Origin of the sequence: Ensifer meliloti (assembly GCF_030064585.1) — a bacterium.
GTDB classification, from domain to species: domain Bacteria; phylum Pseudomonadota; class Alphaproteobacteria; order Rhizobiales; family Rhizobiaceae; genus Sinorhizobium; species Sinorhizobium meliloti.
In genome coordinates this window covers 1-55,430 of sequence record NZ_CP120366.1, presented here as the reverse complement: position 1 = coordinate 55,430, position 55,430 = coordinate 1, and the positions used below count along the sequence as shown (strand labels likewise).

General features: G+C 60.4%; 58 protein-coding genes and 4 pseudogenes. 43 read left to right on the top strand and 19 right to left on the bottom strand.

Annotated elements, in window-relative coordinates; all coding sequences use genetic code 11:
* Window positions 1-22 precede the first annotated feature (22 nt).
* Window positions 23-825 (top strand): annotated as a pseudogene (locus PZL22_RS24665) (helix-turn-helix domain-containing protein).
* Window positions 826-1,244: 419 nt separating this feature from the next.
* Here the strand turns inward: PZL22_RS24665 and PZL22_RS24660 are convergent.
* Entirely contained in the window at window positions 1,245-1,619 is a 375-nt protein-coding gene (locus tag PZL22_RS24660) for a VOC family protein (protein ID WP_088198234.1), read from the bottom strand.
* 339 nt (window positions 1,620-1,958) lie between these two features.
* Between PZL22_RS24660 and PZL22_RS24655 the strand changes: the two genes are divergently transcribed.
* The gene (locus PZL22_RS24655) at window positions 1,959-2,780 is read left to right on the top strand and encodes a DUF1206 domain-containing protein (protein WP_284718808.1); all 822 of its coding nucleotides are present in this window, start codon (window positions 1,959-1,961) and stop codon (window positions 2,778-2,780) included.
* Window positions 2,781-3,131: 351 nt separating this feature from the next.
* On the opposite strand, the gene PZL22_RS24650 is transcribed toward PZL22_RS24655, so the two are convergent.
* Window positions 3,132-3,983: a sugar phosphate isomerase/epimerase family protein gene (locus tag PZL22_RS24650; RefSeq protein ID WP_284718807.1), complete on the bottom strand. Its 852-nt coding sequence runs from the start codon at window positions 3,981-3,983 to the stop codon at window positions 3,132-3,134.
* A 314-nt stretch (window positions 3,984-4,297) separates the two neighbouring features.
* Here PZL22_RS24650 and PZL22_RS24645 point away from each other — a divergent pair, with 314 nt between their 5' ends.
* The 4 genes from PZL22_RS24645 to PZL22_RS24630 are packed head-to-tail and all read left to right on the top strand — an operon-like array spanning window position 4,298 to window position 8,098.
* Window positions 4,298-5,185, top strand: coding sequence for a sugar phosphate isomerase/epimerase family protein (locus PZL22_RS24645; RefSeq protein WP_010967714.1), 888 nt, complete (start codon window positions 4,298-4,300; stop codon window positions 5,183-5,185).
* 48 nt (window positions 5,186-5,233) lie between these two features.
* Window positions 5,234-6,403, top strand: coding sequence for a mandelate racemase/muconate lactonizing enzyme family protein (locus PZL22_RS24640; RefSeq protein ID WP_027990143.1), 1,170 nt, complete (start codon window positions 5,234-5,236; stop codon window positions 6,401-6,403).
* A 2-nt stretch (window positions 6,404-6,405) separates the two neighbouring features.
* Entirely contained in the window at window positions 6,406-7,098 is a 693-nt protein-coding gene (locus PZL22_RS24635; protein ID WP_010967712.1) for a FadR/GntR family transcriptional regulator, read from the top strand.
* A 25-nt stretch (window positions 7,099-7,123) separates the two neighbouring features.
* Window positions 7,124-8,098 (top strand): 2-hydroxyacid dehydrogenase, encoded by a 975-nt coding sequence (locus PZL22_RS24630; protein ID WP_088198232.1) that lies wholly within the window; start codon window positions 7,124-7,126, stop codon window positions 8,096-8,098.
* A gap of 108 nt (window positions 8,099-8,206) precedes the next feature.
* On the opposite strand, the gene PZL22_RS24625 is transcribed toward PZL22_RS24630, so the two are convergent.
* From PZL22_RS24625 to PZL22_RS24595, 7 genes are all read right to left on the bottom strand, one after another.
* Window positions 8,207-9,283, bottom strand: a complete 1,077-nt coding sequence (locus PZL22_RS24625; RefSeq protein WP_088198231.1) for an ABC transporter ATP-binding protein — start codon at window positions 9,281-9,283, stop codon at window positions 8,207-8,209.
* The gene (locus tag PZL22_RS24620; RefSeq protein ID WP_010967709.1) at window positions 9,283-10,392 is read right to left on the bottom strand and encodes an ABC transporter ATP-binding protein; all 1,110 of its coding nucleotides are present in this window, start codon (window positions 10,390-10,392) and stop codon (window positions 9,283-9,285) included. Before PZL22_RS24620 ends, PZL22_RS24625 begins: the two co-directional genes overlap by 1 nt.
* Window positions 10,389-10,592, bottom strand: coding sequence for a hypothetical protein (locus PZL22_RS24615; protein ID WP_003526763.1), 204 nt, complete (start codon window positions 10,590-10,592; stop codon window positions 10,389-10,391). Before PZL22_RS24615 ends, PZL22_RS24620 begins: the two co-directional genes overlap by 4 nt.
* Window positions 10,589-11,548, bottom strand: coding sequence for a carbohydrate ABC transporter permease (locus PZL22_RS24610; RefSeq protein ID WP_010967708.1), 960 nt, complete (start codon window positions 11,546-11,548; stop codon window positions 10,589-10,591). The genes PZL22_RS24615 and PZL22_RS24610 overlap by 4 nt, the downstream gene beginning before the upstream one ends.
* A 1-nt stretch (window position 11,549) precedes the next feature.
* Window positions 11,550-12,455, bottom strand: a complete 906-nt coding sequence (locus PZL22_RS24605; protein WP_003526755.1) for a carbohydrate ABC transporter permease — start codon at window positions 12,453-12,455, stop codon at window positions 11,550-11,552.
* Window positions 12,456-12,596: 141 nt separating this feature from the next.
* Window positions 12,597-13,904, bottom strand: a complete 1,308-nt coding sequence (locus PZL22_RS24600) for an ABC transporter substrate-binding protein (RefSeq protein WP_010967707.1) — start codon at window positions 13,902-13,904, stop codon at window positions 12,597-12,599.
* 355 nt (window positions 13,905-14,259) lie between these two features.
* A complete protein-coding gene (locus PZL22_RS24595; protein ID WP_014528664.1) occupies window positions 14,260-14,901 on the bottom strand; it encodes a TetR/AcrR family transcriptional regulator in 642 nt (213 codons plus the stop codon).
* Window positions 14,902-15,005: 104 nt separating this feature from the next.
* Here PZL22_RS24595 and PZL22_RS24590 point away from each other — a divergent pair, with 104 nt between their 5' ends.
* The 8 genes and pseudogenes from PZL22_RS24590 to PZL22_RS24555 all read left to right on the top strand — a co-directional run bounded on the left by PZL22_RS24590 (window position 15,006) and on the right by PZL22_RS24555 (window position 23,303).
* Complete coding sequence (locus tag PZL22_RS24590; protein ID WP_088198230.1) at window positions 15,006-16,202, top strand: Tm-1-like ATP-binding domain-containing protein; 1,197 nt, start codon at window positions 15,006-15,008, stop codon at window positions 16,200-16,202.
* An 11-nt stretch (window positions 16,203-16,213) separates the two neighbouring features.
* Window positions 16,214-17,056: a phosphoenolpyruvate hydrolase family protein gene (locus tag PZL22_RS24585; RefSeq protein ID WP_010967704.1), complete on the top strand. Its 843-nt coding sequence runs from the start codon at window positions 16,214-16,216 to the stop codon at window positions 17,054-17,056.
* A 29-nt stretch (window positions 17,057-17,085) separates the two neighbouring features.
* Window positions 17,086-17,499 (top strand): cupin domain-containing protein, encoded by a 414-nt coding sequence (locus PZL22_RS24580; RefSeq protein WP_010967703.1) that lies wholly within the window; start codon window positions 17,086-17,088, stop codon window positions 17,497-17,499.
* Between the two features lie 34 nt (window positions 17,500-17,533).
* Window positions 17,534-18,721 carry a M24 family metallopeptidase gene (locus PZL22_RS24575; protein WP_284718760.1) on the top strand — a complete coding sequence of 396 codons (1,188 nt, stop codon included), beginning with the start codon at window positions 17,534-17,536 and terminating at the stop codon, window positions 18,719-18,721.
* Between the two features lie 664 nt (window positions 18,722-19,385).
* Window positions 19,386-20,707, top strand: a pseudogene (locus PZL22_RS24570) (MFS transporter).
* A 592-nt stretch (window positions 20,708-21,299) separates the two neighbouring features.
* Window positions 21,300-22,148, top strand: coding sequence for an alpha/beta fold hydrolase (locus PZL22_RS24565; protein WP_127525409.1), 849 nt, complete (start codon window positions 21,300-21,302; stop codon window positions 22,146-22,148).
* A gap of 49 nt (window positions 22,149-22,197) precedes the next feature.
* Window positions 22,198-22,845 carry a dihydrofolate reductase family protein gene (locus tag PZL22_RS24560; protein WP_088196216.1) on the top strand — a complete coding sequence of 216 codons (648 nt, stop codon included), beginning with the start codon at window positions 22,198-22,200 and terminating at the stop codon, window positions 22,843-22,845.
* 74 nt (window positions 22,846-22,919) lie between these two features.
* Entirely contained in the window at window positions 22,920-23,303 is a 384-nt protein-coding gene (locus PZL22_RS24555) for a glutathione S-transferase family protein (RefSeq protein ID WP_234837683.1), read from the top strand.
* A gap of 114 nt (window positions 23,304-23,417) precedes the next feature.
* Here the strand turns inward: PZL22_RS24555 and rctA are convergent, their stop codons facing one another.
* Window positions 23,418-23,786: a conjugative transfer repressor RctA gene (gene rctA, locus PZL22_RS24550; RefSeq protein WP_017264159.1), complete on the bottom strand. Its 369-nt coding sequence runs from the start codon at window positions 23,784-23,786 to the stop codon at window positions 23,418-23,420.
* Between the two features lie 96 nt (window positions 23,787-23,882).
* On the opposite strand from rctA, the gene PZL22_RS24545 reads away from it, so the two are divergent.
* From PZL22_RS24545 to virB11, 13 genes are read left to right on the top strand one after another with little or no spacing between them, the layout of a single operon-like run.
* On the top strand, window positions 23,883-24,401 hold the full coding sequence (locus PZL22_RS24545; RefSeq protein ID WP_088196214.1) for a hypothetical protein: 519 nt from the start codon (window positions 23,883-23,885) through the stop codon (window positions 24,399-24,401).
* A gap of 3 nt (window positions 24,402-24,404) precedes the next feature.
* Window positions 24,405-25,076, top strand: a complete 672-nt coding sequence (locus tag PZL22_RS24540; protein WP_127525410.1) for a lytic transglycosylase domain-containing protein — start codon at window positions 24,405-24,407, stop codon at window positions 25,074-25,076.
* The gene (locus PZL22_RS24535) at window positions 25,073-25,372 is read left to right on the top strand and encodes a TrbC/VirB2 family protein (RefSeq protein ID WP_088196212.1); all 300 of its coding nucleotides are present in this window, start codon (window positions 25,073-25,075) and stop codon (window positions 25,370-25,372) included. Before PZL22_RS24540 ends, PZL22_RS24535 begins: the two co-directional genes overlap by 4 nt.
* Window positions 25,373-25,376: 4 nt before the next feature.
* Window positions 25,377-25,718, top strand: a complete 342-nt coding sequence (locus PZL22_RS24530) for a VirB3 family type IV secretion system protein (protein WP_017264162.1) — start codon at window positions 25,377-25,379, stop codon at window positions 25,716-25,718.
* Window positions 25,711-28,089 carry a VirB4 family type IV secretion/conjugal transfer ATPase gene (locus PZL22_RS24525; RefSeq protein WP_088196211.1) on the top strand — a complete coding sequence of 793 codons (2,379 nt, stop codon included), beginning with the start codon at window positions 25,711-25,713 and terminating at the stop codon, window positions 28,087-28,089. The genes PZL22_RS24530 and PZL22_RS24525 overlap by 8 nt, the downstream gene beginning before the upstream one ends.
* A complete protein-coding gene (gene virB5, locus PZL22_RS24520; RefSeq protein WP_127634297.1) occupies window positions 28,089-28,787 on the top strand; it encodes a P-type DNA transfer protein VirB5 in 699 nt (232 codons plus the stop codon). Before PZL22_RS24525 ends, virB5 begins: the two co-directional genes overlap by 1 nt.
* Window positions 28,784-28,999, top strand: a complete 216-nt coding sequence (locus PZL22_RS24515; RefSeq protein WP_014531545.1) for an EexN family lipoprotein — start codon at window positions 28,784-28,786, stop codon at window positions 28,997-28,999. Before virB5 ends, PZL22_RS24515 begins: the two co-directional genes overlap by 4 nt.
* Before the next feature lie 22 nt (window positions 29,000-29,021).
* Window positions 29,022-29,957: a TrbL/VirB6 family protein gene (locus PZL22_RS24510; RefSeq protein WP_127525411.1), complete on the top strand. Its 936-nt coding sequence runs from the start codon at window positions 29,022-29,024 to the stop codon at window positions 29,955-29,957.
* On the top strand, window positions 29,954-30,268 hold the full coding sequence (locus PZL22_RS24505; RefSeq protein ID WP_013845458.1) for a hypothetical protein: 315 nt from the start codon (window positions 29,954-29,956) through the stop codon (window positions 30,266-30,268). Before PZL22_RS24510 ends, PZL22_RS24505 begins: the two co-directional genes overlap by 4 nt.
* Before the next feature lie 4 nt (window positions 30,269-30,272).
* On the top strand, window positions 30,273-30,944 hold the full coding sequence (locus tag PZL22_RS24500) for a VirB8 family type IV secretion system protein (protein WP_013845457.1): 672 nt from the start codon (window positions 30,273-30,275) through the stop codon (window positions 30,942-30,944).
* The gene (virB9, locus tag PZL22_RS24495; protein ID WP_014531548.1) at window positions 30,944-31,798 is read left to right on the top strand and encodes a P-type conjugative transfer protein VirB9; all 855 of its coding nucleotides are present in this window, start codon (window positions 30,944-30,946) and stop codon (window positions 31,796-31,798) included. Before PZL22_RS24500 ends, virB9 begins: the two co-directional genes overlap by 1 nt.
* 9 nt (window positions 31,799-31,807) lie before the next feature.
* Window positions 31,808-32,980: a type IV secretion system protein VirB10 gene (gene virB10, locus PZL22_RS24490; protein ID WP_013845455.1), complete on the top strand. Its 1,173-nt coding sequence runs from the start codon at window positions 31,808-31,810 to the stop codon at window positions 32,978-32,980.
* Between the two features lie 10 nt (window positions 32,981-32,990).
* Window positions 32,991-33,980, top strand: coding sequence for a P-type DNA transfer ATPase VirB11 (gene virB11 / locus PZL22_RS24485; protein WP_127525413.1), 990 nt, complete (start codon window positions 32,991-32,993; stop codon window positions 33,978-33,980).
* 310 nt (window positions 33,981-34,290) lie between these two features.
* On the opposite strand, the gene PZL22_RS24480 is transcribed toward virB11, so the two are convergent.
* Together PZL22_RS24480 and PZL22_RS24475 are read right to left on the bottom strand one after the other, a co-directional pair.
* Window positions 34,291-35,517 carry an MFS transporter gene (locus PZL22_RS24480; protein WP_127634296.1) on the bottom strand — a complete coding sequence of 409 codons (1,227 nt, stop codon included), beginning with the start codon at window positions 35,515-35,517 and terminating at the stop codon, window positions 34,291-34,293.
* A 38-nt stretch (window positions 35,518-35,555) separates the two neighbouring features.
* Window positions 35,556-36,167 carry a TetR/AcrR family transcriptional regulator gene (locus PZL22_RS24475; RefSeq protein WP_127525415.1) on the bottom strand — a complete coding sequence of 204 codons (612 nt, stop codon included), beginning with the start codon at window positions 36,165-36,167 and terminating at the stop codon, window positions 35,556-35,558.
* Between the two features lie 530 nt (window positions 36,168-36,697).
* Here PZL22_RS24475 and napE point away from each other — a divergent pair.
* From napE to PZL22_RS24440, 7 genes are all read left to right on the top strand, one after another.
* Entirely contained in the window at window positions 36,698-36,883 is a 186-nt protein-coding gene (napE, locus tag PZL22_RS24470) for a periplasmic nitrate reductase, NapE protein (RefSeq protein ID WP_088198221.1), read from the top strand.
* Window positions 36,883-37,383: a ferredoxin-type protein NapF gene (locus PZL22_RS24465; protein ID WP_088201148.1), complete on the top strand. Its 501-nt coding sequence runs from the start codon at window positions 36,883-36,885 to the stop codon at window positions 37,381-37,383. Before napE ends, PZL22_RS24465 begins: the two co-directional genes overlap by 1 nt.
* Window positions 37,376-37,663 carry a chaperone NapD gene (locus tag PZL22_RS24460; protein WP_013845449.1) on the top strand — a complete coding sequence of 96 codons (288 nt, stop codon included), beginning with the start codon at window positions 37,376-37,378 and terminating at the stop codon, window positions 37,661-37,663. The genes PZL22_RS24465 and PZL22_RS24460 overlap by 8 nt, the downstream gene beginning before the upstream one ends.
* The gene (gene napA / locus PZL22_RS24455; RefSeq protein WP_127634295.1) at window positions 37,638-40,142 is read left to right on the top strand and encodes a periplasmic nitrate reductase subunit alpha; all 2,505 of its coding nucleotides are present in this window, start codon (window positions 37,638-37,640) and stop codon (window positions 40,140-40,142) included. The genes PZL22_RS24460 and napA overlap by 26 nt, the downstream gene beginning before the upstream one ends.
* Window positions 40,112-40,615: a nitrate reductase cytochrome c-type subunit gene (locus tag PZL22_RS24450; RefSeq protein WP_020479568.1), complete on the top strand. Its 504-nt coding sequence runs from the start codon at window positions 40,112-40,114 to the stop codon at window positions 40,613-40,615. The genes napA and PZL22_RS24450 overlap by 31 nt, the downstream gene beginning before the upstream one ends.
* Window positions 40,616-40,618: 3 nt before the next feature.
* Window positions 40,619-41,320 (top strand): cytochrome c3 family protein, encoded by a 702-nt coding sequence (locus tag PZL22_RS24445; protein ID WP_088196046.1) that lies wholly within the window; start codon window positions 40,619-40,621, stop codon window positions 41,318-41,320.
* A gap of 266 nt (window positions 41,321-41,586) precedes the next feature.
* Window positions 41,587-41,775 (top strand): hypothetical protein, encoded by a 189-nt coding sequence (locus tag PZL22_RS24440; protein WP_013845425.1) that lies wholly within the window; start codon window positions 41,587-41,589, stop codon window positions 41,773-41,775.
* A gap of 249 nt (window positions 41,776-42,024) precedes the next feature.
* Here PZL22_RS24440 and PZL22_RS24435 read toward each other — a convergent pair whose 3' ends face one another.
* Complete coding sequence (locus PZL22_RS24435; protein WP_153492798.1) at window positions 42,025-42,918, bottom strand: LysR family transcriptional regulator; 894 nt, start codon at window positions 42,916-42,918, stop codon at window positions 42,025-42,027.
* A 101-nt stretch (window positions 42,919-43,019) separates the two neighbouring features.
* Here PZL22_RS24435 and PZL22_RS24430 point away from each other — a divergent pair, with 101 nt between their 5' ends.
* Both PZL22_RS24430 and PZL22_RS24425 read left to right on the top strand, forming a co-directional pair.
* A complete protein-coding gene (locus PZL22_RS24430; RefSeq protein ID WP_127634294.1) occupies window positions 43,020-43,760 on the top strand; it encodes an SDR family oxidoreductase in 741 nt (246 codons plus the stop codon).
* 21 nt (window positions 43,761-43,781) lie between these two features.
* Window positions 43,782-44,000, top strand: a complete 219-nt coding sequence (locus tag PZL22_RS24425; RefSeq protein WP_013845422.1) for a tautomerase family protein — start codon at window positions 43,782-43,784, stop codon at window positions 43,998-44,000.
* A 611-nt stretch (window positions 44,001-44,611) separates the two neighbouring features.
* Here the strand turns inward: PZL22_RS24425 and PZL22_RS24420 are convergent.
* Both PZL22_RS24420 and PZL22_RS24415 read right to left on the bottom strand, forming a co-directional pair.
* The gene (locus PZL22_RS24420) at window positions 44,612-44,977 is read right to left on the bottom strand and encodes a hypothetical protein (protein WP_164820711.1); all 366 of its coding nucleotides are present in this window, start codon (window positions 44,975-44,977) and stop codon (window positions 44,612-44,614) included.
* A 288-nt stretch (window positions 44,978-45,265) separates the two neighbouring features.
* On the bottom strand, window positions 45,266-46,135 hold the full coding sequence (locus PZL22_RS24415; protein WP_088198217.1) for an aldo/keto reductase family oxidoreductase: 870 nt from the start codon (window positions 46,133-46,135) through the stop codon (window positions 45,266-45,268).
* A gap of 113 nt (window positions 46,136-46,248) precedes the next feature.
* Between PZL22_RS24415 and PZL22_RS24410 the strand changes: the two genes are divergently transcribed.
* From PZL22_RS24410 to PZL22_RS24405, 3 genes and pseudogenes are all read left to right on the top strand, one after another.
* Entirely contained in the window at window positions 46,249-47,172 is a 924-nt protein-coding gene (locus tag PZL22_RS24410) for a LysR family transcriptional regulator (protein ID WP_127525419.1), read from the top strand.
* A 343-nt stretch (window positions 47,173-47,515) separates the two neighbouring features.
* Window positions 47,516-47,605: pseudogene (locus tag PZL22_RS31440) on the top strand (type II toxin-antitoxin system HigB family toxin); the annotation flags it as partial.
* Between the two features lie 17 nt (window positions 47,606-47,622).
* Window positions 47,623-48,003: a helix-turn-helix domain-containing protein gene (locus PZL22_RS24405; RefSeq protein ID WP_127525420.1), complete on the top strand. Its 381-nt coding sequence runs from the start codon at window positions 47,623-47,625 to the stop codon at window positions 48,001-48,003.
* A 56-nt stretch (window positions 48,004-48,059) separates the two neighbouring features.
* Here PZL22_RS24405 and PZL22_RS24400 read toward each other — a convergent pair whose 3' ends face one another.
* Window positions 48,060-48,269 (bottom strand): hypothetical protein, encoded by a 210-nt coding sequence (locus PZL22_RS24400; protein WP_234837684.1) that lies wholly within the window; start codon window positions 48,267-48,269, stop codon window positions 48,060-48,062.
* 265 nt (window positions 48,270-48,534) lie between these two features.
* Here PZL22_RS24400 and PZL22_RS24395 point away from each other — a divergent pair.
* Window positions 48,535-49,481, top strand: a protein-coding gene (locus PZL22_RS24395) for an IS630-like element ISRm2011-2 family transposase (protein WP_011970797.1) whose coding sequence is annotated in 2 segments (ribosomal slippage) — window positions 48,535-48,874 and window positions 48,874-49,481 — 948 coding nt in all. Because the reading frame shifts where the segments join, the coding sequence is not laid out codon by codon here.
* Window positions 49,482-49,786: 305 nt separating this feature from the next.
* A complete protein-coding gene (locus PZL22_RS24390) occupies window positions 49,787-50,662 on the top strand; it encodes a LysR family transcriptional regulator (RefSeq protein WP_164820652.1) in 876 nt (291 codons plus the stop codon).
* Between the two features lie 90 nt (window positions 50,663-50,752).
* On the opposite strand, the pseudogene PZL22_RS24385 reads toward PZL22_RS24390, so the two are convergent.
* Window positions 50,753-51,228: pseudogene (locus PZL22_RS24385) on the bottom strand (LysR substrate-binding domain-containing protein); the annotation flags it as partial.
* A 121-nt stretch (window positions 51,229-51,349) separates the two neighbouring features.
* Here PZL22_RS24385 and PZL22_RS24380 point away from each other — a divergent pair.
* Window positions 51,350-51,619, top strand: a complete 270-nt coding sequence (locus tag PZL22_RS24380; protein ID WP_088196198.1) for an antitoxin — start codon at window positions 51,350-51,352, stop codon at window positions 51,617-51,619.
* Entirely contained in the window at window positions 51,616-52,035 is a 420-nt protein-coding gene (locus tag PZL22_RS24375) for a type II toxin-antitoxin system VapC family toxin (protein ID WP_088198215.1), read from the top strand. Before PZL22_RS24380 ends, PZL22_RS24375 begins: the two co-directional genes overlap by 4 nt.
* 328 nt (window positions 52,036-52,363) lie before the next feature.
* Here PZL22_RS24375 and PZL22_RS24370 read toward each other — a convergent pair whose 3' ends face one another.
* On the bottom strand, window positions 52,364-52,522 hold the full coding sequence (locus PZL22_RS24370; protein WP_164820653.1) for a hypothetical protein: 159 nt from the start codon (window positions 52,520-52,522) through the stop codon (window positions 52,364-52,366).
* A gap of 736 nt (window positions 52,523-53,258) precedes the next feature.
* Complete coding sequence (locus PZL22_RS24365; RefSeq protein WP_127634375.1) at window positions 53,259-55,430, bottom strand: xanthine dehydrogenase family protein molybdopterin-binding subunit; 2,172 nt, start codon at window positions 55,428-55,430, stop codon at window positions 53,259-53,261.

Genomic DNA, 55,430 nt, shown 5'->3' with positions numbered 1-55,430 from the left:
CGCAAGTACTGGGAGGTTAGCCATGTCGGCACCGGATGGCTTGTATGAACGTGCTGCTCCGGACGGCATGCTCCGGCCCTTTTGGCACGTGGATGAAGTGCATACGTTCTTGTAGGACCTCTCGAGTATAACAGGCTCCACCAGCATGGCGCTCCCGTTTTCCTGGCAGGGATCTACAGCGAATTCCGGCTGCGAATCCATGGGGGAAATTGGCATTCGTGCCGTACGGCGGTCATTCCCGCTGGTGTATTTCACGAGCTTGATCTCTGCGGCTACCCGCTGGCCGTATTTTACGTCGAACCAAAGCATGGCGGCATCGAAGTACTTGTATCGCTGTCCGGAAATATTTGGGAAGTGGACGGCGTTGTTATGGGGCGCAGTGGCGAGGTTTCCGTCATGCGCGAGCTGTGGGAGGATAGTGCCGCCGCCAGATGGGCCGGTTTGGCTCTGGAGGACTTGCTCCGCTTTTCCGCACGACGGGCCGCTAAAAACAGAGACACGCGAATAGCGGCGGCTATTGATTACCTGCGAACACACCCGGGCGAACTCACCTCAGTATCGCCCCTCGCAAAGAGCCTAGGCCTTTCCTCGTCGCAGTTTCAACGCATATTCACCCGAGAGGTGGGCGTGCCTTTCCGTCGCTACCGCGCTTGGAACCGGATGCGTGTGGCCATAAGTGAGATCGTGAACGGCAGCAACTTTACGACGGCCGCCCACACCGCGGGCTTCTCGGATCAAGCGCATTTCACCAATGATTTCCGCCGGACTTTCGGCGCGCCGCCTTCAGTCAGTCTTCTGGCTTTGAGGAAGCCTCCTTCCCAGTGAATGCAAGTGGGTACGGGATAAGCCCGTCCCCAAGAGCGGGCTCCGGCCCCGGCCTTGGACGCCTGATGTCAACGTCTCGCTGTCGTTATTGGGCCATCACTAGACGGCGCATGTCGAGCGGCGGCCACGAACATTGGTGGGAGGCCGTGTCCCCCAAGCGCGCCAAAGCTTGCCCTAGATGCGTCACTGAGGTGCATTGATGCCTGTCAAAGCAAGGATTGCGCAATGAACGGGCCTGCGGTTCGGACCTTTCAGGAGCTTTTACTCGGGGCCTGATTCAAGACTTTGACCGAGGATCCAACCAAGACCGGGCGTTCATCCAGCGTAGCGGGGGCCGCCGGAAACCGATGCTCAATGTTCGACATGAGGGGCGGCGCGGGTAGGCGAAGCCCCCTTGTGGATGTCCCTCGATGGCGGGATCAGGCCTCGGGTTCGTGGCAAACCACTTCGATGTTGTGCCCGTCAGGACCAATGACGAATGCCGCATAGTAGTTCGCGTGGTAGTGGGGGCGCAGGCCAGGAGCACCATTGTCTTTGCCACCCGCCGCGAGAGCCGCGCGGTAGAAGGCTTCGACTTGCTGGCGATTGTCGGCCGTGAACGCCAAGTGAAGATGCGCTGGCTTCTCCTCGGTTTGGTACAGGCGCAACGAAGCCTTGCCCTTTGGGCTAAGCTCGACACCGTACGTCGGCAGACCCTCAGAGACTACGGCTAAGCCGATCGGTTCGAGTGCCTTGAGGAAGAACGCTTTGCTCGCTGCGTAGTCGCTGACGCCGAACTTGAGATGGTCAAACATGAGTTCTCCAGAAGTGTCTGGACTTGCCTGGCGAAAACACGCCCGGAGCCTACCTCCGCTGCGCACCTTGCAATGTCTGCTTGCGCTGCAAAGGTTTTCATGGGCTTGCGCCTGTGTCTTGATGGCATGTCTCAGCGATTAATGGCAAGGAACAACGCGGGGAGTGAAGAACGGCAACACCCGAATTCCCATGACAAGCGGCTGTTCCGGCAATGTCCGGGCATTCGATCTTGCCATGGGTACTTGCCTGTGGCCGACCGAAGGCTTGGATCGGACCGCGACAACCTTCCGGCAGCTCGTGCGTTAGTAGACGAAGAAAATTGGAGCGCGGGGAGCACGATGATCTCAAGATTTCGTTTCGACCTACTTGCGAAAGCCGGCTACACCGCCCGTGGTGTCGTGTTCCTTCTCGTTGCCGGACTCGCTCTTTTCTCCGGAGTGAAAGGCGGTCAACCGGAAATGAAATCAGCGCTCTTGACGCTGCTTGGACAGCCCTTCGGCCGGGTCTGGGTCGGATTGATCGGGGTCGGCCTGCTCGGGTTCGTCGCCTGGAGATTGGCCCAATCCCTTGCAGATAGTCATGGCCACGGATCCGATCGCAAGGGGCTCACTGTGCGCAGTGCACTGTTCGGCAGCGCCGCAATCTACCTTGGGCTTGCCGGCTACGCCCTTGGACATGCATTATTTTTCGCGGGAGGAGACCAGGAATCGGGTGAGAAAGGGCTGGCGGAATGGATCATGTCGAAGCCATTCGGCTCGTACCTGGCAATCGCGATCGGGATCGGCTTCATCGTCGGTGGGGTCGTCACCGCCTACAAAGGCCTCACCCGAAAGTTCGAGCGATATCTTCGCATTCCCGACCGGAACCGCGTCCTTACGTTGATCTGCATTTACGGCCTCGTCGCGCGTGGCGCAGTCTTCGTGATTATCGGTATCCTGTTTGCCTATGCGGGATTCCGGGTCGACCCGGAACAGGCTGGGAGCATCAGCGATGCCCTGGAGTGGCTTCGACAACTGCCGTTCGGCTCGATTCTGTACATCGCGGTCGCTGCCGGTATTGCTGCTTTCGGCATCTATAACCTCGTTGAAGCGCGGTATCGCGTCGTCCGTGGCCCTGATCTGACAGCGGTGAAGCAGCCGATCTCGCTGCAGAAAATCTGACCCGATTCAGCCGGCCAGGCCGAATTGACCTTTCGAGAACTGGCACGTCGACTGTAGCCCATCGGTAAACTACGGAATCAGAACCCGCACAGTGATTGCGTAGGTTTCCAACCAGTCAAGCGGGCGGATCTAAGCTTTAACTTCCATGCTGAACGCTTTGGACGAGCAGGAGGAATTCCACAAATCCGAAATCGGTAAGGCAAGGCGACGCTTAGTCCTGCCGGCCCCAACGAACCTGGGGACGCTCGCGCTGCCACCGCGCCCAACTTCAACTGTTCGGGAGCGTTGGTGAGCGCGCGACAAAGACTATTTCAACTGGAGTTCTGTGATTTCGTCCAAAAGGCCGGTTCGTCATGCCGCTGCCTTCCATCCATCCCGGATGTGACGGTATCCATCGCGATAGACGACTTCGGGCGTCTCGGAGAAATCGCGCCAGACCTTCGTTGCTGCCGCGAGCTCTTTCAATGCGCGGCCGAAGGCCTCGATTGTCAGCCAGCCGTCATAGCCGCTCGCGCGGATTGCCTTGAAGGTCTCCGGCCATGGAATGTTGCCATGACCCGGTACCCCGCGGTCGTTTTCTGAGATGTGGACATGAACGATTCGGTCCGCATTGCGGGTGAAGGCCCCCACGGGATCGGCTTCCTCGATATTGCTGTGAAAGGTGTCATACATGGCGCGAATGTTCGGATGCCCGATTGCATCAATATGAGCAGTAAGGTCGTCCATTGTGTTGACGAGATAACATTCGAAGCGGTTCAGCGCCTCGAGCGCAACGGTGACACCGCGCTGGGCGGCATGATCGCCGATCGTGCGCTGCGAGGAGATGGACCGCCTCAGTTCCGCGGCGGTGGGCCCGGTACCGGAGAACTGGCCTAGCGTAGAATGCAGTGGACCGCTTAGCGCGTGAGCGCCGAGGGCGGCCGCGCAATCGATAGCCCATTGCATGTAGGCGATGCCGCGCTTGCGGCTCGCAGTGTCAGGCGAAATCAGGTTCATGGATGGGTCGCTCATGGCAGAAACAGCAGTGCGCTCCAGACCTATGCCATCGAGCAATGCGCCGAGGCGGCGGTAGTCGTCCGGAGTGCCCTCGAAGATCGGTATTTCTACACCGTCGAAGCCAGTCGCCCTGATGTCCCGGAGTAGCTTTTCATGTTTCCGGCTGACGCTCGTCGTCCAAAGAAACATGCACATACCGATCTTCATGGTTCCTTCCTCCCGTTTCTCACTGCCGCGGTAACGCCTCCCCACCCGGTCGCCATCTGGTAATACCAAATGCGGCGATCTGGTCAAGTTAGCAACGGCGATGATTTTGGACCGAAGCACCGAGATTGGATGGACACTTGTGAAAAATCCCAGAAACGCGAGGTTGCGTAAGCCGCCTTGCCGGCACATGTAATTTGGGATAGACCTTTTAGGGAAGTAGAATTGGCCAAACCAGAATAGGTTCGGTCGGAGTGGAGGAGATGCTCCGGCACCCTCGAGTGCCGCGGCAGCTACGATAGTTTGGGAGGACGTTTATGCACCTTTCGACGCACAACTGGATGCGGGCGGAGCCTCTCGCCGTCACGCTGAAACGCATCAAGAAGTACGGCTACGAGAGCATCGAGATTTCAGGCGAGCCGGCCCAGTACGACATCAAGGACACCCGCGCACTGCTCAAAGAACACGGCATTCGCTGCTGGGGAGCGGTAACGCTAACGCTCGGTGAGCGCAACCTCGCAGCCAAGGATGAGAGCCAGCGAGCAAAGTCGGTGGACTACGTCAAGAGTGTTATAACGATGGTCAGTGAGCTCGAAGGCGAGATCGTCACCCTTGTACCTGCGACCGTCGGCAAGGTTGTTCCGGATGGCACCGAGGAGGAGGAATGGCAGTGGGTCGTGGATGCGACGAAGGAGTGCTTCGCCCACGCCCGGGAAAAGGGCGTCCGGCTGGCGATTGAACCGCTGAACCGGTTCGAGACTTATCTCTTCAACCGTGCTGCCCAAGCGCTCGCGCTAGCCGATGCAGTTGATCCCGATTGCGGCGTTTGCCTCGATGCTTTTCATCTCAACATCGAGGAGGAGGACATCTATGACGCCATCAGGCTTGCCGGAAACCGGCTTTTCGATTTCCATGTGGCGGACAACAACCGCTTTGCGGCGGGCCTCGGTCATCTCGACTGGCCGAAGATCGTCGCCACGTTGAAAGAGATCGGATACGACGGCGCGCTCACCAATGAGTTCGTGGCTCCGGTAGACCGCACGCCGGCGGCGAAATACCCCGATATGGTCGAGCGCAATCCGGTCGATATCCCGCCGGAGCAGCTCAAATTCATCCAGGACCACGGATCGAGCCTACTGACCGAGAAATTCTACGATGACCAGATGCGGATCACCGCAGAGACCATCCTGCCGCTGATCAAGTGAGGACGGAGCATGCCCTGCGGCCTTCGTGCTGCGAGGTTGGGAGGCGAAATGCGTATCAAGACCGTCCAAGCCTGGTGGGTTCGAATACCTATCGAAGCCAATCGGCAGCATCAAAGCGATTTCGGTCGCCTGACAACCTTCGACGCGGCGATCCTGCGCATAGAAACAGATGACGGGATCGTGGGGTGGGGTGAGGGCAAGAATGCTGCGGGCAGTGCGGGTTCTTACGGCACGCTCGTGCACATGCTCAACTATGAGGTAGGGCCGAGGCTCGTCGGTCGCGACGCCGCTGATATCTCCGCCGTCTGGGAGATGCTCTACAATGGCGTGCGCCACGAAAGGGCGGCGATGTCGGGTCACGCTATGCCGGAGCTCTCACGCCGGGGCCTCTCGATTGCTGCTATCAGTGCTGTGGACATCGCGTTGTGGGACATCCTTGGCAAATCGCTGGGCGTGCCGGTTTGGAAGCTGCTCGGCGGGCGTAAGGCGGATCGGCTGCCTGCTTATGCTTCGGGCGGGTGGGAGAGTGCCGAAAAGATCGGCGGCCAACTGCAGTCCTACCTTGCCAGTGGCGGTTTCAAGGCGGTCAAGATGAGGGTCGGCGCGATGGACGGCGCGCCGTATGTCTCGGCCGCCCGCGTGCGTGCTGCCCGCAAGGCGCTGGGCCCCTCGGTGGATATCATGGTCGATGCGCATGGCACCTACACGGTTGCCGACGCGAAACGTTTCATCCAGCTCGTCCGGGATTGCGATCTTGCCTGGTTCGAGGAGCCGGTGATCGCAGACGATAAGGCCGGCATGGCGGAAGTGCGCGCCGCTGGAAACGTGCCAATCGCCACCGGCGAGAGCGAGGCCACTCGCTTCGCTTTCCGCGACCTTGCGGTGCTGCGCTCAGCCGATATTTTCCAGCCTGATCCGGCGTTCTGCGGCGGCATTACGGAGGCCATGCGCATCGGTGCGATCGCCAGTGCCTTCAACCTCCGTCTTGCACCGCATTTGTGGGCCGGTGCGCCGTGTTTCTTCTCTGGCCTGCACATCTGCGCGGCCTCCCCGGCAAGCTTCGTCGTCGAATACTCGGTCGGCGCGAACCCGATGATTCACGACCTCGTCGAGGAGACTGTCGCCGTTAAGGACGGGATGCTAGAGATTCCCGATAAACCAGGCTTGGGATTTACGATAAATGAGCGCGTCCTGGAGACTCATGCGCAAAGACTTTAATTATGAAAGAAAACAATCTGCTTTCGGATCTGGCGGCCCATCTATTTTCGACTTCGAGCGGCAATGGCCGAACACCCTCGGAGCGGGAGCTCGCCGAGCACTTCGCCGTCAGCCGGGGACAGATCCGGGAGGCTCTGGCAATCCTGGAAGCCATGCGCATTGTGGAGCGCCGGCCGAAGTCGGGTATCTATCTGACGACGACCGAGGCGAGCGTCGAGGCCATAGCACTCTTCGCGCGCGCTGGCGTACCACTGGACCCGATCGTGATCTACGAAACGGTGGAACTCCGCAAGATCCACGAAATCAAGGCTGCGGAGCTCGCCTGCGCACGGGCGACGGAAGAGAACTATGAACGGCTGCGCGAAATTCTCGCCGCTTCCGAGACGAAGATCGCTGCGGGCGAGGGCCTCGCGCGCGAGGACAGGGACTTTCATCTGGAGATCGTGCGGGCGACGAAGAACAGCGTGTTCCACCGAATCTGCAGTGTCTATTACACCATGGGCGAACAGCGACTGCCTATCTACTTCGCTGATATCGCCCGCAGCCGCCGCTCGCATGAAGAACATATCCGTATCTACGAGGCGCTGCTCGCACGCGACGGCAATCTCGCACAGGCTTTGATGAACGCGCATCTTCAGGGCGCGGAAAGCTACTGGAAGGGTCTCATCGGAGGGCCTGCGACAGCCGCGGAGTAGTCCCCGGTCGGCAATGAGGAGGCCGATGAGTTTCATTTTCTCGACCCACCGCCTGCACCCCGATGCCGAAGCTATGCTGAAGGCGGCGGGTGATCTCCGCGTCGCGTCCGCCCCGGATCCCGAAACGTTGCTTCGTGAAGGGGAGGGTGCGGAGATTGTCATCGTGCGCGCTCCGATACCGCCCGCCTTCTTCGGAAATGTACCGGCCCTGCGCGCCGTAGTCCGGCACGGTGCGGGGCTCGACATGATTCCCTATGACGCGGCCACGGCCGCCGGTGTGCTTATCGCCAACGTGCCGGCGGTCAACGCACCGACCGTTGCGGAGCACGTATTCATGGTGACGCTTGCGTTGCTGCGACAGTTCCGTCCTATGGACCGCGACCTTAGAAACATGGGTTGGAGTACTGGGCGAGCCCACTCCGACCGAGCACTTGATCTCGCCGGCCGGATCATGGGTGTCATCGGCATGGGCAATGTTGGAAAGGCGGTCTTCCGGATCGCGAAGTACGGGTTCCAGCTGGAGATCGTTGCGAACAGCCGCTCGCCGGAAAGCCTGCCGGACGGTGTCCGGTTTCTCTCAGTCGACGACTTGGTGTCGACGGCGGATATCGTCGTTCTTTGTTGCCCGCTCACGCCCAAGACGACCGGGCTTTTAAGCCGCGAGCGAATTGCGCGCATGAAGCCGGGCGCGATCCTCGTTAACGTGTCGCGCGGTCCGGTCGTGGACGATGCTGCCTTGATCGAGGCGCTAGAGAGGGGGCGTATCGGCGGCGCTGCCCTTGACGTGTTCTCTACACAGCCCCTGCCGCCCGAGCATCCATACTTCCGGCAGGACAATGTGATTGTGACGCCTCATCTCGCCGGCATCACCGAGGAAAGCATGATGCGCATGGGAAAAGGAGCTGCGGCCGAAGCGATCCGGGTCATGGAAGGGGGATTGCCCGTTAATCTCCGCAACCCTGAGGTCGTCGAACACTACAGGCGGCGGTTCCCTGGATAGGGCTTCGCCCGTTCCTGATGACACGTCATGGTGGCCATGTGAATGACGGGCAAACGGGCGGAAAGTCACGACCAGGACCGAAGCGGTTTTTTTGCCCTCAATGACGCCTCAGCCAGCATGGTGCAGGCTCATCCCGCTTCCGCCGTCGAAGAGCACGACTTTTTCCGGGTTCCAGGAGAAGCGAACAGACTCCTCGATCTCAAAATCGGTCTGAGCTGGCACCGTCGCCTGCAAGAAATGGTTACCTGTACGAAGCGTGACGATCTTCTCGACGCCATGGTTCTCGACGTCGTGTACGCGGGCCTCACCTGGTGCGCCGCTTTCGAGAAAGAGATCCTCAGGGCGGATGCCGAAGGTGAGTGGCCGTCCGTTAAGCCCAGCGCCGAGCGCGGTGTCAAAGGGCAGGCGGTAGCCTTCGTCCGCGATAGCCTCGCTGGCCCCGAGCTTGCCGGAGATCAGGTTCATTGGCGGCGATCCGACCGCACGTGCAACGAAGGTGTTGACTGGATAGCGATAGATCTCCTGTGGGGTGCCTGTCTGAACAAGCTGGCCGTTGTTGAGTACGCCGATCTTGTCGCCCATTGACATGGCTTCGATCTGATCGTGGGTGACGAAGAGGAAGGTCGCGCCGAGATTCATCTGAAGGTTCTTGAGTTCAGTGCGCAGCGCCTCCCGGAGTTTGGCGTCGAGGGCGGAAAGGGGCTCGTCCATCAAAAAGAGGCGCGGCTTGCGCACGATGGCTCGGCCGATGGACACGCGCTGCATCTCGCCCCCCGAAAGTCGGTCCGTCTTGCGGTCGAGCAGATGCTCGATGCGGAGCGTCCTCGCGACACGCGCGACACGCTCATTGATCTCGACCGGTTCGACACGCCGGATGCGAGATTTCAGCGGGAATTCGAGATTCTCGCGGACGGTATAGCGCGGATAGAGCGAATACTGCTGCAGCACAAGCGCTACGTCGCGCTCGGCGGCGCCCCAGTCGGCAACATCCTCACCGTCGATGAAGATCTGTCCGCCCGTCGGCTTTTCGAGCCCGGCAATCAGCCTGAGGGTCGTCGTCTTGCCGGCGCCCGTCTCGCCGAGCAGCACGAAAAACTCTCCGTCGGCAATTTCAAAACTGAGATCCCTCAGGGCGGTGTGGGTTCCGAAGGTCTTGGTGATGCCTTTGAGTTCGATATGCGCCATCAGAGCCTGATCCCGAAAGATGTGCCAGTCGAGCTGTCGAAGAAATGCGCCTGAGCCGGATCTATTCGAGCCCAGACGGCCTCGCCGGGCCGGGGTACGAAACCACTTTTTGTCCGCGCGCGCAGCATCTGGTCGCCAACCTTCAGGTCTATGATGTCATGCGAGCCGAGCGGTTCGATGATATGGGCCTCGACGGGCACGAAGCCCTCACGTGCTTCCCTGGACACGAGAACCCCTTCAGGTCGTACGCCGAGGGTGAGATTACCGTTTTGAGCCCCAGCGACAGCGAGCTGGGCCGTGAGATTCGACGGAAAATCGAAGGAAGTTGGAGCACCTCGGACCACGACGCGCGCATGCCCGGCGTCCTCGGAAACCGTCACGTCAGACATGTTCATGACCGGACTCCCGACAAACTGCGCGACGAACATGTTGGCAGGACGAGCGTAGACCTCATGAGGGCTGCCGACTTGCTGCAGCACACCTTCGTGCATGACGACAATGCGGTCGGCGAGGGACATCGCTTCGACCTGGTCATGGGTTACGTAGATCGTTGTCGAGCCCTGTTTGATGTGAAGTCGCTTGATTTCAGCGCGCATCTCTTCGCGGAGCTTCGCGTCGAGCGCGCCGATCGGCTCATCCATGAGCATCGCCTTCGGACGCCGGACGAGTGCCCGACCAATCGCCACGCGCTGCATGTCGCCGCCGGAAAGAGCGGAGGGCTTTTTGACGAGGAGGTGGGTGATCTGGAGCGTTTTTGCAACCGCCTGAACCTCGCGCTCGATATCCGCACGGTTGCCGCGCGTGGCGCGGAGGGGGAAAGCGATATTCTCGAACACCGTCATGTGCGGGTAGAGCGAGAAGGACTGGAATACAAAGGCGATGTCTCGGTGCGCCGCCTTTATGTGCTGCACCGGCTGACTGTCTATGAGGATGTCGCCTTCATCGATCGTTTCGAGCCCGGCGATCGCGCGTAGAGTGGTCGTCTTGCCGCAGCCGGACTGGCCAAGCAGAACAATGAACTCGTTGTCGGCGATGGTGAGATTGAGGTCCTTGATCACCTGAACGGCACCAAAGTGCTTCTCAATCCCGCGTAATTCAATCTGCGTCATGGGTTCCTGCCTTCGTCAGCTTTCTGTTCCGGCGGAACCTTCGACGTGATCATGAAGGCAATCAGCCCAACTAACGTCATCGTCAATCCATAGCGATGAAGGAACAGGTTCCATGGCTGGCACAGCGCGATGATCCCAAATATCATCAGGAGCTGCGCGCCTGGCGCGAGATACTTCTGGTTTATCGCACGAAACGTCATTTGCGGATCGCTCCGAAGCTCATGCCGCGCAGGAGATGGTTCCTGAGCAGGAAGGTGAAGATTGCCACCGGTAGCAGGAACAGGAAGGTACCTGCGGCGATGACCGTCCAATCGGGTAGGCCAGAACCGACCTGGCTTGGGATGAAGGGCGGTGCCGTTTGCGCGCGCCGGTTCGTCATAATCAGCGCGAAAGCATATTCATTCCACGCTGTAATGAAGCAAAACACGGCGGTCGCGGCGATCCCTGTGGCGGCCTCCGGCAACACAATCTTGAAGAAGGCTTCCAAGCGCGTGTAGCCGTCTACGAGCGCCGCTTCCTCATACTCCTTCGGAATCTCGTCGATGAAGCCCTTCATCAGCCAGACCGAGAAGGATAGATTGAAGGCGGTGTAGAGGATTATAAGGCCCCAGTGAGTGTCGTTCAGCCCGACAGCCCGGTACATCAGGAACATAGGGATTGCCACGACCACGGGCGGCAGCATGCGTGTCGATAAGATGAAGAACAACAGGTCCGCTTCGCCTTTCACTTTGAAACGCGAGAAGCCGTAGGCCGTGAAGGTGCCCATGGCGACGGCGAGCACTGTAGAGGTGATCGCCACGATGAGCGAATTCATGAAGCGATTGGGATAGCCGGATAACTGCACCTGACCGCGTCCGGAACGCACGACCTTTTCACCCCCGTCGAAGACCAGCCGTTCCCACCAGGGAGCGGCGGCATAGTCTTCGGGCTCAGGTGCTGACCGCAACTGAGAGCGCTTGGTGAAGAGCTTGACGAAAGGCGAGATCTCCGGCTCGAAGATAACCGTCGGGGGGATGGTCGTTGCGAGGTTGCGCGGTTTGAATGCCGTTGACGTGATCCAATAGATCGGTGCGAGGAACAGCAGCGTGATTACGAGCACTGCGGCGATCGCTACCCGGTTCAGCGCGCGCTCGGAGCGAGTTTGGACGGCCGCCATCTCAGCGCTCCTTCACCCTGTTGAGGTATTTGACGTAAATGTTGGTGATCGCGAGCACCATGATCAGCACTATGTAGGCGAGTGCGCAGGACCGCCCGGTCTGCCATTCCTGAAACGCCATCTTGTAGAGGCGGATCGAGATCACCTCTGTGGTCGGTTGGCTCGTGAGAATGTAGGCGAGATCGAAAGTCTTGAAAGCCTCCATCGTGCGAAAGATGATCGCGATCATGAGTATCGGCGCAACGAGCGGCAGAGTGATACGGAAGAACGTGTAGAACGGTCCCGCTCGGTCGATGGCAGCCGCCTCGTAAAGGTGCCTCGGTACGGCGGAGAGGCCTGCGAGCGAGAGCAGCATCACGAATGGTGACCACATCCAGATGTCGGTAATGGCGACAGCGTAAAGTGCCATTTCGGGATTCGCCAGCCACTCGAAAGAGCCGAGGCCGAGCGCGTAGTTGATGATGCCGAAGGAAGGATCGTAGAGCAGCTTCCAGAAAAGCCCGACCACCGCCATCGACAGCATCATCGGCAGCAGAAGCAGTGTCGTGATGAGACCCTTGAACGGAATTTCACGGTTGAGCAGCATCGCCGTGCCGAAACCGACGACAACCTGACCGGTAACCGACACGATCACGTATTTTGCCGTAATGGCGAAGTTCGCCCAGATGAAGGGGTCGTTTAACAGTTCCCGGTAGTTCTGCAGGCCGACGAAGGTGGCCGGCGCGTTCGTCGAAGCACGAAAGTCGGTGAAAGAATAGCCGAGCGAGTAGATCAAGGGGAAGATGTTGAAGACGATCAGGAACAGGATCGTCGGAATAATGAAAAGATTGCGAATTTTGATGTCGCTCAAGCCGCGCGAAGCCGCGCGCGACTTCGAATCCAACGATGTCATAACCACGGTGGCCAATGTGCTCCTCCTCCCAGAGCCCGGCGCCGGGCGCACTTGCGCCATGTGTTGCCCGCGCGTCGCCGCGTTCGGCGCGAGCCCTGTCCGGTGCCAAGTTGAAGAACGGGAGGGAGCCGGGCACCCTCCCGTAGTGTCTTAGCGTTATTGGCGACCGTACTTCTTGAAGGTCGCGTTCCAGTCCTTGGCGAGAGCGTCGAGCGCCTCTTTTGCTGTACCCTGGCCGGCCGTCACATAGGGATAAATGCGTTGGTTCATCTGGATCAGCAGCTCGGCATATTCCGGCGTTGCCCAGAAGTCCTTTACTCTGAACATGGTCTCGTAGAAGGCCTTGTTGTAGGGCGTCGCGTTTTGGAACTCCTCGGACTCCAACACCTTGGCGCTTGCCGTGTAACCGCCGAGCTCGGCCCAGCGCTTCTGTGTCTCGTCCTTGACGAACCACTCAAGGAATTTAATCGCCTCTTCCTTGTTTTCCGAATAGGAGACGATGGAGATGCCCTGGCCGCCGAGCGCGGCATACTGGTCGCCCTCAGGGCCGGCCGGATTGGCAAAGAAGCCGGTTACCTTCGCGTTTGGGTTTGATGCTTCATTGACCAGCGCCGGGAAGAAGGCGAAGTAGTTCATGCTCATCGCCGCCAGATTTTCAGTGATCGCCTGGTTGTTCTCAACGAAAAAGGACTTGGCCCATCCAGGAGGCGTAAAACCGTAAAGCTCGCGGTAGGCTTCCAGGGCCTTGACGTTCTTCTCCGAGTTGATGATCCCATCGACCTTGTAAGTGCTGTAGTCTCCGAGTTCTCCTCCAAAAGAGAAGATGGCGTTCTCCACGCCCATAACGAGGCCGTCGTAGGAGTTGTCGGTGTAGATCGCGATGCCGTAGCGTTTCTGGTCCGGACGATGGAAGAACTCGGCGATGTCGCGCAACTGCTTCCAGTCCTTGGGCGGAGCGAGGTCATAGCCATACTTCGCCTTGAAGGCTTCCATCTCCTTAGGGTCCTCGAACCAATCCTTGCGGTATGACCACCCGACAGCGTCGCCCTCGGCAGGGATCGACCAGTACTTGCCGGAGTTCGCAGGATACTCCGAATAGTACTTCACCGTAGCAGGAGCCATCACCTCGTTTAGCTTGTGCTGATTGAAGAACTCGGTGAGGTCGACGTAGTGGCCGGCCTCCGATGCGGCGCCGATCCACTGTGAGTCGCCGACGACCATGTCATAGGCCGAGCCCTTGGCGTTAAATTCGGTAAAGGCCTTCGTTTGAAAGTCCGCCCATGGAGTCGTTTCGACCGTGACCTTCACGCCGGTCTCGGCCTCGTATTCGTTTACAAGCTCCTGGAGATAATTGGCCGGGTCCCATTCGGCCCAGAAAATCGTCAGTTCTTGTGATTGCGCGGACGTCCCGCAGGCGATCATAAAGCTGATACCGGCCAACAGGCCGGCCACTGTCTTGCGCATAATTTTTCCTCCCCTTTTGTGCATCCCGTCCGCTTTACCACGGCGGTCCGTCTGTCAAATCCTCCTGATTAGCGCTCCTGCGGCGGGTCCTCCTCCGACCCATTGCGGCTTGGGACAGATATCAGGCCCAAACGAACGCAGCACCAATCTGGTAGTACCAAAGCTAACGAGCGTCAAGATTACTGTTCGTCGCCATCTGCCGCAGATCACCGCTCATAGTGCTGGGTTCTCCTACGGAATTAAACCTGCATGCTCTACCTCAGTTCAAGCAGGAAAGAGCTGTCGCTAAGTCGTTATGCACGCGCATCATCTAAATTGGTCAAACCAGTTCCTATGCGGGCGGGAGTGCGCGAGATCATGCCCCGGTTTGCGCATCCCGGACCGCCGCCTCGACCAAGGCTGCTGCCGCCCACTCTGCAACGGCTTGCGCGCGTTCGGCCGAGAGGCCCCAAATATCCTTGAGCACGACCAGCACCTCGACACCGAAAACAAGCGAGAGCGCCTGAGCCAGCTGCTCGCGGGCCTCAGCCGACACCTTGCCCTCGAGTGGCACGGTGACTTGTCGAAGGAGTTCGACGCGGTGCCCTCGCGTGAGCTGTGGTTCGTTGCCGAGCGTACCTGCCTGGCGCTGCGCCCACTGGTCGAGCGAGAGCTTCAGCGCAGCCTTGAACGTCGCCTCGAACTCATCGATGCGCGGCATGGCGGTCGCGAGCAGATCGCCAACGCGAGTGAGCGCATCGGGCGCTTCGGATCTCCAGTCGAGGATCGGGCCGAGCGCCTCGTGCACCACCGCATGAACCAGCGCCGCCTGGCTCGGAAAGTATCGGTAGGCGGTGGCGCGCGAAACTTCAGCGGCTTCCGCGACCTCACTCACCGAGGGGGTTATACCGGACTGCATCAACCGCGTGGCGGTATCCAACATGAGTTTGCGTGTGCGGGCTCGGGGACCGCGTTCGGCGGGTGCGGAGGATTCGCTATGTTGACGTGAGACATCCATGTCTTTACGATACGCGCATCTCATATTTTTGCAAGTGCCGGCAAATCAGGCGGCATGAGGCGGCTTTTCAAGGCAGAGGAGGGCCAGGTCGCCGGGGAGGAGAGATGAAGCGTATCTACGTCGTTGGCACGGCCGACACGAAGGGGGAGGAACTCGTTTATCTTGCGTCCTGCGTTGAGGCAGCGGGCGGCCGGCCCGTTTTGGTCGATGTCGGCACGCGTCGCCCCACGGTTCTGGTCGACATCTCCGCCGAAACCGTGGCCGCGGTGCATCCGGGCGGCGCCGCCGCGGTGCTTTCCGGCAACGATCGGGGAACAGCGATCGCTGCCATGGGCGAGGCCTTCGCAAGGTTCTTGCCCGCCCGGGACGACGTCGCCGGCGTGGTGGGCATGGGTGGCGGCGGCGGGACGTCGATTATCACCGCCGGCATGCGCAGGCTGCCGCTCGGGCTACCGAAGGTCATGGTCTCGACGCTCGCGTCGGGCGACGTGGGACCTTATGTTGACATCTCAGACATCATCATGATGCCCTCGGTTACCGACATGGCCGGGCTCAACCGCGTGAGCCGCGTGATACTAAAAAACGCGGCCGAGGCGATTACCGCCATGGCGAACAGGCCGGCGGAGGAAACAGCCTCGAAGCCCGCTATCGGCCTGACCATGTTTGGCGTGACGACGCCCTGTGTGACTGCCATCGTTGAACGACTGAAGGCCGACCATGACTGTTTGGTTTTCCACGCCACAGGCACCGGCGGACGAGCAATGGAGAAGCTTGCAGACAGCGGGCTTCTATCGGGTGTGCTCGATATCACGACAACGGAGGTGTGCGATCTTGTCTTCGGCGGCGTGCTGCCGGCCACCGAGGATCGTTTCGGCGCAATTGCACGCACCGATTTGCCTTATGTCGGCTCCGTCGGGGCTTTGGATATGGTCAATTTCTGGGCGCCAGAGACAGTACCGGAGCGATATTCCGGCCGGCTCTTGTATCGCCACAACCCCAACGTCACGCTCATGCGCACGACTCCGGAGGAATGCGCCGCGATCGGAAGGTGGATTGGCGCAAAGCTGAACCTCTGCAGCGGACCTCTCCGGTTCCTGATCCCGGAGCGAGGCGTGTCGGCGCTGGATATCGAGGGCGGCGCCTTCTTCGATCCTGCGGCGGATGCGGCGCTCTTCGAAGCATTGGAGACCACCGTCAATAGAAGTGACCGGCGCCGCATCGAACGCCTTCCGCTCCACATCAACGATCCGCAGTTCGCCGAGGCCGCAGTCGCCGCCTATCGAGACATTGCCAACCCCTGAAAGAGAAACCGATGCCACTAATCCCCCGCAAGACCATTCTTGAAAAGTTCCACGGCATGATCAGCGCCGGCAAGCCGATCATCGGAGGTGGGGCCGGCACGGGAATTTCGGCCAAGGCCGAGGAGGCGGGCGGCATCGACCTCATTATCATCTATAACTCCGGCCGTTACCGAATGGCGGGCCGCGGCTCGGCGGCCGGTCTGCTCGCCTATGGAAATGCCAATGAAATCGTGAAGGAAATGGCCTTAGAGGTGCTGCCGGTCGTGAAGGCTACACCGGTACTCGCCGGCGTCAATGGCACCGACCCATTCATTCTCATGCCCCAGTTTCTCGCGGAACTGAAGGCCATGGGCTTTTCCGGCGTACAGAACTTCCCCACCATCGGCCTCTTCGATGGACGGATGCGGCGGGGGTTCGAGGAGACCGGGATGGGCTATGGTCTCGAGGTGGACATGGTCGCCGAGGCCCACCGGCTCGACCTCCTGACGACACCCTATGTCTTTAACGAGGAAGAAGCCATCGCGATGACGAAGGCGGGTGCAGACATCGTCGTCGCTCATATGGGCGTTACCACGGGAGGCGCGATCGGCGCCACTTCCGCGATCTCGCTCGACGACTGCGTGAGCGAAATCGACGCGATCGCGGCGGCCGCGCGCTCGGTCCGCAAGGACGTCATTGTGCTCTGCCACGGGGGGCCGATTTCGATGCCGGAGGATGCACGGTACATCCTGGATCGTTGCCCAGGCTGCAATGGTTTTTATGGCGCGAGTTCAATGGAACGCCTGCCTGCCGAGGTGGCGATCCGCAGGCAGACGGAAGAGTTCAAGGCGCTTGCCATCAGTACTGTGGTCTGAAGCGAGCAAGATGCGGAGGAGGCCGCGGCATGGCAAAGGAAGAATATTTTCTCTACCCGACGGATGTCGAAAGCTTCGGCTTCGACTGGGGCCGACTTGCGCTGACGGTCGCGCCGGAGGTGAACGGGGCCGAACGCTTCTCGGGCGGTGTGGTCGATTTGCCGAGCGGGGAGGGGCATACGCGTCACAATCATCCGGGCGCGGAAGAGATCATTTTCGTCGTCTCGGGAGAGGGCGAGCAGATGGTGGAGGACGAGAACGGCGATCCGGTGACGCAGAGGGTTGGGCCCGGTTGCACGATCTATGTACCGGAAAGCCGATTCCACTCGACGAGGAACACGGGTCCCGGCCCGATGCAGCTTTTCGTGGTCTATTCACCGGCAGGTCCTGAGCGTGCGCTTCGGGATCTGCCGGATTTCCGTCTAATCCCGCCCGGTACCTGAGGGCGCACGACAACGGCTTTGTGGGAGAAATTCCGTGGCTATCAGCCCAAGACAAACGCTGGCGGCGGGGCCGCCCTTCGATGCGGCGAAACTCGACAGGCTCATGGAGGAGGCGGGCATCGACGTTCTGCTCGCCACGTCCAAGCACAACACGCAGTACCTGCTGGGCGGTTACAAATTCATCTTCTTCGCCGCAATGGATGCGATCGGCCACAGCCGTTATCTGCCGATCGTCGTTTATGAGAAGGGCTCCCCCGATCATTCCGCGTATATTGGCAACCGCATGGAAGGGGGAGAACATCAGAACAACCCTTTCTGGACACCCGCCGTTCATACGGCGACATGGGGTACGCTCGACGCAGCAGCGCTTGCGGTCGAGCACCTGAGGAAGATCGGAAAGGCGGGTGCTCGCGTCGGCATCGAACCGTCCTTCCTGCCCGCTGATGCGCGGGATCTCTTTGCTTCTCGCCTTGATGGTGCGCGCTTCGTGGACGCGACGCACACGCTCGAGCGACTGCGCTCGATCAAGACACCGCAGGAGCTGGAGAAGCTCAAGGTTGCCTCCGAACTGATCACCGATTCAATGCTCGCCACCATCGCGGCTGCACGAGAGGGATCCACCAAGGGCGAGATCATTGAACGACTCAGGCGAGAAGAGACCAATCGCGGGCTGCATTTCGAATATTGCCTGCTGACCTTGGGTGCTAGTCACAACCGTGCGGCCTCGCCGCAGGCATGGGCGAAAGGTGAGGTGCTTTCGATTGATTCCGGCGGCAACTACCAGGGCTATATCGGTGACCTTTGCCGGATGGGCGTGCTCGGCGAGCCCGATGCGGAGCTCGAGGACCTGCTAGCTGAAGTCGATTCGATCCAGAAGGCGGCCTTTGCCAGGATCAAGGCCGGGGCAACAGGCAGTGAGATGATTGCTTCGGCGGAAGAGATTTTGAAGAGCTCGCCTTCGGCCGCCTTTACTGACTTCTTCTGCCACGGCATGGGGCTCATCAGCCACGAAGCACCGTTCCTGCTGACCAACCACCCCGTCGCCTATGAAGGCGTGGACGCGGATCGGCCCCTGGAGGTAGGCATGATCATTTCCGTCGAGACGACGATGCTTCATCCGCGACGCGGTTTCATCAAGTTGGAGGATACGGTCGCCGTCACGACGGACGGATACGAAATGTTCGGCAACAGAGGGCGCGGATGGAACCCTGGGGGGGTTTAGGAGCGGCGAAATTTTGCGAAAGACGGAGCCCGGCGCACGTTGGCATGCCGGACTCGTAGTATGTCATGTGTGGTAAATCTCGGCGCCAAGAACCCTAAGGCACTCCGCATGATAAGCGTGCGTTGAACGCCGAGAATCCAAGCCTCATGGACTTGATGATTCAAGTCCATGGATCATTCCTCGGTCTTACAATTCTATCGTCTCCCTGCTTCCCTAGGCCCTGCAGTCAGCTTTCCTGCGCTCCGACTACTACGGAAGCTCCGCGCTAGCATCGTCCCTGTCCGGCTTCGCGGCTAGCCCAGTCCACATTGGGCAGGCGTGCCAAGTCCCGTGTTCCTTTCTTCAACCTTCGTATCATTAGGCGATAGGCTTTACTCCAGCGATACAGGAAAGGGGCAAAGAGAATTGTACCCGTTTCGGACACGGTTCCCGTGCACGCAGTGACGATCGATGAGCCTCACCGCTTCAAATCGCGTGTCTTGCCTCCCATCCAATGGCGCGACTTGGAGGCGTTACCGGTTACAATTGCCGCGGGTGAGGAGTTTTCCGCCAGCCCTTACTTCCAGAGATCTTCCCGTTCCGGAGCAATACTCAATTTTGGCCAAGCTATTTTTTGTGGTAAAGTATTGGACTGGAGCCATGTCTTGAAACGGGAGGAAGCAACATGGCTGTTCAAGTCCCGACGGATTTCCGCCGCGTGATCGTTGCGGCATCGGTGGGAAACATCATCGATGGTATGACTTCTATATCTTCGGGAGCTTGGCTGCGGTTCTGTCCGTCAAGTTCTTCGAGCAATCACACCCGGTTGCGGCGCTGCTGAGTACGATTGCGCTCTTTACGGCAGGATTCCTGATCCGCCCACTGGGCGCTTTCCTCTTCGGCTGGATGGGCGATCGGGTCGGCCGCAAATACACGTTCCTGATTACGCTAACGGGAATGGGGTTGGGCACCGGTGCGATCGGTTTAATCCCGACCTACGAGTCGATCGGTCTGACGGCTGCGTTCCTTCTCTTCAGCTTGCGGATGATCCAGGGCTTGTGCTTGGGCGGCGAGTATGGCGGTGCCATCACCTACGTCGCCGAGCACGTCCCTGACGAGCGCCGCGGCTACTACACAGGCTGGCTTCAGACTTCTCCAACTCTCGGGATCGTGGTGTCGCTGGCGGTGATCATCGCGGCACGAACCTATTTCGGCAGTGAAGCTTTCGACGCATGGGCGTGGCGCGTTCCGTTCCTGGTATCGTTCCTGCTGGTAGGCATCGCAATCTACATCCGGCTCCAGCTCCAGGAGACACCAATCTTCCAGGAGATCAAGGCCAAGGGGCAGATGACCCAAAATCCCTGGAGGGAAGCTTTCCTCAGCTCCAACATCAAATATGTGGGCATTGCCACCATCGTGCTCATCGGGCAGGGCGTGGTCTGGTACAGCGGACAGTTCTGGGCGTTGTACTTTCTACAGCAGGTCTCCAAAGTGGATCCGCTGAACTCCGCCTATATCGTCGGAGCGGCACTGCTTCTCGCAACGCCGAGCCTAATCCTGTTTGGCTGGCTTTCCGACATAATCGGCCGCAAGCCAGTAATCCTGGGAGGAATGCTGCTCGCCGCGCTCACCTATTATCCGCTGTAATTGTGGCTCGGTGCGGTCACGCAGCCTGACAACATCAACTATCCAATTGCGATCTTCATCATCTTCATCCTCGTTTGCTATGTCGGCATGGTCTACGGGCCGGTTGGGGCGTTTCTGGCTGAGTATTTTCCCGGAAGGATTCGGTACACGTCGGTATCAGTGCCGTATCACATCGGAAACGGCTGGGGTGGCGGATTGGTACCGTTCATCACCTCAGCGGCTTTCGCAGCGACGGGTAGCATCGGGTACGCGCTGATCTATCCAATCGCAGTTCCTGCAGTGTGCTTCGTGCTAGCCATCTTCCTAATGCCCGAGACCCGCAGAATAAGCATTTGGCAGCCAATCGAGCCTCGAACGTAACAGAGATGCAGAAAATCGGCGGTCATCGCCATTGGGGCGCTTGGGGCAATTACGGTGCTAGTCGACGCAGCCATGGTGGTCTGCCCATCCGGGACACAGCACTGTGCCAGACACCCCCACCTTATCGGCCGCCTGTGTGTTCAGTCGAGTTCCGACTTGCGCGTGTGAGGCTAGTGACGGTCACCATCAGCTGCCGAAGTTCGTGCGCAGCTAAAAGAGATCTCCCTCCAAATCTTTTAGCTAATCTGATAATAAATTAGGCTTTGATGGCTTCTGTAAACAAATCGGATGAAGCCGTCGCGGGGCTTGGTGGCGACGCTTACGGCGAGCCTTCCGTAAATGTTCCGCGCATTGACGGAGCCGAACAGACCCCCGATTCGAAGCGAGAGATCCAGTCGTCATTCGACCATTCGTCGCCAGTACCTTCAAAGAGTGATCTAGGGGTAGCCCCAGCGGTGGGCGGGCCATCCAATTTGAGCGGTTAATTTGAATTTCCGCAGAACTGATTGCAAAACAGAACCGGTTGCACTATTCTGCAACCAGTTGCTATTTGCAATCACACTTCAGCAGATCAAGGGAGGCTTGCAAGAGCATGCTCATCATTAAGGGCAATGACGTTGAGATCGCCACCGAAGCCTTCGGTGATTCTGCCCATCCGCCGGTCGTCCTCGTCATGGGGGGAATGGCATCTATGCTATGGTGGCCTGAGAGATTCTGCCGCCGGGTTGCTGAACACGGCCGCTTTGTCATTCGCTACGACCATCGCGATACCGGTCTCTCGACGAAATATCCGCCAGGTCAGCCGGGATATGCCTTCGACGATGCTGTCGGGGACGTGATCCGCGTTCTCGACGGCTACCGAATTTCCGCGGCCCACGTGGTCGGGATGTCCCTCGGTGGCATGATCGGCCAGGCAACAGCGCTCAAACATCCTGAACGCGTGCTTTCCCTGACCGCGATCAGCAGTTCGCCGTTTGGAATGAACACAACCCACCTTCCTGCCAGCGGTACGGCCTGGATGGAACACATGAACATGGAGGTGGACTGGTCGGACGGGGCAGAGGCGGTCGCTTACATGCTCGAGGATGCGCGTTTGGTCGCGAGCACGGTACATCCGTTCGACGAGGCCGAGACCAGAGCCTTCATCGAACGGGATTTCGACCGCTCAGGCGGCTACCTCAGCGCCACCAATCATAGCGTCCTGTTTGAGATCAGCGACGCGTGGCGAGATCGGCTGCACGAGATGAAAGTGCCCCTTCTGGTCATTCACGGCACAGCTGATCCGGTTTTCCCGGTCGAACATGGAGCGGCCGTCGCAACGGCGGTTGATGGAGCCAGGCTGGTCGAAATCGAAGGGGGCGGACACGAGCTGCACCCGGCCGACTGGGATAAAATTATCTCCGCAATCATCAAGCGCACCAACACTCGCCCGAACGAATGATTTCGACCCACCAGATCGTCCATCAACCAAGCAGTTCAGGAGACAAACCATGTCCAAGCTTCGTATTCATGCTTTCTCGATTTCGCTCGATGGATACGGCGCCGGGCCCGACCAGAGCCTCGATAATCCGTTGGGCAGGGGCGGAGAGGCGTTGCACGAATGGTTTTTGCCTACCCGCACCTTTCAGCGGATGTCGGGCAAAGAGCAGGGGACGACCGGTATTGACGAGGATTTCGCCGCACGCGGGTTTGACAATGTTGGTGCCTGGATCCTCGGCCGGAACATGTTCGGGCCGGTGCGAGGACCCTGGCCCGACCAATCCTGGAGGGGCTGGTGGGGCGAAAACCCGCCCTATCACCGCCCCGTCTTCGTCCTCACAAACCATGCGCGTCCGTCGCTGCAGATGGAGGGCGGCACGGTCTTCCACTTCATCACTGACGGCATCGAGGCCGCGCTCGCCCGCGCGAGGGAGGCGGCGGACGGTCGTGATGTCCGCCTCGGTGGCGGCAGCGCCACTGTCCGGCAATATCTGAACGCCAGGCTGGTAGACGAGATGCATATCGCGATCTCGCCCATCCTTCTCGGCAGCGGCGAGGCGCTCTTTGCCGGCATGGACCTGCCTCTCCTCGGCTATGAGGTAACCGAGTATGTCCCGTCGCAAAAGTCGACCCACATCGTCGTGTCGAGGCGGGCCTGAACCCGTCCGCTAGTTCTGACGATCCTAAAGGCTCGCCGCAATCCGCAGGCCGGTAACTGAGGAAATGAAAGGCAGTGATTCGGGAGGACATACTGCAGCGCTTCGGCCTTCTGGCCTTCCGTTTGGAACGCACGAACTACCCGTTCGGCGACACCTTCGGCGTGGCGGACCCGTATCTGTTCATACTGGCGCGCGGGGCGCAGGAACTCGGGTTCCCGCTCTCCGCGTGCTTTCGCGATTACGTGGCGCGCATCGAGGCACGCCCCACCGTGCGGGGGCAGAACGGCGTGAAGCGCTTTCCGAGGCTTCTTCCTCGCAACTATGAGGCATCAGCCTTGAAACGGCCGAATTCGACGGGAAGGCGAACAACCGCCCCTAACGGAGCGGCGGGCTTTTCCCGCCCAAGCAGTGCAGACGAAATCATTGCTAGCGTGTGCCAGCATGACGCCTTCGGATAGTAGATGTTCGAGTGGTTCGGCTTTGACTGTCGCGAACCCCGCGTCTCCTAACCAAGGCTCCGCGATCGTCTTAGCGGCGCCGGGAGCGCCGGGTTTAGTATGGCAACGCCGCCACTACGTTCCTCGCTTTCGCTCCTCACTGCCCGACCTTAGTCGGTCGAAAATCTCCGGACAGAACTCGAACTGCCTCGCAGTTCCGCGCCCCATGGAGTTCTTCACAATTGTCTCTGTAAGTATCCCGCGCTCAACGAGCGGGTCGACCGATTCCGCCACGGCATTGCGTGTCAATCCGGTAATTTTGACAATATTTGAAAGCGTTAGCTTTTCGTGACTCTGGTGCATCATGTAGAGGACCGTCATCATCCCGAGCTGCTTCAGCCGCGATTGCGGCGTCTCTCCGTCGATCGGTTTGTCGAGAACTTCCTGCAATGCGTAGGCCGCAAATAGCTGGCTCTGCCAATGTACATTGAGTGCGCTTGTCATCTTTTATACTGTCAGTTATATGATTGTAAAACGAGTCGCGAGCTCGCAAAGCCTGATGGGGTCCGTGCATGTTCGCGTCGGTGAAGGGTGGTGGTCATGAACACGTCTCTCGTACGGGCATTCGTCGCTGCAGCCAGCTTAGCGTCATTCTATCTTGTTTTCGACGGTAAAGCGCGAGCGGACGACTGGGGATGCCAGGTTATCCTGTGCCTTTCCAATCCCGGTGGTCCGACGCAGTATGCCGAGTGCCGGCCTCCGATCGAGAAGCTCTGGCGCGCGCTTGCAAAGGGACACTCTTTTCCGGCCTGCAGCGGCGTTGGGTTCCAGGCCTCGCGCCCCGGATACGAGCCGTATTACTGCAATGATGGCTACCGCCTGACGACGCGGTATGCAGATCGCGGGCGCGAGGCTAGTTGCATCTCGACCACGCCGCAAATCGTCTCAAGTCATGAATGCTATTTCGACAATGATCGGAGCACCTCGCCGAGGTGGCAGCGGAGCGAAGGCCGCATAAAGTGCCAACGCTATGTGACGACGCGGCCGAACATCCGCCCACAGCCTCATTATGTCGATGTGACCATCGACGGCGGCGGCAAACAAAGGGTGTGGTACTGAGCCATGCCCGCTGCGTTCCTCGATCTGGCGCAAACGTGCGCCCCTATAGTTGCGGCCGAGACACTTGCCGGTGTCGTCAGCCTTGAAAGCCGGTTCGAACCATTCGCCATCCGGATCAACAGCGGAGTCCCGCTCTCGGAGCAGCCCGCAACCAAGACGGAAGCGATCGCGATGGCAACGTCGCTGGCAGCCGAGCGGCAGGACATCCAGCTCGGTCTCGGAGGTATCGGCATGGGGGAGCTCCGGAGGCTGAAGCTCACAATTTCCGACGCCTTCGATCCGTGCCTCAACCTTCAGGCCACCGCGACGCTGCTCGACGGATATTACCGACTGGCAATGAAGGCCGGAGCGGATCCGGACCATGCCGAACAAGTGATGCTGCAATCCTACTACGGCCGAGACGACCCCTCCGTCGGCGCCATGGTCCAGTACGACCAGCAGGTCCGCCAGGAAGTGAAGCGGCTCGGCAAAAGTCTAGCCGCTCTCATGATGGGAGATGGCGGACAGGCGAGGGGAACCACCGAAGAGAGCCCTGTCGATGTGGCTGCAGAGAAGCCGCCGGGCGACCGGCCGGTCGACGAGAGGGCGTCGGTGCCGTCCTGGGATGTTTTCAGTTCGCGACGGAGATCTCCCGTCCTCGTGTTTCAGAACGGTCAAATGGAGCAGAGTGAATGACTTTCAGTTCCCGTATCCGTCCGATAGCTGCATCCACCGTTATGGCAACGGCCATCGTGGTGACCATGGTCGAGCCGGCCTTCGCGCAAGCCGCCGGAATCGAGACCGTGCTGCAGAACATTGTCGACATGCTGACCGGCAACATCGCCAAGCTGCTCGCCGTCATCGCGGTGATCGTGATCTGCATCGCCTGGATGTTCGGTTACATGGATCTGAGACGGGCAGGGTTCTGGATCATCGGCATTGGCGGCATCTTCGGCGCCACCGAACTCGTGAATACCATCGTCGGAAGCTGACACCATGGCGGACTCAGGACCGGCACTCGAGGAGGACACGCTGTTCATCGCCTGCACGCGGCCCGCGATGATCGCCGGCGTAACAGTGGAAGCCATGGGCATGAACATCATGCTCACGACCATTCTTTACATCGTCGCCGGCTCCGTCGCTTACGCGCTCGTCGGCGTGGTCTTCCATCTGGTGTTCCGCGCCCTCGTCAAACATGACCACAACATGTTTCGCATCCTGCTGGCCTGGATTGAGACGCGCGGCCGGTCCCGCAACAGCGCCTATTGGGGCGGGGCGACGCTTAGCCCCCTGAAGCTCGCCCGCAAATACGATGAAAGGGACCTCGGATTTGCCTAGCCTGACCACACTCAGATCTCGCGAACTCGGTCCGGAGACCTTCATCCCCTATGTCCGCCATGTCGACGAGTCGACAATCGCGCTCGATTCCCGGGCGCTGATGGTGATGATCGCGCTCGAAGGCGTCTCCTTCGAGACCGCCGATATTCTCGACCTGAATGCCCTCCATCGCGACCTCAACACCCTCTACCGCAACATCGCCGACGAGCGGCTTGCCTTGTGGACGCATCTCATCCGCCGTCGCGACAACAGCTATCCGGAAGGCACGTTCGCCACACCGTTCTCGGCGGCGCTCAACGATAAGTACCGCGAAAGAATGGTGGGCGAGGACCTGTTTCGCAACGACCTCTATCTGTCGATTCTCTGGTCACCAGCTCGCGATCCGGCAGACAAGGCGGCAAAACTGCTGTCGCGCCTACGTCGGGCCCGCCGGGTCGGGACCGAACTCGATGAGGACGCCCTCAAGCATCTCCGCGACAAGGTCACCGACGTCACCGCCGCTTTGAGACGCTTCGAGCCGCGCGTGTTGACTCTCTACGAGCACGACGGCCTCATGTTCTCGGAACCGAGCGAGGTGCTCCATCAGCTCGTCGGCGGCCGTCGCGAGCCGATCCCGCTGACAGAGGGGCGCATCGCTTCTGCCATCTACTCGGATCGCGTCATCGTGGGGCGCGAGACGATTGAGATCCGGCACGAGGCGGACAGCCGTTATGCCGGCATGCTGAGCTTCAAGGAGTATCCGGCCCGCACCAGGACCGGCATGCTTGACGCCGTGCTCACCAGCCCGTTTGAACTCATTCTGGCGCAATCCTTCTCTTTCGTCTCGAAGGCCGACGCGCGCATGATCATGGGCCGCAAGCAGAACCAGATGGTCAGCAGCGGCGACAAGGCGGCCTCGCAGATCGAGGAACTCGATGGAGCGATGGACGATCTTGAGTCCAACCGGTTCGTGTTCGGCGAGCACCACCTGACGCTTTCCGTCTTTGCCCCCTCAGTGAAGGAACTGACCGACAATCTTGCCAAGGCACGCGCCAGCATGACCAGTGGAGGCGCAGTCGTCGCGCGCGAGGATCTCGGCCTTGAGGCGGCCTGGTGGGCGCAGCTACCGGGTAACTTCCGTTATAGGGCCCGGTCCGGCGCGATCACGTCACGGAACTTCGCAGCGCTGTCGCCCTTCCACTCTTATCCGCTCGGCCAAAAGGATGGTAACCAGTGGGGACCCGCCGTCGCCCTGCTCAAGACCGCGTCCGGCTCGCCTTACTACTTCAACTTCCATTACGGCGATCTCGGCAACACCTTCGTCTGCGGGCCGTCCGGCGCCGGCAAAACGGTGCTGCTCAACTTCATGCTGTCGCAGCTAGAAAAGCATGATCCGCATGTGGTGTTCTTCGATAAGGACAGGGGAGCCGATCTCTACGTGCGCGCCGCCGGCGGCACCTATCTGCCTCTCAAGAACGGCATCCCGACCGGTTGCACCCCCTTAAAGGCCCTCGAATTAACACCGGAGAACAAGGTCTTTCTGACACGCTGGGTCGGCAAGCTGGTCGGCTCGGCGACGCGTGAACTGAGCGTGACCGAACTCCGCGACATTGCGTCCGCCATCGACGGCCTTGCCGACCTGCCGGTCGAGCGTCGGACGATCGGCGCGCTCAGGACCTTTCTCGACAACACGAACCCGGAAGGGATCGCAGCCAGGCTGCGGCGGTGGGAGAGGGGAGGGCCGCTCGGCTGGGTATTTGACAACGTCATCGAGGATATCGGTTTCGGAGAATTCGGCGGTGGCAAATTCGTCGGCTACGACATGACCGACTTTCTCGACAACGAGGAAATCCGGGCCCCGCTGATGGCCTATCTCTTCCATCGCGTCGAGCAACTGATCGACGGCCGCAGGATCATCATCGTTGTCGACGAGTTCTGGAAAGCGCTCCAGGACGAAGGGTTCCGCGATCTCGCGCAGAACAAGCTCAAGACGATCCGCAAGCAGAACGGCCTCATGCTGTTTGCGACCCAGAGCCCGCGCGACGCGATCGTCTCGCCGATCGCTCACACCATCATCGAGCAATGCCCGACACAGATCTTCCTGCCGAACTCCCGCGGCAATCATGGCGACTATGTCGATGGCTTCAAGCTGACGGAGCGCGAATTCGAGCTGGTCGCGCGTGAGCTCTCCATCGAGAGCCGGCGGTTCGTGTTGAAGCAGGGACATAACAGCGTCGTCGCCGAGCTGGATCTCAAGGGCCTCGACGACGAACTCGCCATCCTCTCCGGACGAACCGCCAATGTCGAACTTGCCGATGCGATCCGTGCGGAGGTCGGCAGCAATGCAAAGGATTGGCTTCCCGTTTTCCAGCAAAGAAGGAGTGCGACCTGATGGCTTTCTTTCGAATTAATTGTGTGGTGATTGCCTCTGCGCTCAGCCTTTCCGCCACCGGTGCGGCAGGGCAGGGGATCCCGGTGATCGACCAGACCGCGATCGCCAAGCAGATCGAGAGCATCGCGCAGCTGAAAGCCCAACTCGATGCGCTCAATCAGCAGATCGAGCAGGCACAGCAGCTCCACGGTTCGCTCAACAAGCTCACCGACATGGCGGATGTTGCCAGCGTCTTGAACGATCCGGCCATTCGCAAAGCGCTGCCGGCAGACTTCAGCGCCATTGAGGACCTGTTCAAAGGCAACGGTACGGGCGTCGTCGCTGACTCAGCCTCAAAGCTTCTCGAAGGCAATACGACCTATCAAACCAACGCCGCCGACTTCTACGCGCAGGAGCTTTCGCGCATCCAGAACAAGAACGCCGGTCAGATGAGCCTCGGCCAACAGATTTATGATGCCGCGACCAAGCGCATAGACGGCATCGACCAGCTGCGCGAGAAGATTTCGACGGCAGGCGACGCCAAAGATATCGCCGACCTGCAGGCGCGACTTCAGGCCGAGCAGGCCTTCCTTCAGACCGATGTATTGCGGATGGAGGGTCTGCGGATGGTGCAGCAGGCGCAGGCGCAGATCGATGAACAGCGCAAGGCCGAGGACTGGCGGCAGCGCATGGACGCCATGGGAGCCGCACTGCAATGAGGGTGCACTTTTTCTGTGTTTTTCTCTTCGTTTTGGCCGCTTGCTCGAAAGAAGCCGAGCGCGTCTACACCGTCGATGAACTGATTGCCGACGAAGCGCTGCTTGCCGACGTGATCGGCAAATGCCGCCACAATTCGGGTGAGTTGAGTAACACTCTGAATTGCCAAACCGCTGCGGCCGCAGATTTCAGGGCGCGTCTTGAACGAATGTAAGGAGCGCTCGGAGGTAAAAACCGTGTATCAAGTCTTCGCCTTTGTCGACGGGCAGTTCAAGGCACCGCTCGAGACCTTCATTGCCTCGGGAACGTCGAACATTGCCGAGTGGGTCACTGGTCCCCTGACGACGGCGGTCACCCTTTACGTGGTCCTCTATGGCTATCTCGTGCTGCGCGGCTCGGTCCAGGAACCGATCCTCGATTTCGCCTTCCGTGCAATCAAGCTCGCCATCATCGTCATGCTGGTGAAGAACGCTAGCGAATACCAGACCTACGTAACGAACATCTTCTTTGACGTCCTTCCGCGCGAAATCTCCCAGGCGCTGAATACCGGGACGGAGCCGAACGCTTCGACCTTCGACGGGCTGCTCGACAAGGGACAACAGTGCGCCAAAGAGATCTGGGCGCGTGCCTCCTGGCCTATCGACATCGTCAGTGGCACGAGCGGCATGCTCGTGATCGGCGCAAGCTTCATTGTCGCCGCTATCGGCTACATCGTCTCGCTCTATGCCAGGCTTGCGCTTGCCATCGTGCTGGCGATCGGGCCGATCTTCGTGGCATTGGCCATGTTCCAGTCGACGCGTCGGTTCACCGAGGCCTGGATTGGGCAGCTTGCGAACTTCGTGATCCTGCAGGTCCTCGTCGTCGCCGTCGGCTCGCTGCTGATCACCTCAGTCGATACGACCTTTTCAGCGATCGATGCCTATAGCGATGTGCTGATGCGGCCGATCGCACTCTGCGCCATCTGCCTCGCGGCTCTCTATGTCTTCTATCAACTCCCGAACATCGCCTCGGCGCTTGCCACCGGCGGCGCGTCGTTGACCTACGGCTACGGCGCCGCACGCGACGCCCACGAAAGCACGCTCGCCTGGGCGGCTTCCCATACCGTCCGTGCGGCCGGACGTGGTGTCCGTGCCGTTGGCCGAACCTTCACCTCAAAAGGCTCCGGATCATGACGCTTTTCGCTGGAACAAGAGAAAGGCTCTCCAGGAATAATCAGAACATTCCGCTGCTTTGCATTGCGGCGATCTTAAGCGGTTGCGCATCGATGACCTATCCGCCCCCGAAATGTGACGGCTATTCGCGCCGGCCTCTCAATCGATCGATGTGGCAGTGGGAAGACAATAGCAACTTCAAGCTGAAACAGTCCGGTGCGCGACCGGCGGCTTCTCAGTCCGTCGCCACCGCTGATGTCGACGAGGGCAGGGAATTTCCCACCTTCGCACATCTCGACATCGACGCATCCTATCGTCCTTGCGAGGGTTGACTCGATGGTCTCGGCGGACGAACTCAAGACATACTTCGAAAAAGCGCGACGCTTCGATCAGGACCGCGTAATCCAGGTCGAGCGCTCGGCACGCATCGCCTGGTCTGTTGCGATCGTAGCCGGCATTCTTGCGGGCGCTTCGATCTTCGCCGTCGCCGCCCTCACGCCGCTGAAAACGATCGAGCCATTTGTCGTGCGCGTCGACAATTCGACGGGCATTGTCGATGTCGTCTCGGCGCTGACGTCGACGGCCGGCACTTACGACGAGGCCGTGACCAAATACTTCGCCGCGAAATACGTGCGTGCGCGGGAAGGCTATGTCTGGAGTGAGGCGGAGGAGAACTTCCGCACCGTCGCCTTGCTGTCGACGCAGCCGGAGCAAGCTCGTTTTTCGGCCATCTATCGCGGCAGCAATCCAGACTCGCCGCAGAACACGTACGGGCGCAGCGCCACAGCGCGCATCAGCATCGCGTCGATCTCGCTAATCAATCCGAATGTCGTGTCCGTCCGTTACATGCGCACGATTACCCGCGGCGAGGAGGTTCAACCCACCCATTGGGTTGCGACGCTCACCTTCTCTTATGTGAACTCGCCGATGTCATCGACGGATCGGCTGGTGAATCCTCTTGGTTTTGCGGTTAGCGAATACCGGGCCGATCCGGAGGCCATCAACTGATGCGGACTACTTTCATCGCCACCCTCCTTCTTACGGCCGCCGCCTCCACGGCGCTTGCCCTCGAAATCCCGCGCGGCGCGGCGCAGGACAGCCGCGTCCGTTTCGTCGACTACCAGCCCTACAACATCACCCGCATCATCGGCTCGCTGCGCTCCTCGGTGCAGGTGGAGTTCGCGCCCGACGAGGAGATCGCCCATGTCGCGCTCGGCAACAGTGTGGCCTGGGAGGTCGCCCCAGCGGGCAACATCCTGTTTCTCAAACCGCGGGAAAATCAGCCGGTCACCAATATCTCCGTCGTGACCACCCGGCGCGACGGATCGACCCGAAGCTACCAGATGGAGCTGACGGTACGGGATGGAAAGGTGGAGGTCGGCCAGAACACCTACTTTTACGTCAAGTACCGATATCCCGCCGACGAAGCCGAACGCAGGCGACAGGCCGCGGCCGCGCGTGCGATCGCCGCCCAGGCGAAGGAAGCCGACAACGTGCTGGCCATTCATGAAGCCTATGGGCCAAGGAACTGGCGCTATTCGGCGCAAGGCGCACAGGCGCTGGAACCGCAATCGGTCTACGACAATGGCAAGGTCACGACCTTTGCCTTCGTTGGCAATCAGGAAATGCCGGCCATCTACATCGAGAACTCGGACGGCAGTGAGAGCCTGGTTCCCAAGTCTGTCGACGGCAACCTGGTGCTGGTACACGCGATCAGCCGCAAGTTCATCCTTCGGAGGGGAGGGGACGTTCTTTGCGTCTTTAACGAAGCCTACGACCACGTCGGCATCAATCCGGATACTAACACGACCTCGCCCTCCGTCGAGCGGATCGTGCGGATCGACGCAGGAGCGGTGCAATAGGAGGCTGCCATGGCTCAAGAAGATGAAAACCGAATACCGGGCGAGCGGGCCGAGACGGTTTCCGGCAGGAAGATCGATAACAATCCCATGCTGAAGCGCGGCGCCGTGGCGCTGGCGGTGGTTGCCTTTGTCGGCTTCGCCTTGTTGTCGATGGGCGGGGAAGGGAAACGGCAGGACAATGCCCAGCCGGAGCGCGTGGTCATCCGACAAACGACGAACTTCGAACCGGCCAAGGAGAAATTGGAACCCGTTCAGCCAGTGCCGGAAGTGAAGCTGCCAACTCCCGTCGTGACCGAGGAGGTCAAGGAGGAAGACCCACTGCTCGACTCGGCGCGGCGGGCGCCCGTCATCGCCTATAGCAGCGGACAGAAAAACGCGACATCGCACCGTGACACCGAAAATCCTCCCATTTCGGCGGACAGCAATTTCATACCGCTCGATGGAGACACGATGGGCCAGAATACGGCCAATGCCGATGAACAGCGGTTCGAGGGGTTGCTGCGGCCGACCAGGCTTGAGGGCTCACGCGCCGGCACGCTCGGCAACCGGAACTTCATCGTTGCGATGGGAACCTCGATACCCTGTGTCCTGGAAACTGCCATGGCATCTGATCAACCTGGCTTTACAAGCTGCGTGATCAACCGTGACGTCCTCTCGGACAATGGCCGAGTCGTGCTGATGGAGAAAGGCACTCAAGTTCTCGGCGAGTACCGCGGCGGCCTTCAGCGAGGACAGAAGCGCCTCTTCGTGCTCTGGAACCGTGCGAAAACCCCGAATGGCGTCATCGTCACATTGGCCTCGCCGGCAACGGATGCCCTCGGCCGAGCCGGCGTGGATGGCTACGTCGACACTCACTGGTGGGAGCGGTTTGGAAGTGCGCTTCTCCTTTCCATCGTAGGCGACGCCACGAGCTATGCCAGCAGCCGCCTGCAGGACAGCGACGTCGACGCGCAGAAAACGACGAGCGCAGGCCAGCAGGCGGCGGCGGTCGCTGTCGAGCAATCGATCAACATTCCGCCGACGCTCAACAAACATCAGGGTGAACTGGTCTCGATCTTCGTGGCGCGCGATCTCGACTTTTCTGGTGTCTACGGATTGCGGGTGACCGGGTCGAAAAACAAGGTCCTCGACCGGGCGGTGCCGGGGGACTTCAGGCCGCAGTCAACGCTCGTGACGAAGTAGAGCAAGGCCGATGACCGAAGGTGCCGACGCAACGGTCGTTCGTGAACTGCTCTCTCCGTTCGAGCCGTTCCTCGGTGACAGGTCGCTCTACGAAGTGATCGTAAACCGGCCCGGGCAAGTGCTGACGGAAGGCGCTGGTGGTTGGCGGACCTATGACCTGCCGGAGCTTTCCTTCGAGAAGCTGATGCGCCTTGCCCGGGCAGTTGCCAGTTTTTCCCACCAATCAATTGATGAAACGCGACCCATCCTATCGGCAACCCTGCCCGGGGACGAACGCATCCAGATCGTCATCCCGCCAGCCACCACCAGGAACACGGTCAGCATCACCATCCGGAAGCCATCGTCGGTCACATTCACCCTCAATGATCTGAAAGAGAGAGAGTTTTTCTCCGAGACGCGAGCGGCCAACGACGGCGCCTCGACGCGGGACGAGGGCTTGCTGGCGCTTTACCGTGCCGGCCGCTTCAAGGAATTCTTGCGGCAAGCCGTCATTTCACGGAAGAACATCATCATCTCAGGCGCAACCGGCTCGGGCAAGACGACTCTCTCGAAAGCGCTGGTTAAACACATTCCCGAGCATGAGCGGATCATTTCGATCGAGGACACACCCGAACTCATTATTCCGCAGCCCAACCACGTGCGCCTATTCTATTCGAAGGGTGCCCAGGGACTCTCGGGGGCTGGCCCCAAAGAGCTGCTCGAATCCTGTCTCCGGATGCGGCCGGACCGAATTTTGCTGCAGGAACTGCGCGATGGCACGGCATTCTACTACGTTCGCAACGTCAACTCCGGTCACCCCGGATCGATAACTACCGTGCATGCCGATTCTGCCAAACTCGCCTTCCAACAGTTAACGCTTCTCGTGAAGGAATCGGCAGGGGGACGGAATCTGGACCGTGATGACATCGATAAATTATTGAGGGTATCAATCGACGTAATTGTTCAATGCAAGCGAATAGATGGGCGATTTCGTGCAACAGAAATCTACGTTCGAGCCTGAACTTGTAGGCCCGCGGTTCGAATTGAGTCTGAAGCGTTTCTTCATGCGCTACGCACGGCGCAGATTCTCAATGTTCTTTCGGCAACCGATGGAGGGCGCTCACCGCCTATGGATGTTCTTACTTTCTCTGCATCGGGAGCCAGTGCGAGGATCTTCGGGGCAGCGCCGTATCAGGCGAACTCAGGCGTGTTGACGCATAACGATCGCAGACTCAAGGCTGCGCGCATGATCATCAACGCAGCCTTGAGAAATCGCTCCCCAACGGCATCAACAGCCGCAGATCGGCGATTGGAGGCGACCCTAAATTCGTTCAATGCAGCAAGCTTCTTTCCTGACCGTGTTTCTCGGTCAGGAAGATGGCGACCGCTGTGGCGGGCAGCGCGAAGCCGATCATGGACGCGAACCACCATCCACCAGAGGCAAAAGCCCAGGCACCCAAGGCAGAGCCAATGGCGCCGCCAGTGAAGAAGATAGCCATGAACAGGCCGTTGAGCCGGCTGCGCAAATCGGGGCCGAGTTCGTAAATCGAGCGCTGCCCGGTCACCAACGTCATGGTTACGCCGAAGTCGAGCAGGATGGCAGCAAGCGTCAGAAGCGTAAGCGCAATGGTTGAACCTTCAGAAGCGATTTGTGTCATCAGAAAAGCGACACCGACACTGAGAAGGCCGAATGCCGTCGCCGGCCGAACCAACCCCTTATCCGCGAGGCGTCCCGCGATGGGGGAAGCAATGGCGCCCGCAACACCGGCGAGGGCGAAAAGCGCAATGCCGTTGTGACCCAGCCCAAAGCGCGGGCCTGCAAGATAGAGCGGCGTGACGGTCCAGAAGAGGCTGAATGCGGCGAACTGACAGGCCTGATATGCGGCGCGGCGCTGCAGGACCGGCTGCGTCGCGAGAAGCTGGGCCATCGACTTGAGCAGCTGGCCGTAACTCAGCCGGGCCGTCGGCATGCGCGTCGGCAGTTGGACCCATAGCAGGGTTCCAAGCCCGACCATGACGATAGCGGAAATATAGAAGACGGCATGCCAAGAGCTGAGGCCGGCGATCAGCCCGGCAATCGGCCGCGCCATCATGATGCCGACCATCAACCCGCTCATGATATTGCCGACGACGCGGCCCCGAGCCGCATCCGGAGCAAGGTTAGCAGCGAAGGGAACGATCATCTGGACTGCAACCGAGCCTACCCCGATGGCAAGCGAAGCGGTGAGGAAGGGCCCGGGCGTGGTTGAGAGGCCGGCCGCGATCAGGGCGAGAGTAACCAGGCCGATCATGGTCACGATCAGCCGACGATTTTCCACGAGGTCACCCAGCGGCACGAGCAGCAGCAGCCCAAGGCCATAGCCGATCTGCGTCAGGGTAACGATCAGGCCGGTTGCCTCTGCCGGCAGGCCGATGTCGACTGCGATCGGCCCGGCGAGTGGCTGGGTATAGTAGAGGTTGGCGGCAATCAGGCCGCAGGCGGTGGCCATCAGAAATGTCATGCCGGCAGAGAGTCCGGGCGGATGCTGCGTCTGGGCGGTGGAAGCGGGAGTTGTCATTGAAAATTCCGTGGGAGAAAGGAGGGCGGGCGGTTTATTCAGTCGAGAATGCGCAAGACGGCTTCGGCGGAAGGGAGCATCTGGCTCTCCAACTCTGCGGTTTTGCCGGCGATGCGGACGCCCTGAAGATAGGAAAACAGCGCAAGCGCGGTCGCCGCAGGATCGACGTCCTGGCGGATTGAGCCGTCCAACTGGCCATCGCGGATGAAACCCTCGAGCCGGGCGACGAGCTTGCGATTGTGTCCGCCGACCCTGTCGGCGATCTCCGCGTCGGACAGAACCAGTTCCACGGCGGCGCCAATGGCCAGGCATCCGCGCCTACCGGTCTCGCCACAGGCGGACATGGCATAGAAACCGACGACGCGGGCAATCTTTTCGCGACCGGTGGAGGCTGAAGACAGCGCCTGATCCAGAAGATCGGCCCGGATCTGTTTATAGCGGTCGTAGGCGGCGACGAAGACGTCACGCTTGTCACGAAACGCCTTGTATATGCTGCCGGCGGTCAGTCCCATTTCCGTTTTCAGTTCGGCGATGGAGGTCCCGTGATAGCCCTTCTCCGAAAATATGCGGATCGCCGCATCCAGAGCCTGGTTCATGTCGAATTCGCGCGGCCGCCCGACGCGGCGATTAGAGATGCTTCCGAAGTTCATCTGACAACCTAATAGGAAACGAGCATTTCCTATTAGGTTGCGGAATTGATTTCGTCAAGCCATTCGCTCATCGGCATCGCAGCTGATGGCACCAAGTTGCAGCACCAAGCGCTCGACCTGCGGAAATATTCCTCATTGCCTCTGCAGGTATCTTAAGGCTGGCCCATCGTTGCAATGTTGTTGACCTTGATCAAATGGATTTGTGCTCCGCTGTGTAGTCCGAGACATCGCCTAAAGAGTCACCTTTATACCGACCAACAACGGCTATCTCGACGCAGCTCTCGCCGCGGCCAACAATAAACGAAGCCAGGTAAACAGTAGACCAATCCATACACCGGGCCTCAATGCCTCGCTACGCGCTTGTATTAGACTTCGGTAATAATTATCGCCCCGCTCCCCAAGTAATTGACAAACAACAATTTCCCTTGGAGCATTGTAAACTGCGACACACGAATTATCTGGGATCTCCCTTTATTTTTATCTGCTAGGTACTAAACTTCTCTCAGGCGTATGCGGAGAGGAGACGCTAAATGCCCGATGCTGATCAGCCAACCGCGAGCCTACCACGATCGCAGCGGCGAAACGAATTCACCACCTTCCTCGTCCTGGCCTTCGGCATCTGGCCAATCGTCGCCGTGGGCGTCGTGGGTGCTTACGGCTTTCTTGTCTGGATGTTCCAGATCATCTTCGGCCCACCCGGCCCTCCGGCGCACTAATGAGCAAGCCGGTCCACCTATCGAGGCGAAATTTTCTCCGCGGTTTTAACAAGCGGGGGAGTGGGCGTGTCTCTCCGCCGGGAGCAACCCCGGAAGGCCTCGAGGCCTGCACCGGCTGCGGACGGTGCGTCGACGCCTGTCCGACGCAGATTATCCGGCTGATCAAGGATCGCCCGGCGCTCGATTTCTCCGTCGCCGAGTGCACCTTCTGCGGCCAATGCGCGGAACTCTGTCCCGAGCCGGTCTTCGCCGGCCGGCCACAACAATTTCCACACATCGCGATGATCGGCGAGAGCTGTCTTGCCAGGAATCGCACCGATTGCCAGGCCTGTCGCGACGCCTGTCCGACGGAGGCGATCCGCTTCCGGCCGCGTGCCGGCGGGCCCTTCTTGCCCGAGCTTGACGAAGAGGCCTGCACCGGCTGCGGCGCCTGCCTTTCCGTCTGTCCAGTGGCAGCGATAGGCATTCGCGAGGTCGAGTGGGAGCGCGCCCATGTCTGATCGGAGCGCGTCCTATCATATCTCCAGCGCCGTCATCGTGACGATGCCGCATATGCGGGAGCGTGTCGTCGCTGAACTTGCCGAGATGCCCAACGTCGAGATCTACGCCCATGAGGCGGGAAAGATCGTCGTCGTGATCGAGGGCACCAGCACCGGGATGCTCGGTGAAAGTCTTTCGCGTATCGCGGTGCTCGAGGGCGTGGTGGCAGCCAACATGGTGTTTGAGCATGTCGAAACTCAAGGAGAGATCGGCCATGACCGGCGAACTGACGCGGCGTGAAATGTTGAAGGCGCATGCGGCCGGCATCGCCGCTGCGACGGCGGGGATCGCGCTTCCGGCGGCGGCCCAGCCCGTGCCGGGCGGCGTCGAAGCGCTTCAGATAAAGTGGTCCAAGGCGCCCTGCCGTTTCTGCGGTACCGGCTGCGGGGTGATGGTCGGGGTCAAGGAGGGACAGGTCGTCGCCACCCATGGCGACATGCAGGCCGAGGTCAACCGCGGCCTCAACTGCATCAAGGGCTACTTCCTGTCGAAGATCATGTACGGCGCCGACCGTCTGAAGACGCCACTTCTGCGCAAGCGCAACGGTGCCTTTGCCAAGGACGGCGAGTTCGAGCCGGTGAGCTGGGACGAGGCCTTCGAAGTCATGGCCGAGCAGGCGAAGCGGGTGCTGAAGGACAAGGGCCCGACCGCCGTCGGCATGTTCGGCTCTGGGCAATGGACCATCTTCGAGGGTTACGCGGCCACGAAGCTTATGCGCGCCGGGTTCCGCTCGAACAATCTCGATCCCAATGCCCGCCACTGCATGGCCTCGGCCGCCTACGCTTTCATGCGCACCTTCGGCATGGACGAGCCGATGGGCTGTTACGACGACTTCGAGCACGCGGACGCCTTCGTGCTCTGGGGCTCGAACATGGCGGAAATGCACCCGATCCTGTGGACGCGTCTCGCCGACCGTCGGCTCGGCCACGAGCATGTGAAGGTGGCGGTGCTCTCGACCTTCACCCACCGCAGCATGGATCTGGCCGACATCCCGATCGTCTTCAAACCGGGCACCGATCTGGCGATCCTGAACTACATCGCCAACCACATCATCCAGACCGGCAGAGTGAATGAGGATTTCGTCAGGAAGCATACGACGTTCATGCTCGGCGCGACCGACATTGGCTATGGCCTGAGGCCCGACAATCCGCTCGAGGTCAAGGCCCTGAACGCCAAGGATGCGGCTAAAATGACGCCGAGCGACTTCGAGAGCTTCAAGACTTTCGTGTCGGAATACACGCTCGACAAGGTGGTCGAACTCACCGGGGTCGAGGCCGGATTCCTCGAACAACTGGCCGACCTTTATGCCGATCCCAAGCGCAAGGTCATGTCGCTCTGGACCATGGGGTTCAACCAGCATGTGCGCGGCGTCTGGGTCAACCAGATGGTGTACAACCTGCATCTCCTGACCGGGAAGATCTCCGAGCCGGGCAACAGCCCGTTCTCGCTGACCGGTCAACCCTCGGCCTGCGGGACGGCGCGCGAGGTCGGCACCTTCGCCCACCGGCTGCCAGCCGACATGACCGTGACCAATCCGGAGCACCGCAAGCATGCCGAGGAGATCTGGCGCATTCCCCACGGCATCATTCCGGAGAAACCCGGATACCATGCGGTTGAGCAGGACCGGATGCTGAAAGACGGCAAGCTCAATTTCTATTGGGTGCAGGTCAACAACAACGTCCAGGCGGCTCCCAATACGCAGAACGAGACCTATCAGGGCTATCGTAATCCGGACAATTTTATCGTCGTGTCCGACGTCTATCCGACGATCACCGCTATGAGCGCGGACCTGATCCTTCCGGCCGCCATGTGGGTGGAGAAGGAAGGCGCCTATGGCAATGCGGAGCGGCGCACCCATGTCTGGCACCAGCTCGTCGATGCGCCCGGCGAGGCCCGTTCCGATCTCTGGCAGATGGTGGAGTTTTCCAAGCGCTTCACCACCGACGAGGTGTGGCCGACCGACATCCTCGACGCCAGTCCCGGCTATCGGGGCAAGACCCTCTACGACGTGCTCTTCAAGAACGGCAACGTCGACCGCTTCCCGGCAAGCGAGATCAGCAGGGAATACGCCAACCGCGAGGCCGAGGCCTTCGGCTTCTACATCCAGAAGGGCCTGTTCGAGGAATATGCCTCCTTCGGGCGCGGTCACGGGCATGACCTCGCCCCCTATGACCGCTACCACGAGGAGCGGGGGCTCCGCTGGCCTGTCGTCGACGGCAAGGAGACGCTCTGGCGCTACCGGGAGGGCTACGATCCCTACGTGAAGCCGGGGGAGGGCGTGAAGTTCTATGGTCGTCCGGACGGCAAGGCGGTGATCCTCGCCGTTCCCTACGAGCCGCCGGCGGAATCTCCCGACGACGAATACAACGTTTGGCTGGTGACGGGCCGCGTCCTCGAGCACTGGCATTCCGGCTCGATGACGATGCGGGTGCCGGAACTCTACAAGGCGTTCCCCGGTGCAGTCTGCTTCATGAATGCGGGCGACGCACGCGATCGCGGTATCAACCAGGGGGCCGAGGTCAGGATCGTTTCCCGCCGCGGCGAGATTCGCGCGCGCGTCGAGACGCGCGGCCGCAACCGCATGCCGCCGGGCGTCATCTTCGTACCCTGGTTCGACGCCAGCAGGCTGATCAACAAGGTGACACTCGACGCAACCGATCCCATCTCCAAACAGACGGATTTCAAAAAATGCGCGGTCAAAATCGTCTCTGTCGCATGATGAGAAGCCCTGGATCGATACTGGGGGCGCCGTTGGCCATCCTGGTCGTCGCAACGGGAGCAATCGCGCAAATGGCTGACAAACGGGTGCCGGAGCTTTCCGGCCCGCCGCAGGAAATGGGCGAAGTAGAGGCGCACCCGATCCCGAAGTGGGTTGTTGACGACGTCCGCAAGGAGCGCGCCTATCCCGACCAGCCCCCAGTCATCCCGCATTCGATCGAGGGCTACCAACTTTCGGTCAACACCAACCGATGCCTTTCCTGCCACAAGCGCGAACTCACACAGGAGTCCGGCGCGCCGATGATCAGCGTCACCCATTACATGACGCGGGAGGGGCAGATGCTCGCCGACGTTTCGCCGCGGCGCTATTTCTGCACAGCCTGCCACGTGCCGCAGGCGGACGTGCGACCGCTCGTCGGCAACACCTTCCGGGACATGAGCGAGATGGGCGTCAGCCAGGCGGGGAGCGAGTAGGCCATGGCTCGGATAAAGCGCCTCCTACTCTGGGTGTGGAAGATCCTGACTACGCCGGCCGCAACGCTCAGCCTCGCCTTTTTGACACTCGGCGGCTTCGTCGGGGGCGTGATCTTCTGGGGCGCTTTCAACACCGCCTTGGAGCTCACCAACACCGAGGAGTTTTGCGTCTCCTGTCATGAGATGCGGGCCAACGTATATGAGGAGCTTACGCGCACGGTTCATTTCTCCAACCGCTCGGGCGTCCGGGCGTCCTGTCCCGACTGCCACGTGCCGCATGAGTGGACGGACAAGATCGCCCGCAAGATGCAGGCCTCAAAGGAAGTGTGGGGAAAGATCTTCGGGACCATCAACACGCGCGAGAAGTTCCTCGACCACCGCCTGGAACTCGCCAAGCACGAATGGGCGCGGCTCAAGGCCAACGACAGCCTCGAGTGCCGCAACTGTCACTCCTCAGCGGCGATGGACCTTTCCAAGCAGACGCAGCGTGCAGCAGAAATCCATACGCGCTACCTGCTGCCGGGCAGGGCGACCTGCATCGATTGCCATAAGGGCATTGCCCACGAACTGCCGAACATGCAGGGGGTTGAGCCCGGCTGGAAGCTGCCGCCCGAACTCGAAGGAGAGACGCTCCCCTCGGCCTCGGCGATCGACGATCTAAAGCGCGTAATGAACAAGGCTCACAGCGCGGCGCTCGCAAACTAATAATGCCTTAAGCCAGAATGGTTGCGGCGAAGGTTCCTGCGACGATGGAGAGGCCATGCGGGCGTGAGCACGTCACTATCTTTACCGCTAAGAGGGGCTTTCTTTCGGATGAGTGTTCTGCGTCTTGGAGGCAAGATAGTCGCAGAAGAGGCAACATAGCGTGGTAATCGACAGGGGCACAGGCAATAAGTCATACTTTATTTTACTTCTTGCTTAATTAGACTTTGGTAGCATAGTCTGGCCGTCCACTGCCTGGGAGGAGCAAGATGGAGCATGTCGAAGCCGAAAAGCTTTCGAAGCACACCGTTGCCAAGGTTTGGAACGTCCGCGAATATTGCGAGCAACATCAATTGGGTGGGAAAGAGGAGATCCGACTTCGCCGGCTGTTTGGCCGGTTTGCCACAGCTTCCGAGCTGCAGCATAATGCCAAACGCGCTCCGAAGTGGAGATACTGAGGTTTGGTGATAGGATCTGCGCACTAAGGTCGGTGCTGTTCGACGGTCGTCGCCGCCGCCCGGCCGCAGTGCTGCTCTCGGGCGGGCCTGTTTATAGGGTGAGCTAGAATTCAAGCGCCGTCTTCACGCGGTCAGGCAGGAACGGGTAGTGCCGAAGGCGCACGCCGCCCCCGGGCCGAAGCGATGCCGGGCCGGCAGACTGCTGTGGTCGCGAACTGAGCGGTGGTTCAGCCGGCATTCGACCCATCGTCACAAGTCGGCCTCGGAGAACAGTTTGACGACCCAGTCGAGAAAGACGCGCACCCGCGGCGAAAGCTGGCGGTTCTGGGGATAAAGCGCCGAAAGCGGTGTCGGCGGGGGAGGGAACTCGGCGAGGACCTCGACCAGGGCTCCTTCGTCCAGGTCCCGCTGCAAGCGGTACCGCGGCGCCTGAATTAGGCCGAAGCCGCGAAGGGCGAGATCGTTCATGGTGTCCGAGTTGTTGACGGTCAACCTGCACGGCAGGGTCACGTAGCGGACACTGCTACCCATCGTGAATTCGAGCGGCATGATCTGTCCGGTGCGGGACGAGATGAATCCCACGGCGCGATGACCTTCCATCGTATCGGGGGAGTGGGGAATTCCGTGCCTCTCGATGTAGGCCGGGCTGGCGCAGGTGATTTCAGTAATCATCCCGAGGCGGCGCATGATCAAGCCGCTGTCCGCAATCTCTCCGGCGCGGATGACGCAATCGATGCCTTCCCTGACGAGATCCACCAGGCGATCGCCCTGACCGATCTGAAGGTCAAGCAGAGGATAACGATCGAGGAATTCGGTGAGCCGCGGCAGGAGGAACGTGCGTGTCAGCAGGGGATGCGCATCGACGCGCAACAGGCCGCGGGGCTGCATGTCGCGGAAGGCGTTTTCCGCTTCGTCGACCTCCGCGAGGATCGCAATGCAGCGCTGGTAGAAGGCCGCGCCGTCCAGCGTCGGTGCGACATGCCGGGTCGTTCGCTCGAGAAGCCGAACGCCAACATCGTGTTCCAGCTGCTTGATCGCTTCCGTGGCGGTGGATCGGGCAAGCCCGAGGTCGGACGCCGCCGCAGCAAAGCTGCGCCGCTCAACGATCCGGATGAAGAGCTGCATGCGGTCGAGCCGGTCCATGGCTTTGTTCACCACAGCCGAATTCTCATGTCAATCCTTGCCCAATTGTTCTGAACCGGCGTCGGCAGTATCTCCCTGTTCGTCAAACAGGAGACTATGACGTGACCATCAAAGGACAACGCGTCGCGATCGTCACCGGCGCATCCAAGGGAATCGGCCGGGCCATTGCGCTACAACTGGCAAAGGACGGCATCGCCGTCCTGGTGAATTATTTCAGCAGCCCTGGGGCTGCGGCCGCCGTGGTTGCTGAGATTGAGGCGGGCGGCGGCAAGGCGGTCGCGGTGCAAGCTGACATAAGCAGCCCGAGCGCCGCTGCTGACCTGTTCAATGCTGCCGAAGGAGGCTTTGGCAGCGTCGACATCCTCGTCAACAACGCCGGCATCCTGAAGCTGGCACCGCTTGCCGAAACCGACGACGCGAGCTTCGAGCAGCAGATCGCGATCAATCTCACCGGTACGTTCCGCGCCATGCGCGAAGCAGCTAGGCGGCTCCGCGACGGTGGACGCATCATCAACTTCTCGTCCAGCGTGGTCGGCGCCTATGGGCCGACCTATGGCGTCTATGCCGCCAGCAAGGCCGCCGTCGAGGCCATGACCCATGTCGCGTCGAAGGAACTCGGCCGCCGGGGCATCACAGCCAATGCGGTCGCGCCCGGCCCGGTCGAGACCGAACTGTTCATGACCGGCAAGTCCGATGAATTGGTCGAGAGGATCGTCGGGACGATTCCGCTCGGGCGGCTGGGTCGGCCGGACGACATTGCCTCGGTCGTTTCCTTCCTTGCCAGCCCCGAAGCAGGCTGGGTGAACGGCCAGGTGCTCCGCGCCAATGGCGGCATGATCTGAAGAAACCTAAAGGAGAATTCCATGCCATTCGTCAACATCAAAACCCCTGAAGCTGCGCTCAGTCGCGGCCAGAAGGAAGAGATCGTGCACCGCATGACTGATATGCTCGTCGAATACTTCTCGGAGGCGGCAAGGCCGCACACGATGGTGCTGATCGAGGAAGTAAAGGACGGCGGATATGGCCGCGCCGACGAGATTTTCGTCCTGCCGGACGCCTATCGCGTCAAGAAAGGCGGCTAGTTCGGAGCTCATCGAGAGCCAGCGGTAACCGGCCTTCGCTGCGGCCTGCCTGTGGGCGCGCCAGACCTGCGATTGCCGGAAGCCCGTTGTATGACCCGGCCCGACGCGAGCCGGGCTGGGGGAGGTCTTCGACGTCGAACCGGGCCGGCCATATCGCCCGTCAGGCCATGAAGCGGGCGAACCAGTGGAGCATCTGTTCCGGCTCGCAGGAAATAGGTATAACCGTCCCACCGCCGCGTCGTGCCCTCGATCCAGTGCAGCTTCTTGTTGGCAATCGGGATGTTGTCAAACATGGCCTGGATGTCGTCCGGCCTCGTATAGAGGTCGTCTCTTACCTGGTAGAGGAACGTTGGGATCATGAGGCTCTTGGCCCAGGGGGACGGGCGAGAACTGATCGAGCGTAAAACTCGTCTGCAACCCGACGCGGTCCTTCAGATCTTCCATATAGCTGGCGGGAACGCCGAACCGCTGGCGCGACGCCGCTGGACAATGGCTGCGGCGACACCATGCAGCGTTCACCATCGAAAACGCCGGGCCGACGCGTCATGGCGAACATAGTGGCGTTGCAGCCCAAGCAGCGGCTGAAAAGCCCGATGGTCATTTCCCGCGTATCACTGCGGCTGCGGACATCCATAGGCCAGCACATTGTAACCCGCGTCGTGCAGGATCTTGTAACCCGGCACGAAATTGACCTCGAAGTCGTTGCCGGCAGAACGGCCCAACGACTTCCACGGCTCGAGATGTGACGGCAGTCCGGCCCGGTTGAACCACCGTGGGTGGTTGGCGATGATCATCTCGTCCGATCCAGATCGCGGGATGAACCATCCTTCAGGCGGAATGCCATCCTCCGAGGGAAAGAAGACATCCTCGTACTCCAGGCCTTCCTCGTGCGGGCAGTGCAAGATGGGCGCTCGCCGCCACGTGCGGACGCCTTCCGCCAAAGCTTGCAGTGTTTTCTCGGTTTCTTCCCGCGTCACACCATCCTCCTGTCGAGTGTGGTCGGATGAATCGGGAAGTCATGTCCGTCGGCCGCCGGAACTCCTGGGGAGGTTCTGGTCGCTCAGCCGACGAGCAGGACGCCCTGAATGATTTCGCGCAAGGTATCCCACCAGCGGGCAGCGGCGACCATGTGTCAAAGTCCAGGTTTCTGTTGCGGCCGTCCAGAATCGGTATCCAAGCGTCCCCGCCGCTGCCGCGGGCTCGGTCGGTAGGAAGCGGAGCGCGTTGTTCGCCCGACGCGCCGTGCTCCATCCGCAGGTTCTCCTTCAGGCGGGCACCATTCCGTCGAGTTCGGCCATTGCTTCGTCTGGGAAGTCGACTTCGGCGGCGGCGAGATTCTCCCTCAGATGCACGCGCGAGGAGGTGCCGGGAATCAGCAGGATGTTCGGCGAGCGCTTGAGCAGCCAGGCGAGCGCCACCTGCATCGGCGTCGCCCCTAGCCGCGCCGCCACATCCGACAGCGTCGAGGATTGCAGCGGCGAAAAGCCGCCGAGCGGGAAGAAGGGCACATATGCGGTGCCTTCGGCGGCAAGCCGGTCGATCATGGCGTCGTCAGCGCGGTTGGCGAGGTTGTACATGTTCTGCACACAGAGGATCTCGGTGATCCTGCGGCCTTCCTCGACTTGCCTCAAGGTCACGTTCGAAAGGCCGATATGCCGGATCAGCCCCTGCCTTTTGAGATCGGTCAGCACCGTCAGCGGCTCCTCAATCGAACCCTCGGCCGGGCCGTGCACGCTGAACATGGCGCGCAGGTTCACCACCTCGATCGCGTCGAGCCCGAGATTGCGCAGGTTGTCATGCACGGCCTGCGTCAGATCTTCCTTCGAGAACGCAGGATTCCACGAGGCATCCGCGCCGCGCCTGGCGCCCACCTTGGTGACAATGACGACGTCGTCCTGGTAGGGGTGGAGCGCCTCCCGTATGATCTCGTTCGTCACGTGCGGGCCATAGAAGTCGCTGGTGTCGATGTGGTTGACGCCGCTTTCAACCGCTTCGCGAAGGACGGCGACCGCTTCCGCGCGATCGCGCGGAGGGCCGAAGACACCTTTGCCGGCAAGCTGCATCGCACCATAGCCGAACCGGTTCACCGGCCGCTCGCCGAGCATGAAAGTTCCTGATTCTGCAACACTGGACATGCACTGATCTCCATTTGAGCCACAAAAACGGGATTAAGGCTGTTTCATCGGCAGGACAATCAGCTACCATTCGTACGGGCTGTGCGGCACGCCGAACAATTGGGAGCGGGAATATGGAACGGGACAGGCCCAACATGGCGGATGTGGGCGCTTTCATGAAGGTCGCTCGGGCCGGTGGGTTCCGGGAGGCGGCTCGGGCGAGCGACATCAGCGCGTCGGCGCTGAGTGACGCCGTACGGCGCCTGGAGGCGGAACTCGGCGTCAGGCTTCTCAACCGTACCACCCGCAGCGTCGTACCGACCGAGGCTGGCCGGGGGCTGATGGAGCGGCTCGGACCGGCATTCGGAGAGATCAATGCCGCGCTCGATTTCGCTCGCGGCTTCCGCAACCGCCCGGCGGGCGTCCTGCGGTTGAACGTGCCGGTCAGCGCCGCGCGGCTGGTCCTGCCGCCCATCGTGCCACCGTTCCTTGCGGCCTATCCCAACATTAGGCTGGAGATCGTGACCGAGGAGGGCTTCGTCGATGTTGTCGCCGCGGGCTGCGATGCTGGTATCCGCTACGACGAGCGGCTGCAGCAGGACATGATCGCCGTTCCGATTGGGCCACGCGTGCAGCGTTATGCGAGCGGCGCCTCGCAAGCCTATCTCGACGCGCATGGCCGGCCGCAGCATCCGCGCGACCTGCTTTCTCACAGCTGCATCCGCGGCCGTTTTGCCGGCCGGCCGATCAGTCCCTGGGAGTTCGAGCGCGACGGCGAGGTGATCACGATTGACCCGCCCACGTCCCTCGTGGTGCAGGCGGGCGGCGGCTCGGATCTTGGGATCGCAGCGGCGATTGCCGGAACTGGAATCGTCTCGCTCTTCGAGGACTGGTTGCGTCCGCAGTTCGAAAATGGAGCGCTGGAGCCCGTGCTGGAGCCATGGTGGCTGAGTTTTCCCGGCCCCTTCCTCTACTATCCTGGGCGCCGGCTGGTGCCGGCGCCCCTGCGGGCCTTCATCGACTTCATCAGGGCCATGCCGGCGGCTCCATCGGGTTGAGCAACAAGCCGCATGCCGCTATCCAGAGCCTGAAGGTGCGCAAACGCGTCGGTATGCTCCGTCCTTTGGGAATACAAGCGTCACTGTTCGCCCGTCTGCGGTGTCAGTTTCATACTCTACCATCGATCCCATTCGCACGACATTCCCAAGCACGGCAGCGTCGGAAACCACGCGTGCGCGTTCGAGCTCGAGCAAGAGAGATAGCCGAGGTTGACATGCAGGGGCGGCCCATTCCGGCCAGATTCGCGCCAAAAGCTCTCCTAGACTGCATTCCGTCGATGTTGCTTTGGTGGTAGTTGAGAGTGCCCCGACTACACAATTTCCAAATTGGGAACTTCACGCGGGGCTGGTCGCATTTCGATCAAAGCGGATTTTCGTTCTGTTTGCCGGGACGCACGCCCAGTACGATGCGATCGACGTCAAAGACCTCTGACGTGAAAGGAAGTCGACATGTTGGATTTGAAAGCTTTTCGAACGCTTCAGAGTGAGGTCGAGTACAACGCCGCGCTGAAGGAAGTTCGGCCGTATTTCGAGAACGAACCCGATGAAGGCTCTGAGGAAGCTGCGCACTTTGACGCGCTCGTCCTTCTAATCGAACACTACGAAGGTAAGCACTATCCAATCCCGACGGCGAGCCCGGTTGAGGTGGTCAAGTCCGTGATGGCTGCGAACAATTACACGCGTGCCGATCTCGTGGCGGTTATTGGCTCCAAAGCGCGGGCGGCCGATCTTTTGAACGGCAAGCGGGAAATCAATCTGGATCAGATCCGAAAGCTAAGCAAGGAATGGAACATTCCGGCTGGCTCACTGATCGGCGACGTCGCGGCTTAAGGGATACCCACAACCAATAACTGAAGCGCTCGGCGCCCTGGCCACTTTACGGTGACCTAAATACTCAAGCCGAGGCCCTTCTTCAGGCTCCGCGTGAGTTCGTAGGTTCGGCTCAACTCCGCCCGGTGTGTCCGGTCGACGAGGCTGGCGACCTCGTTGATGCGGTCGATCGCGGCCGTGTCCTTCAATCCCAGACGGTCGAGCTCCGTCTTGAAGCTCCGCGGATCCGCACTGCCGAGACGATGCGCCGCCCCGCCGCTATCCACGCTCTATTCAATCAGCAACCTTTCAATTTAGGCACCCCTGTCGGCATCAACGGAGGCGAGGTCCGTCGCAACTTAAAGATTAGGACAAATGCAAAATAGCTCTACTTGTTAGGGGATGCGCGGGCCTGGGCCGGATCGCAAGCTGCAGGAACTAGTGAAACCGGGCGCGTTAGAGCGGGATGCATTTAGGCGGAATCGGAAAGGGGATTCCTTTTTCTGCGCAAATCAGATTCACCATTCAGGCCGGTGAAGGAGGCCGGCCTTTATGGCGAGACCTTTTTCGAATGATCTTCGGGAACGCGTTGTCGATGCGGTGACGGGCGAGGGCCTATCGTGCCGGGCAGCGGCCAAGCGCTTCGGCATCGGCATCAGCACCGCGATCGATTGGGTGCGGCGGTTTCGCGAGACGGGCAGCGCCGCACCCGGCCAGATGGGTGGGCACAAGCCCCGCAAGCTTTCCGGTCCGCACCGGGCTTGGCTGCTTTGCCGCTGCCGCGAGCGCGACTTCACGCTGCACGGACTTGTCGCCGAGTTGAGCGAGCGCGGCCTGAAGGTGGATTATCGCGCCGTCTGGACCTTCGTGCACGAAGAGGGGTTGAGTTATAAAAAAAGACGCTGGTCGCCAGCGAACGGGAGCGGCCCGACGTCGCCCGCCACCGGGCACGATGGCTGAAGCACTGCCCCGGAATTGATCCCGCCCGCCTCGTTTTCATCGATGAGACCTGGACGAAGACGAACATGGCGCCGCTGCGGGGCTGGGCGCCTCGCGGCGAACGACTGGTGGGCTACGCCCCCTTCGGCCATTGGAACACCATGACCTTTGTCGCCGCACTCAGGGCCGACCGCGTCAGCGCTCCCTTTATCCTCGATGGCCCGATCAATGGCGAACGCTTCCGCATCTATGTCCAGCAAGTTCTGGTGCCGGAACTCAAAGCCGGCGACATCGTCATCCTGGACAATCTCGGCTCCCATAAGGGTCAGGAGATCCGCGCCGCCATCCGTAAGGCCGGCGCCCGCCTGTTCTTTCTGCCGAAATATTCCCCCGATCTCAATCCGATCGAAAAGCTCTTCGCCAAAATCAAGCACTGGTTGCGTGAGGCACAGGCCAGATCACGCGACGCAATCCATGACGAACTGCGCCACATTCTCCAAGCCGTCACCCCACAGGAATGCGCAGCCTACTTCAAAGAGGCGGGATATGAACGGGCTTAAATACATACCGCTCTAGTGGTCAGTTTCGTGCTACGGGCTGAGCCTGGCACGCCTTCCGTCGCCTTTGAACGGCGCTCCGCAGATTTCTCGAACCAGCTAACGATCCAGCCGAAGCCGTCCCATTCGCGACCGTCGAGCGGATCGGCAAAAGCATTGGTTCTTTTCTTGCGGTGTTGGGTTACTAGCTCTCTATATACAATCGTCCATTGCAATAGCATCTCGTTTCTCCGCCATGCTGTCTGGCCAGAATGTGGTTCGTGGCGGCTTGAAGATGTAGACGCACAAGCGAAAGGCACGTTTCAGAGATGAAACTCGAGAATTGGGATGATCTTCGGTTGTTCCTGCACGTCGCTGAACAAGGCGGGCTGGCGGGTGCCGCCGAGAGGGCGGGCGTCAGCGCGCCTACAATCGGACGGCGCATGCTGGCGCTTGAACGCGCCATTGGGAGAGCGTTGTTTGTACGGGCGCGTACGGGATACGAGCTTGCACCGGACGGACACGTTCTGCTGGAGCGCGTGAAGGCGATGTATGAGGCGGCGCAAGATATCCACAACTGGCAGGAGTCGGTACACTCGCTGCCAATGGTGCGGCTTCTTTCCGACAGCACGTTGTCGTGCTTCACGGCCGCGAGCTTCAACCACCTGTGGTCGCCCCGCGACTCGTTTCGCGTGTGTTTCAAAACTTCCGAGGCCATCCTTGACCTGACGTACCGCGAAGCAGACATAGGACTAGCCGCCGAGCGGCCGGAGACTGGTAATGTCGCTGCCCGCCGTTCCGTCCGGATCGCCTACGCGCCCTACTGCGCCCAGGGTTTTGATCAGCAACGCAACAACAACTGGGTGTCGCTCGGCACCGACGTCGCAAATCAGCGGTGGAAGCGGTGGACGTTTGAACATCGGGGCCAGTTCATCACAAACTGGGTGAACGCACCTCGTTCGATGTTCGATCTTGTGAAGGCGGGAGCGGGCGTCGGTGTTCTGCCGTGCTTCATCGGCGATCGCGATCCCAGCTTCCTTCGGGCGGGCCACGTGATTGACGAGCTGAGCCACCACTTGTGGATCGTGCTGCATGATGACGAGCGGGACCGGGAATCCGTCCGCACTGTCGCTGACCGTCTGTCGGCGCTGCTTGCAGCGAACGCCCCGCTATTCTGTGGATTCACTGGGCAAGATCCCTTGTGAACGGAGCGGGTAAAGCGACCCCAGCAGGCTCAAGTGCGTGATCCGCTGACACATCTGTTCACCTCAACTTGACGCGTATAAGGGCTCGCCTCAATTACTGCCCCATACGTCCATCAGCATCTTGAGAAACCTTTCCGCGGCCGGCGATAGGGTGCCGCCGCGACGGCGGACCACGCCGATGGTACGCGATATCTCGGGATCGCTAATCGGGAGTGTGATCAAGAGCGGATGGTCATCCTGCGGGGTCGCCATGCGCGGCAGGACTGAAATCCCTAAGGGCATCGACCAGACCGAGCGAGGTGGACAGATTGGTCACTTCGTAGAACCAACGCAGCTTGCTATTCGATTTTGTCAGGGCCGCATCCAGCAAGGTTCTGTTTCCGCTTGAACGATGAGCGGTGATCAGATGGTAGGGCTCGAGGTCTGCCCAGCCGACTGAGGGTTTGGCGGCAAGCGGGTGATCTTTGCAGGCCGCAAGCACGAAAGGGTCTTCCCCCAGCCGGGTCCGACGTGCCCACGAACTCCATCTTTCCCCGTGCGACCACCCGTAGGCCGTCGGCCTCGGGCGGCATTCGATGCAGCGCGCCCACGCCAGCGCCGACTAAACTCGCGAGGGGTCTCTGATCAGGCGCTTGAAATCCAGCCCACGGGGATGTATATGCACATGTATATGCAAAGGAGGCCGAGATGCCCCAACTCCGACACAACGAACCAACACCGCCAAGGGAAGCCAAGCTCTTCCGAAATAATAGAAGTCAGGCTGTACGTATCCCCGCTGATTTTGAGCTTCCCGGCGATCGGGTGATGATCCATCGGGACGGAGATCGGCTGATAATAGAGCCGGTGCTCCGCAAGAACTTGCTGGAAGTGCTGGCTGGTTTGGAGCCGCTCGGGTCTGAAGATGAGTTCCCTGACGTTGACGAAACCCTGTTGCCGGTGAAGGAAATCGACCTGTGAGCAGGCTCTACATGCTGGACACCGATATCGTGTCCGAGCTTGCGCGAAACCCACAGGGGGCTGTCACTAAACGCATTGCCGAGGTAGGACCGGATGCAATCTGCGTCAGCATCATTACGGCGGCAGAGTTACGCTATGGATGCGCCAAGAAGGGATCATCGAAACTGCTGGCGCAAATCGAGACCATTCTTGAAAGTATGCAAGTGCTTGCGCTCGATGTGCCTGCTGATGCCGAATACGGCGGCATCCGGGCTGAACTGGAGGCCGCTGGGAGGCCCATCGGCCCGAATGACCTGTTCATCGCGGCTCATGCCTGTATGCTTGGAGCGGTGCTGGTAACGGCCAACAGTAGCGAGTTCACACGCATTCGTGATCTCAAGGTCGAGAACTGGCTGGATTTCACTTCTTCGGGTTGAAGCCAAGGGCGCTCATGCTTTTGCCGACTTCGAGCAAGGGAAGAGACGGCATAGCAAATGCGCTGACTTCGTGCTGATGGTAGTAGAAAACGTTTATCCCGGCCTCAATGTTGTGGCGGCACCTTCGTCGTGCAGGCCAGCTGAACGGCGATCTAGCGCGCGAGTCCTCATCCAGCAGACGCTGCGCCTCCTCAATCCCGAATTCCGAACATCCCTGCCCCATAAAGACTGCATGACAAATGAACCTTATGGAACTAGAGCCGACTCTTGCTCAATTGCACCGAAGCCATCTCGGGCGATTTGTTCGGCCTTGTTCGTCGTCAGGGGTCTACGTTCCGTGTCGATCCGAAAATCGCAGAAATCGTCGGAGTAGGTGAGGGGACGACATCGCAGCCAGTGCCTCGATGCCCTCGGCGCTGTAGGTCTTGCGGACGTTCCTCGGATCGGCGTCGAGCTTGCTCAATGCAACAGTGATGATGTCAGTCATGATGGTTCCCCTTTTTTCCCTATACCCGCGAAGCGGCCTCATGCCCGAAGGGGCAGGAGCCCCGCTCCTGCTCCCCGAACTCGCGCGGAGCAGCGGGGGAGAGGGGGCAAGGGGACAAGTCGGAGGGGGATCACCCGCCCGAAGGGGCGACGCAAAATCCACCTCGAGCGGATCCGAGTCGATCCTGCACGGAGCGAGATAAAGGCGAGCGGAGGAAGGACGGGGAGACCGATTTTCCCCTTGCAGGGGAGAGGGGGCAGCGCGCCCTTTCCCCACTGAAGCAAACAAATGAGCATACCGGGCGAAGGCGCAGCCGAAGCCAGTTCGCAACCGCTTGACCGGTTAAAAGGGCAGCCGCAGGAGGTTTAGCATAGCGCCGCTCGAAGGGCGGAAACCGGGACCGACTGCCCCCGGCAAGCGGTTCATTTTGGTCTTCCACCTCTGGTGCCGGCGTTTCCCACAAGCGTTCGGCAAACCCTACGGCGCTACCCGGCGGGCGCGGGTTGCCTTCGGCTGCTCCGCTCACTGATGCTCGCTGCGGCCGCTTGTGCCGGCTATGCCGGCGCGGCTGGAAAACGCCTCACCCAATTCGGGCCGCAGCGTGGGCGCTGAACTTCTCAACAGGGTGGGATTGCGGGGTTTGACCCGCCATGGCTGTGGCACCATCACCCGCGGTCGCGTCGGGAGCGTCGTTGAAAGGCGCCTCGGCAGCGCGCGATGCCTTCGCCACCACCCATCAAACGCCGAGACTGTTGTTCTTCAACGGCAATTGTCGGATGCGCTTGCCAGTGGCCGCAAAGACCGCGTTCAGAACCGCTGGTCCCGCTACCGCGATCGTCGGCTCGCCGACGCCGCCCCAGAAATTCCCCGATGGCATGAGAATGGTTTCGACGGCCGGCATCTGGTCCATACGCATGACCTCGTAGGTATCGAAATTCTCCTGTTCGACGCGACCGCCATTGATCGTGCACTCTCCATAGAGGCAGGCTGAAAGACCGTAGACGAAAGAGCCCTCCACCTGCCGCTCGGCCTGGGCGGGATTCACGATATGGCCCGGGTCCGTCGCCGCGACGATGCGGTGGATCTTAAGCTGCCCGTCTGTGACCGAGACTTCCGCCGCGGCTGCGACGTAGCTGCCGAATCCCATGATCTGGGCAAGGCCGCGATGGATACCGCTTCCTGCCGGCTTTTCCCAACCGATCCGTTCGGCGACTGCGTCGAGAACGGCAAGGTGGTTAGGATGGTTGACCAGCAGTTTTCGCCGCAATTCGAGCGGGTCGATGCCCGCCTCGTGGGCGAGCTCGTCGATGAAGCATTCGACGTAGAGAGCGTTCTGATTGAGATTGACCCCGCGCCAGAACCCCGGTGGAACTGGGGGATTGCGCATCGCATGATCGATCAGCAGATTGGGGATGGTATAGCCGAAGGCGCCTTCGGCATCGCCGTCGTTCAGACCCTGGAACACGGCCGGATCGCGCCCGGTCTCGCGCACCTCGGCGCGCAGCGACCAGAGAATCGACTGCCCGCTGATCCGCATGTGAAAGGCGGACACGTTGCCCTGCTTGTCGATTGCTGCTCGCAAGCGGCATTGCGTCACCGGATGGTACGCGCCGTGCAGCATGTCCTCTTCGCGCGACCAGATAAGCTTCACGGGGGTGCCCGCGAATTCTTTGGCAAGCCTCACGGCCTGACGGACATATTCCTGGTAAGCGCCACGCCTCCCGAAGCCGCCGCCGAGATGCAGCTTGTATACCTCGCATTGCTCCATCGGCAGGCCGGAGGCTTCGGCGGCAGCGACAAGGCTCGTCTCTCCGTTCTGCGTCGGCACCCAAACTTCGCATTTATCCGTCGTATATCGCGCCGTCGCGTTCATGGGCTCCATGGTGGCATGGGCTTGGTATGGAAAAGAATAGGTAGCCGTGACGACCTTGGCGCTTTCGGCAAGTGCTGCCCGAACGTCCCCAATCGCCGTGCCAACGACTGCCTCTTCTGCGTCCAGACCTTCTCGCAGCATCGCGGCAATCGTTTCGCTGCTGACGTTCGTGTTCGGGCCTTCATCCCAAACGATCGGCAGCGCATTAAGGGCGGAATGGGCCTGCCACCACGTGTCGGCAACAACGGCAACGGCCGTTTCATCGACCTGAACGACCTTCCTTACGCCCGGCATGCCCGAGACGGCTGCGGCATCGAAGCTTGCCACCTTCCCTCCGAAGACCGGGCAGGCTTTAATCGAGGCGTTCAGCATGCCCGGCAGTTGCAGGTCGACACCGTAGACCTGCTTGCCTGTCAGCTTGTCGCGCGTATCGAGCCGCGGCAACGGCTTGCCGGCAATCTTCCAGTCCTTCGGATCCTTCAGCGGCACATTGGCCGGCGGTTGCATGTGCGCTGCGAGCGAAGCAACGGCGCCGTAGGTGACGGTCCGGCCGGAGGGATTGTGGGTGATGACGCTGTTCGCCGCCGAGCATTCCTGCACCGGGACTTTCCAGAGGGTCGCGGCCGCAGCGACGAGCATTTCGCGCGCGGTGGCTCCGCCCTGACGCACATATTCGTGCGATTCCCGAATTCCTCGGCTGCCGCCGGTCGAGAAATTGCCCCAGATGCGATTCCGCCTCAGGCTTTCACCGGGTGTCGGATATTCCGTCGTGACTTTCGACCAGTCGCATTCGAGCTCCTCGGCGACGAGCTGGGCGAGGCCGGTGAGCGTTCCCTGACCCATTTCGGAGCGGGCAATCCGGACGACGACGGTGTCGTCCGGATGAATGAGAACCCAGGCATTCACCTCGGGCAGGATGGCGTTTCTCTCCTGGGCCAGTGCAGCAAAAGGCAGGTGAAAGCCGAGCGAGAAGCCGCCGGCCGCAGCGGCGGTGCCGATCAGAAAGCGGCGGCGCGACAAGATTGAAACTGTCAT

Bases quoted from the DNA above. Each gene is read 5' to 3' on its own strand.
- PZL22_RS24660 (WP_088198234.1), bottom strand. From the start codon at position 1,619: ATGTTTGACCATCTCAAGTTCGGCGTCAGCGACTACGCAGCGAGCAAA.
- PZL22_RS24655 (WP_284718808.1), top strand. From the start codon at position 1,959: ATGATCTCAAGATTTCGTTTCGACCTACTTGCGAAAGCCGGCTACACC.
- PZL22_RS24650 (WP_284718807.1), bottom strand. From the start codon at position 3,983: ATGAAGATCGGTATGTGCATGTTTCTTTGGACGACGAGCGTCAGCCGG.
- PZL22_RS24645 (WP_010967714.1), top strand. From the start codon at position 4,298: ATGCACCTTTCGACGCACAACTGGATGCGGGCGGAGCCTCTCGCCGTC.
- PZL22_RS24640 (WP_027990143.1), top strand. From the start codon at position 5,234: ATGCGTATCAAGACCGTCCAAGCCTGGTGGGTTCGAATACCTATCGAA.
- PZL22_RS24635 (WP_010967712.1), top strand. From the start codon at position 6,406: ATGAAAGAAAACAATCTGCTTTCGGATCTGGCGGCCCATCTATTTTCG.
- PZL22_RS24630 (WP_088198232.1), top strand. From the start codon at position 7,124: ATGAGTTTCATTTTCTCGACCCACCGCCTGCACCCCGATGCCGAAGCT.
- PZL22_RS24625 (WP_088198231.1), bottom strand. From the start codon at position 9,283: ATGGCGCATATCGAACTCAAAGGCATCACCAAGACCTTCGGAACCCAC.
- PZL22_RS24620 (WP_010967709.1), bottom strand. From the start codon at position 10,392: ATGACGCAGATTGAATTACGCGGGATTGAGAAGCACTTTGGTGCCGTT.
- PZL22_RS24615 (WP_003526763.1), bottom strand. From the start codon at position 10,592: ATGACGTTTCGTGCGATAAACCAGAAGTATCTCGCGCCAGGCGCGCAG.
- PZL22_RS24610 (WP_010967708.1), bottom strand. From the start codon at position 11,548: ATGGCGGCCGTCCAAACTCGCTCCGAGCGCGCGCTGAACCGGGTAGCG.
- PZL22_RS24600 (WP_010967707.1), bottom strand. From the start codon at position 13,904: ATGCGCAAGACAGTGGCCGGCCTGTTGGCCGGTATCAGCTTTATGATC.
- PZL22_RS24595 (WP_014528664.1), bottom strand. From the start codon at position 14,901: ATGGATGTCTCACGTCAACATAGCGAATCCTCCGCACCCGCCGAACGC.
- PZL22_RS24590 (WP_088198230.1), top strand. From the start codon at position 15,006: ATGAAGCGTATCTACGTCGTTGGCACGGCCGACACGAAGGGGGAGGAA.
- PZL22_RS24585 (WP_010967704.1), top strand. From the start codon at position 16,214: ATGCCACTAATCCCCCGCAAGACCATTCTTGAAAAGTTCCACGGCATG.
- PZL22_RS24580 (WP_010967703.1), top strand. From the start codon at position 17,086: ATGGCAAAGGAAGAATATTTTCTCTACCCGACGGATGTCGAAAGCTTC.
- PZL22_RS24565 (WP_127525409.1), top strand. From the start codon at position 21,300: ATGCTCATCATTAAGGGCAATGACGTTGAGATCGCCACCGAAGCCTTC.
- PZL22_RS24560 (WP_088196216.1), top strand. From the start codon at position 22,198: ATGTCCAAGCTTCGTATTCATGCTTTCTCGATTTCGCTCGATGGATAC.
- rctA (WP_017264159.1), bottom strand. From the start codon at position 23,786: ATGACAAGCGCACTCAATGTACATTGGCAGAGCCAGCTATTTGCGGCC.
- PZL22_RS24545 (WP_088196214.1), top strand. From the start codon at position 23,883: ATGAACACGTCTCTCGTACGGGCATTCGTCGCTGCAGCCAGCTTAGCG.
- PZL22_RS24540 (WP_127525410.1), top strand. From the start codon at position 24,405: ATGCCCGCTGCGTTCCTCGATCTGGCGCAAACGTGCGCCCCTATAGTT.
- PZL22_RS24535 (WP_088196212.1), top strand. From the start codon at position 25,073: ATGACTTTCAGTTCCCGTATCCGTCCGATAGCTGCATCCACCGTTATG.
- PZL22_RS24530 (WP_017264162.1), top strand. From the start codon at position 25,377: ATGGCGGACTCAGGACCGGCACTCGAGGAGGACACGCTGTTCATCGCC.
- virB5 (WP_127634297.1), top strand. From the start codon at position 28,089: ATGGCTTTCTTTCGAATTAATTGTGTGGTGATTGCCTCTGCGCTCAGC.
- PZL22_RS24515 (WP_014531545.1), top strand. From the start codon at position 28,784: ATGAGGGTGCACTTTTTCTGTGTTTTTCTCTTCGTTTTGGCCGCTTGC.
- PZL22_RS24505 (WP_013845458.1), top strand. From the start codon at position 29,954: ATGACGCTTTTCGCTGGAACAAGAGAAAGGCTCTCCAGGAATAATCAG.
- PZL22_RS24500 (WP_013845457.1), top strand. From the start codon at position 30,273: ATGGTCTCGGCGGACGAACTCAAGACATACTTCGAAAAAGCGCGACGC.
- virB9 (WP_014531548.1), top strand. From the start codon at position 30,944: ATGCGGACTACTTTCATCGCCACCCTCCTTCTTACGGCCGCCGCCTCC.
- virB10 (WP_013845455.1), top strand. From the start codon at position 31,808: ATGGCTCAAGAAGATGAAAACCGAATACCGGGCGAGCGGGCCGAGACG.
- virB11 (WP_127525413.1), top strand. From the start codon at position 32,991: ATGACCGAAGGTGCCGACGCAACGGTCGTTCGTGAACTGCTCTCTCCG.
- PZL22_RS24480 (WP_127634296.1), bottom strand. From the start codon at position 35,517: ATGACAACTCCCGCTTCCACCGCCCAGACGCAGCATCCGCCCGGACTC.
- PZL22_RS24475 (WP_127525415.1), bottom strand. From the start codon at position 36,167: ATGAACTTCGGAAGCATCTCTAATCGCCGCGTCGGGCGGCCGCGCGAA.
- napE (WP_088198221.1), top strand. From the start codon at position 36,698: ATGCCCGATGCTGATCAGCCAACCGCGAGCCTACCACGATCGCAGCGG.
- PZL22_RS24465 (WP_088201148.1), top strand. From the start codon at position 36,883: ATGAGCAAGCCGGTCCACCTATCGAGGCGAAATTTTCTCCGCGGTTTT.
- PZL22_RS24460 (WP_013845449.1), top strand. From the start codon at position 37,376: ATGTCTGATCGGAGCGCGTCCTATCATATCTCCAGCGCCGTCATCGTG.
- napA (WP_127634295.1), top strand. From the start codon at position 37,638: ATGACCGGCGAACTGACGCGGCGTGAAATGTTGAAGGCGCATGCGGCC.
- PZL22_RS24450 (WP_020479568.1), top strand. From the start codon at position 40,112: ATGCGCGGTCAAAATCGTCTCTGTCGCATGATGAGAAGCCCTGGATCG.
- PZL22_RS24445 (WP_088196046.1), top strand. From the start codon at position 40,619: ATGGCTCGGATAAAGCGCCTCCTACTCTGGGTGTGGAAGATCCTGACT.
- PZL22_RS24440 (WP_013845425.1), top strand. From the start codon at position 41,587: ATGGAGCATGTCGAAGCCGAAAAGCTTTCGAAGCACACCGTTGCCAAG.
- PZL22_RS24435 (WP_153492798.1), bottom strand. From the start codon at position 42,918: ATGGACCGGCTCGACCGCATGCAGCTCTTCATCCGGATCGTTGAGCGG.
- PZL22_RS24425 (WP_013845422.1), top strand. From the start codon at position 43,782: ATGCCATTCGTCAACATCAAAACCCCTGAAGCTGCGCTCAGTCGCGGC.
- PZL22_RS24415 (WP_088198217.1), bottom strand. From the start codon at position 46,135: ATGTCCAGTGTTGCAGAATCAGGAACTTTCATGCTCGGCGAGCGGCCG.
- PZL22_RS24410 (WP_127525419.1), top strand. From the start codon at position 46,249: ATGGAACGGGACAGGCCCAACATGGCGGATGTGGGCGCTTTCATGAAG.
- PZL22_RS24405 (WP_127525420.1), top strand. From the start codon at position 47,623: ATGTTGGATTTGAAAGCTTTTCGAACGCTTCAGAGTGAGGTCGAGTAC.
- PZL22_RS24390 (WP_164820652.1), top strand. From the start codon at position 49,787: ATGAAACTCGAGAATTGGGATGATCTTCGGTTGTTCCTGCACGTCGCT.
- PZL22_RS24380 (WP_088196198.1), top strand. From the start codon at position 51,350: ATGCCCCAACTCCGACACAACGAACCAACACCGCCAAGGGAAGCCAAG.
- PZL22_RS24370 (WP_164820653.1), bottom strand. From the start codon at position 52,522: ATGACTGACATCATCACTGTTGCATTGAGCAAGCTCGACGCCGATCCG.
- PZL22_RS24365 (WP_127634375.1), bottom strand. From the start codon at position 55,430: ATGACAGTTTCAATCTTGTCGCGCCGCCGCTTTCTGATCGGCACCGCC.